The 55,065-nt window shown below is 70.3% G+C and carries 55 protein-coding genes (1 of these 55 only partly in view); 32 read left to right on the top strand and 23 right to left on the bottom strand.

Annotated features, from left to right (window positions below; all coding sequences use genetic code 11):
• Positions 1-173 precede the first annotated feature (173 nt).
• From ybgC to argF, 12 genes are all read left to right on the top strand, one after another.
• Positions 174-563, top strand: a complete 390-nt coding sequence (gene ybgC, locus AB6A66_RS05615; RefSeq protein WP_371055108.1) for a tol-pal system-associated acyl-CoA thioesterase — start codon at positions 174-176, stop codon at positions 561-563.
• A 106-nt stretch (positions 564-669) separates the two neighbouring features.
• Complete coding sequence (gene tolQ / locus AB6A66_RS05610; protein ID WP_371037514.1) at positions 670-1,365, top strand: protein TolQ; 696 nt, start codon at positions 670-672, stop codon at positions 1,363-1,365.
• Between the two features lie 4 nt (positions 1,366-1,369).
• Positions 1,370-1,849, top strand: a complete 480-nt coding sequence (gene tolR, locus AB6A66_RS05605) for a protein TolR (protein WP_371037513.1) — start codon at positions 1,370-1,372, stop codon at positions 1,847-1,849.
• A 9-nt stretch (positions 1,850-1,858) separates the two neighbouring features.
• On the top strand, positions 1,859-3,004 hold the full coding sequence (locus AB6A66_RS05600) for a hypothetical protein (RefSeq protein WP_371055107.1): 1,146 nt from the start codon (positions 1,859-1,861) through the stop codon (positions 3,002-3,004).
• Entirely contained in the window at positions 3,001-4,320 is a 1,320-nt protein-coding gene (tolB, locus tag AB6A66_RS05595) for a Tol-Pal system beta propeller repeat protein TolB (protein ID WP_371055106.1), read from the top strand. Before AB6A66_RS05600 ends, tolB begins: the two co-directional genes overlap by 4 nt.
• 75 nt (positions 4,321-4,395) lie before the next feature.
• A complete protein-coding gene (gene pal / locus AB6A66_RS05590; protein ID WP_371055105.1) occupies positions 4,396-4,914 on the top strand; it encodes a peptidoglycan-associated lipoprotein Pal in 519 nt (172 codons plus the stop codon).
• A gap of 7 nt (positions 4,915-4,921) precedes the next feature.
• Positions 4,922-5,761 (top strand): tetratricopeptide repeat protein, encoded by an 840-nt coding sequence (locus AB6A66_RS05585; protein ID WP_371055104.1) that lies wholly within the window; start codon positions 4,922-4,924, stop codon positions 5,759-5,761.
• The gene (gene tilS, locus AB6A66_RS05580; RefSeq protein WP_371055103.1) at positions 5,758-7,107 is read left to right on the top strand and encodes a tRNA lysidine(34) synthetase TilS; all 1,350 of its coding nucleotides are present in this window, start codon (positions 5,758-5,760) and stop codon (positions 7,105-7,107) included. Before AB6A66_RS05585 ends, tilS begins: the two co-directional genes overlap by 4 nt.
• 121 nt (positions 7,108-7,228) lie before the next feature.
• Positions 7,229-9,151, top strand: coding sequence for an ATP-dependent zinc metalloprotease FtsH (gene ftsH, locus AB6A66_RS05575; RefSeq protein WP_371055102.1), 1,923 nt, complete (start codon positions 7,229-7,231; stop codon positions 9,149-9,151).
• A gap of 122 nt (positions 9,152-9,273) precedes the next feature.
• Positions 9,274-10,041, top strand: a complete 768-nt coding sequence (gene truA, locus AB6A66_RS05570) for a tRNA pseudouridine(38-40) synthase TruA (protein WP_371055101.1) — start codon at positions 9,274-9,276, stop codon at positions 10,039-10,041.
• 211 nt (positions 10,042-10,252) lie between these two features.
• Positions 10,253-11,440, top strand: a complete 1,188-nt coding sequence (locus AB6A66_RS05565; protein ID WP_371055100.1) for an aspartate aminotransferase family protein — start codon at positions 10,253-10,255, stop codon at positions 11,438-11,440.
• A gap of 89 nt (positions 11,441-11,529) precedes the next feature.
• A complete protein-coding gene (gene argF / locus AB6A66_RS05560; protein WP_371037504.1) occupies positions 11,530-12,435 on the top strand; it encodes an ornithine carbamoyltransferase in 906 nt (301 codons plus the stop codon).
• Between the two features lie 21 nt (positions 12,436-12,456).
• Here argF and AB6A66_RS05555 read toward each other — a convergent pair whose 3' ends face one another.
• Entirely contained in the window at positions 12,457-12,921 is a 465-nt protein-coding gene (locus tag AB6A66_RS05555; RefSeq protein WP_371055099.1) for an NUDIX hydrolase, read from the bottom strand.
• 94 nt (positions 12,922-13,015) lie between these two features.
• A complete protein-coding gene (gene hrpB, locus AB6A66_RS05550; RefSeq protein WP_371055098.1) occupies positions 13,016-15,487 on the bottom strand; it encodes an ATP-dependent helicase HrpB in 2,472 nt (823 codons plus the stop codon).
• Between the two features lie 109 nt (positions 15,488-15,596).
• Between hrpB and meaB the strand changes: the two genes are divergently transcribed.
• The 4 genes from meaB to AB6A66_RS05530 all read left to right on the top strand — a co-directional run bounded on the left by meaB (position 15,597) and on the right by AB6A66_RS05530 (position 18,014).
• A complete protein-coding gene (gene meaB / locus AB6A66_RS05545; RefSeq protein WP_371037501.1) occupies positions 15,597-16,568 on the top strand; it encodes a methylmalonyl Co-A mutase-associated GTPase MeaB in 972 nt (323 codons plus the stop codon).
• Between the two features lie 152 nt (positions 16,569-16,720).
• Positions 16,721-17,011 (top strand): 50S ribosomal protein L28, encoded by a 291-nt coding sequence (rpmB, locus tag AB6A66_RS05540; RefSeq protein ID WP_371037500.1) that lies wholly within the window; start codon positions 16,721-16,723, stop codon positions 17,009-17,011.
• A 106-nt stretch (positions 17,012-17,117) separates the two neighbouring features.
• Complete coding sequence (locus tag AB6A66_RS05535; RefSeq protein WP_371037499.1) at positions 17,118-17,471, top strand: hypothetical protein; 354 nt, start codon at positions 17,118-17,120, stop codon at positions 17,469-17,471.
• A gap of 45 nt (positions 17,472-17,516) precedes the next feature.
• Positions 17,517-18,014 carry a copper chaperone PCu(A)C gene (locus tag AB6A66_RS05530; RefSeq protein ID WP_371055097.1) on the top strand — a complete coding sequence of 166 codons (498 nt, stop codon included), beginning with the start codon at positions 17,517-17,519 and terminating at the stop codon, positions 18,012-18,014.
• A gap of 20 nt (positions 18,015-18,034) precedes the next feature.
• Here AB6A66_RS05530 and AB6A66_RS05525 read toward each other — a convergent pair whose 3' ends face one another.
• A complete protein-coding gene (locus AB6A66_RS05525; protein ID WP_371055096.1) occupies positions 18,035-18,733 on the bottom strand; it encodes an NAD-dependent deacylase in 699 nt (232 codons plus the stop codon).
• Positions 18,734-18,742: 9 nt separating this feature from the next.
• Positions 18,743-18,934, bottom strand: coding sequence for a CTP synthetase (locus AB6A66_RS05520; RefSeq protein ID WP_371055095.1), 192 nt, complete (start codon positions 18,932-18,934; stop codon positions 18,743-18,745).
• Between the two features lie 389 nt (positions 18,935-19,323).
• On the opposite strand from AB6A66_RS05520, the gene AB6A66_RS05515 reads away from it, so the two are divergent.
• Positions 19,324-20,016, top strand: a complete 693-nt coding sequence (locus tag AB6A66_RS05515; RefSeq protein ID WP_371055094.1) for a hypothetical protein — start codon at positions 19,324-19,326, stop codon at positions 20,014-20,016.
• 193 nt (positions 20,017-20,209) lie between these two features.
• Here the strand turns inward: AB6A66_RS05515 and lepA are convergent, their stop codons facing one another.
• Genes lepA through AB6A66_RS05500 form a run of 3 tightly spaced genes read right to left on the bottom strand, consistent with a single transcriptional unit; the run spans position 20,210 to position 24,026 of the window.
• A complete protein-coding gene (gene lepA, locus AB6A66_RS05510) occupies positions 20,210-22,012 on the bottom strand; it encodes a translation elongation factor 4 (RefSeq protein WP_371055093.1) in 1,803 nt (600 codons plus the stop codon).
• A 54-nt stretch (positions 22,013-22,066) separates the two neighbouring features.
• Complete coding sequence (locus AB6A66_RS05505; protein WP_371055092.1) at positions 22,067-23,242, bottom strand: TauD/TfdA family dioxygenase; 1,176 nt, start codon at positions 23,240-23,242, stop codon at positions 22,067-22,069.
• 19 nt (positions 23,243-23,261) lie between these two features.
• Positions 23,262-24,026, bottom strand: coding sequence for a class II aldolase and adducin N-terminal domain-containing protein (locus AB6A66_RS05500; RefSeq protein ID WP_371055091.1), 765 nt, complete (start codon positions 24,024-24,026; stop codon positions 23,262-23,264).
• Positions 24,027-24,141: 115 nt separating this feature from the next.
• Between AB6A66_RS05500 and AB6A66_RS05495 the strand changes: the two genes are divergently transcribed.
• Entirely contained in the window at positions 24,142-25,023 is an 882-nt protein-coding gene (locus tag AB6A66_RS05495) for a LysR family transcriptional regulator (protein ID WP_371055090.1), read from the top strand.
• 54 nt (positions 25,024-25,077) lie between these two features.
• On the opposite strand, the gene AB6A66_RS05490 is transcribed toward AB6A66_RS05495, so the two are convergent.
• Positions 25,078-27,168 (bottom strand): 3-hydroxyacyl-CoA dehydrogenase NAD-binding domain-containing protein, encoded by a 2,091-nt coding sequence (locus AB6A66_RS05490; RefSeq protein WP_371055089.1) that lies wholly within the window; start codon positions 27,166-27,168, stop codon positions 25,078-25,080.
• Between the two features lie 127 nt (positions 27,169-27,295).
• Here AB6A66_RS05490 and AB6A66_RS05485 point away from each other — a divergent pair, with 127 nt between their 5' ends.
• The 10 genes from AB6A66_RS05485 to AB6A66_RS05440 all read left to right on the top strand — a co-directional run bounded on the left by AB6A66_RS05485 (position 27,296) and on the right by AB6A66_RS05440 (position 36,166).
• Positions 27,296-28,063, top strand: a complete 768-nt coding sequence (locus AB6A66_RS05485) for an SDR family NAD(P)-dependent oxidoreductase (RefSeq protein WP_371055088.1) — start codon at positions 27,296-27,298, stop codon at positions 28,061-28,063.
• A gap of 83 nt (positions 28,064-28,146) precedes the next feature.
• Positions 28,147-28,863 carry an ABC transporter ATP-binding protein gene (locus AB6A66_RS05480; RefSeq protein WP_371055087.1) on the top strand — a complete coding sequence of 239 codons (717 nt, stop codon included), beginning with the start codon at positions 28,147-28,149 and terminating at the stop codon, positions 28,861-28,863.
• Entirely contained in the window at positions 28,860-31,223 is a 2,364-nt protein-coding gene (locus tag AB6A66_RS05475; RefSeq protein WP_371055086.1) for an FtsX-like permease family protein, read from the top strand. The genes AB6A66_RS05480 and AB6A66_RS05475 overlap by 4 nt, the downstream gene beginning before the upstream one ends.
• Positions 31,224-31,227: 4 nt before the next feature.
• Positions 31,228-32,463, top strand: a complete 1,236-nt coding sequence (locus AB6A66_RS05470; RefSeq protein WP_371055085.1) for an efflux RND transporter periplasmic adaptor subunit — start codon at positions 31,228-31,230, stop codon at positions 32,461-32,463.
• A 24-nt stretch (positions 32,464-32,487) separates the two neighbouring features.
• Positions 32,488-32,907 carry a 4-carboxymuconolactone decarboxylase gene (gene pcaC, locus AB6A66_RS05465; protein ID WP_371055084.1) on the top strand — a complete coding sequence of 140 codons (420 nt, stop codon included), beginning with the start codon at positions 32,488-32,490 and terminating at the stop codon, positions 32,905-32,907.
• Positions 32,904-33,632 (top strand): protocatechuate 3,4-dioxygenase subunit beta, encoded by a 729-nt coding sequence (pcaH, locus tag AB6A66_RS05460; protein ID WP_371055083.1) that lies wholly within the window; start codon positions 32,904-32,906, stop codon positions 33,630-33,632. The genes pcaC and pcaH overlap by 4 nt, the downstream gene beginning before the upstream one ends.
• A gap of 1 nt (position 33,633) precedes the next feature.
• Complete coding sequence (gene pcaG, locus AB6A66_RS05455; RefSeq protein ID WP_371037483.1) at positions 33,634-34,260, top strand: protocatechuate 3,4-dioxygenase subunit alpha; 627 nt, start codon at positions 33,634-33,636, stop codon at positions 34,258-34,260.
• A gap of 7 nt (positions 34,261-34,267) precedes the next feature.
• Entirely contained in the window at positions 34,268-35,113 is an 846-nt protein-coding gene (locus AB6A66_RS05450; protein ID WP_371055082.1) for a 3-keto-5-aminohexanoate cleavage protein, read from the top strand.
• Positions 35,113-35,709 carry a peroxiredoxin gene (locus AB6A66_RS05445; protein ID WP_371055081.1) on the top strand — a complete coding sequence of 199 codons (597 nt, stop codon included), beginning with the start codon at positions 35,113-35,115 and terminating at the stop codon, positions 35,707-35,709. The genes AB6A66_RS05450 and AB6A66_RS05445 overlap by 1 nt, the downstream gene beginning before the upstream one ends.
• 76 nt (positions 35,710-35,785) lie before the next feature.
• Positions 35,786-36,166 (top strand): PAS domain-containing protein, encoded by a 381-nt coding sequence (locus AB6A66_RS05440; RefSeq protein WP_371037480.1) that lies wholly within the window; start codon positions 35,786-35,788, stop codon positions 36,164-36,166.
• 3 nt (positions 36,167-36,169) lie between these two features.
• Here AB6A66_RS05440 and AB6A66_RS05435 read toward each other — a convergent pair whose 3' ends face one another.
• From AB6A66_RS05435 to trpS, 12 genes are all read right to left on the bottom strand, one after another.
• Complete coding sequence (locus AB6A66_RS05435) at positions 36,170-36,928, bottom strand: TIGR02186 family protein (RefSeq protein ID WP_371037479.1); 759 nt, start codon at positions 36,926-36,928, stop codon at positions 36,170-36,172.
• Complete coding sequence (locus AB6A66_RS05430; protein ID WP_371037478.1) at positions 36,928-37,848, bottom strand: sulfite exporter TauE/SafE family protein; 921 nt, start codon at positions 37,846-37,848, stop codon at positions 36,928-36,930. The genes AB6A66_RS05435 and AB6A66_RS05430 overlap by 1 nt, the downstream gene beginning before the upstream one ends.
• Positions 37,849-38,008: 160 nt before the next feature.
• On the bottom strand, positions 38,009-38,974 hold the full coding sequence (locus AB6A66_RS05425; RefSeq protein WP_371055080.1) for an ABC transporter permease: 966 nt from the start codon (positions 38,972-38,974) through the stop codon (positions 38,009-38,011).
• A 1-nt stretch (position 38,975) separates the two neighbouring features.
• Entirely contained in the window at positions 38,976-40,067 is a 1,092-nt protein-coding gene (locus AB6A66_RS05420) for an ABC transporter permease (RefSeq protein WP_371055079.1), read from the bottom strand.
• Positions 40,060-41,667, bottom strand: coding sequence for an ABC transporter ATP-binding protein (locus AB6A66_RS05415; protein ID WP_371055078.1), 1,608 nt, complete (start codon positions 41,665-41,667; stop codon positions 40,060-40,062). The genes AB6A66_RS05420 and AB6A66_RS05415 overlap by 8 nt, the downstream gene beginning before the upstream one ends.
• 70 nt (positions 41,668-41,737) lie before the next feature.
• Positions 41,738-42,733 (bottom strand): BMP family protein, encoded by a 996-nt coding sequence (locus AB6A66_RS05410; RefSeq protein ID WP_371055077.1) that lies wholly within the window; start codon positions 42,731-42,733, stop codon positions 41,738-41,740.
• Between the two features lie 125 nt (positions 42,734-42,858).
• Positions 42,859-43,290, bottom strand: a complete 432-nt coding sequence (locus tag AB6A66_RS05405) for a GNAT family N-acetyltransferase (RefSeq protein WP_371055076.1) — start codon at positions 43,288-43,290, stop codon at positions 42,859-42,861.
• Positions 43,280-43,870, bottom strand: a complete 591-nt coding sequence (gene tsaB / locus AB6A66_RS05400; protein ID WP_371055075.1) for a tRNA (adenosine(37)-N6)-threonylcarbamoyltransferase complex dimerization subunit type 1 TsaB — start codon at positions 43,868-43,870, stop codon at positions 43,280-43,282. Before tsaB ends, AB6A66_RS05405 begins: the two co-directional genes overlap by 11 nt.
• A gap of 4 nt (positions 43,871-43,874) precedes the next feature.
• Positions 43,875-44,438, bottom strand: coding sequence for a NifU family protein (locus tag AB6A66_RS05395; protein ID WP_371037471.1), 564 nt, complete (start codon positions 44,436-44,438; stop codon positions 43,875-43,877).
• 91 nt (positions 44,439-44,529) lie between these two features.
• Complete coding sequence (locus AB6A66_RS05390; RefSeq protein ID WP_371055074.1) at positions 44,530-44,985, bottom strand: universal stress protein; 456 nt, start codon at positions 44,983-44,985, stop codon at positions 44,530-44,532.
• 80 nt (positions 44,986-45,065) lie between these two features.
• On the bottom strand, positions 45,066-45,929 hold the full coding sequence (locus tag AB6A66_RS05385; RefSeq protein ID WP_371055073.1) for a branched-chain amino acid aminotransferase: 864 nt from the start codon (positions 45,927-45,929) through the stop codon (positions 45,066-45,068).
• Between the two features lie 261 nt (positions 45,930-46,190).
• Positions 46,191-47,222: a tryptophan--tRNA ligase gene (trpS, locus tag AB6A66_RS05380; RefSeq protein ID WP_371055072.1), complete on the bottom strand. Its 1,032-nt coding sequence runs from the start codon at positions 47,220-47,222 to the stop codon at positions 46,191-46,193.
• A gap of 223 nt (positions 47,223-47,445) precedes the next feature.
• Between trpS and AB6A66_RS05375 the strand changes: the two genes are divergently transcribed.
• Entirely contained in the window at positions 47,446-48,063 is a 618-nt protein-coding gene (locus AB6A66_RS05375; protein ID WP_371055071.1) for a rhomboid family intramembrane serine protease, read from the top strand.
• Between the two features lie 9 nt (positions 48,064-48,072).
• On the opposite strand, the gene murJ is transcribed toward AB6A66_RS05375, so the two are convergent.
• Genes murJ through AB6A66_RS05360 form a run of 3 tightly spaced genes read right to left on the bottom strand, consistent with a single transcriptional unit; the run spans position 48,073 to position 53,559 of the window.
• A complete protein-coding gene (gene murJ, locus AB6A66_RS05370) occupies positions 48,073-49,617 on the bottom strand; it encodes a murein biosynthesis integral membrane protein MurJ (RefSeq protein WP_371055070.1) in 1,545 nt (514 codons plus the stop codon).
• A complete protein-coding gene (locus AB6A66_RS05365; protein ID WP_371055069.1) occupies positions 49,614-52,394 on the bottom strand; it encodes a [protein-PII] uridylyltransferase in 2,781 nt (926 codons plus the stop codon). Before AB6A66_RS05365 ends, murJ begins: the two co-directional genes overlap by 4 nt.
• Positions 52,381-53,559, bottom strand: coding sequence for a penicillin-binding protein activator (locus AB6A66_RS05360; RefSeq protein WP_371037464.1), 1,179 nt, complete (start codon positions 53,557-53,559; stop codon positions 52,381-52,383). The genes AB6A66_RS05365 and AB6A66_RS05360 overlap by 14 nt, the downstream gene beginning before the upstream one ends.
• An 87-nt stretch (positions 53,560-53,646) precedes the next feature.
• Here AB6A66_RS05360 and rsmI point away from each other — a divergent pair, with 87 nt between their 5' ends.
• The 3 genes from rsmI to gshB form a co-directional block, all read left to right on the top strand.
• On the top strand, positions 53,647-54,507 hold the full coding sequence (rsmI, locus tag AB6A66_RS05355; RefSeq protein ID WP_371037650.1) for a 16S rRNA (cytidine(1402)-2'-O)-methyltransferase: 861 nt from the start codon (positions 53,647-53,649) through the stop codon (positions 54,505-54,507).
• Positions 54,504-54,893: a YraN family protein gene (locus AB6A66_RS05350; RefSeq protein ID WP_371037463.1), complete on the top strand. Its 390-nt coding sequence runs from the start codon at positions 54,504-54,506 to the stop codon at positions 54,891-54,893. The genes rsmI and AB6A66_RS05350 overlap by 4 nt, the downstream gene beginning before the upstream one ends.
• A gap of 86 nt (positions 54,894-54,979) precedes the next feature.
• On the top strand, positions 54,980-55,065 hold the start of the coding sequence (gene gshB / locus AB6A66_RS05345) for a glutathione synthase (protein ID WP_371055068.1). The gene runs 859 nt beyond the window's last position; the window shows 86 of its 945 coding nt (coding positions 1-86); it begins with the start codon at positions 54,980-54,982; its stop codon lies beyond the right edge, outside the window.

Below are 55,065 nucleotides of genomic sequence, written 5' to 3'. Positions count from 1 at the left end.
CCGCGCGTTTCCGTGCGGTTTACGCAGCGGCGGGCGGTGCGGCAACCGGGATTTTCCCGCCAGCGTATGCCATGGCATACCCTGAAGCCCCCGGGCGCGGCCTGTCCAGCCCGTTGCCCCGCGGGCGCGCCGCCGCTAGGAGGGCGGCGGATGTCCCACGGAAGGTCCGCGCCATGTCCCACGCGTTCCAGTGCCGCGTCTACTATGAGGATACCGACCTCGCCGGCATCGTCTATTACGCCAATTACCTGAAGTTCATCGAGCGCGCCCGGACCGAGTGGGTGCGCGGGCTCGGGATCGACCAAGCGCGGCTGAAGGCCGAGGCGGGGATCGTCTTCGCGGTGCGCCGGGTCGAGGCGGATTACCTCTCGCCCGCGCGCTTCGACGATCTGCTGACCGTGGAGACCGCGACGGAACAGCTGACGCCCGCGAGGATCGTGCTGCGCCAGACGGTGCTGCGCGGCGCGGAGCGGCTCTTCGACGCGCGCGTCACGCTGGTGGCGCTCGGGGCGTCGGGGCGACCCGCGCGGCTTCCGGCGGAACTCCGCCATCTGCTCGCCTGACGCCGCCGCGCATGCGGTTGTGTTGGCCTTCCCCCTTCAAATCCGCTAGGGTCTGACGCAAGAGGGCCGCGATGAACGGCCCCGGGCAGAAACGAGCAGGCAGACAATGGAAATGGAAACCCTGGCCGCCGCGCAGGAGATGGATTTCTCCATGTGGGGCCTCTTTGCGCGCGCCACCTTCACGGTGAAGCTGGTGATGGTCGTCCTCGTGCTGGCCTCGTTCTGGGCCTGGGCGATCATCATCCAGAAACTGATGGCCTACCGCGCCGCGCGCGCCGAGGCGGCGCGCTTCGACCGCGCCTTCTGGTCGGGCGAGCCGCTGGACGAGCTCTACGGCGCGCTCGGGCCGGAGCCCGCGGGCCGGGCCGAGCGGGTCTTCGCCGCCGGCATGGCGGAATGGCAGCGCAGCCACCGCGAGGATGGCGGGCTCATCCCCGGCGTGCAGGCGCGGATCCAGCGCTCGATGGACGTGGCCATCGCGCGGGAGGCCGAGGATCTGCAGAAGGGCCTGCAGGTGCTCGCCACCGTGGGCGCGACCTCGCCCTTCATCGGGCTTTTCGGCACGGTCTGGGGGATCATGCATTCCTTCATCCAGATCGCCGAGGCGCAGAACACCAATCTCGCCGTGGTGGCGCCGGGCATCGCCGAGGCGCTGTTGGCCACCGGGCTCGGCCTTCTGGCGGCCATCCCCGCGGTCATCTTCTACAACACGCTGAGCGCGGCGAGCGACCGGATCGTGGCGGGCTACGAGGCCTTCACGGACGAGTTCGCCACCATCCTCAGCCGCCAGCTGGACGGCTGAGCCGATGGGCGCGGGGCTTCTTCCCGGGGCCGGAGGCGGCGGGGGCCGCAGCGCGCGCCGCCGGCGCCGTCGCGCGGTGCCCATGGCCGAGATCAACGTCACGCCCTTCGTGGACGTGATGCTGGTGCTGCTCATCATCTTCATGGTGGCCGCGCCGCTCATGACGGTGGGCGTTCCGGTCCAGCTGCCGGAAACCGCAGCGCGCTCGCTGCCCGCCGAGCAGGAGGAGCCGCTTACCGTGACCGTGACCGCCGACGGCGGGATCGCCATCCAGACCACCGAGGTCGCGCCGGGCGACCTCCTGCCGCGGCTGCGCGCCATCGCCGCCGAGCGCGACAGCCGCCGCGTCTTCCTGCGCGCCGACGGGGCCGTGCCCTACGAGCGCGTGGTGCAGGTGATGGGTGCGCTGAACGCGGGCGGCTTCTCGGATATCGGGCTTGTCACCGATGCCGGCGGACCCGCCTTCGACGGCGGAGAGGAGTGAGGACGGCCGGTGCATGCGGGCCACTATATCTCCGGAGCCGGGCACGTCCTGCTGATCGCCTGGGCCTTTCTCGGCGGTGCGTTCCGCACCGAGCCGTTGCCCTTCGAGGTGACGGAGGTCTCGGTCATCACCGGAGAGGAATACGCCGCGATCATGGCTGCGCAGGCTCCGCCGGAGGCCGCGCCGGGCGTCGACGGCCTTGCCGAGCCGGCCCCCGAGTCCGCACCGGTGCCCGAGGCGCCCGCGCCCGAGCCGCCGCCGGTGCGGCCCCAGGCGCCGCCCGAGACCGCGGAACCGCAGCCGGACAGGGCCCCCGAGGCTCCGCCCGAGGCGCCGGCGCCCGAGGCCGAGGTCGCCGACAGCGTGCCCGAACTCGCCCAGCCGGAGGACACCGCGATTCTGTTGCCCGATGCGACGCCCCGGCCCGAACCGCGCCCGGCCGACCGGGTCGCCCCGACCCCCGCGCCGCCGCCCCCGCCCGGGGCCGAGACCGCACCCGACACGGTTCCGCCCGCGCAGGCCGCGCCCGAGCCTGTGCCCGAGCCCGCGCCGGAGCCGGAGCCGGAGCCTACCGCGCCGGAGGAGGCCACGACCGAGATCGTCACCGAGGCGGAAGAGCGCGACGCCGCGCCCGACGCCACGCCGCGCCCGCGCGCGCGCCCCGAACGTCTGGCCGCCGCCCCGCCGCCCGAGCCGGCGGCACCGGCGGCGCCGGAGGCCCCTGCCGAGGAGACCGAAGACGCGCCGAGCCCCGCGCCGGACGATGTGAACCGAAGCGCGGTGGACGAGATGCTGGCCGAGGCGCTCGGGGGCGGCGGCTCGGGGACGGGCGGGCCGCCGCTGACGGGCGCGGAGCGCGACGCGCTCCGGGTGGCGGTGCAGGAATGCTGGGTGGTGGACGTGGGCAGCCAGGCCGCGAACGTGACGGTGACGCTGGCGATGTCGCTGAGCCGGGACGGCACCGTCATGCAGGACTCGCTGCGCCTCGTCTCGTCCGAGGGCGGGGAGGGTCGCGCGGTGGACACCGCCTACCAGGCGGCCCGGCGCGCGGTGCTGCGCTGCGAGCGGGGCGGCTACGACCTTCCGCCCGAGAAATACGACCAGTGGCGTGATATTGAAATGACGTTCAATCCTGAGAACATGAGGGTGCGATGATCGGACGACTGGCCATGGCTCTTGCGGCGCTCTGGGCGTTCGCCACGCCCGTTGCGGCGCAGGACGGTCCACTGCGGATCGAGATTACCGAAGGCGTGGTGGAGCCGTTGCCCTACGCCGTGCCCGATTTCGTCGCCGAGACGCCCGGCGCGGCGGAGTGGGGCGAGCGGCTCGCCCGCGTGGTCGCCGCGGATCTGACCGGAACCGGACTGTTCCGCGAGGTCCCGCGCGAGGCGCACATCTCCGCGATCACCAGCTTCGCGAGCCCGGTGCAGTTCGCCGACTGGAAGGCGGTGAACGCGCAGGCGCTCGTCACCGGGGCGGTGGCCCAGCAGGGCGACCGCCTGACCGTGAAGTTCCGGGTCTGGGACGTCTTCGCCGACCGGGAGCTCGGGCAGGGGCTGCAATTCTCCGGCACGACGGAGGGCTGGCGGCGCATGGCGCACAAGGTCTCCGACGCCGTCTATTCGCGCATCACGGGCGAGGACGGCTATTTCGACAGCCGCGTGGTCTTCGTGGCCGAGACCGGGCCCAAGGACGACCGGCGCAAGCGCCTCGGCATCATGGATTACGACGGCGCGAACGTGCAGTACCTGACCGACAGTTCCGCCATCGTGCTGAACCCGCGCTTCTCGCCCGACGGGCAGCGCGTCCTCTATACCAGCTACGAGACCGGATCACCGCGGGTCTACCTGCTCGATGTCGGGTCGGTAAGCCGGCGCGTGCTGCCGACTCCGGACGGCGCGAACACCTTTTCCCCGCGCTTCTCGCCGGATGCGCGGCAGGTGGTCTTTTCCCTCGCCCAGGGCGGCAACACCGACATCTACGTCACCGAGATCGCCAGCGGACAGAGCCGGCGGCTGACATCGGCGCCCTCGATCGAGACGGCGCCGAGCTTCTCGCCCGACGGGCGGCGGATCGTCTTCGAAAGCGACCGCTCGGGCACGCAGCAGATCTACATAATGCCCGCAAGTGGGGGCGAGGCCACCCGGATCAGCTTCGGGCCGGGCCGCTACGGCACGCCGGTCTGGTCGCCCCGCGGTGATCTCATCGCGTTCACGAAGCAGGCCGAGGGGCGCTTTCACATCGGCGTGATGCGCACCGACGGCTCGGAAGAGCGGTTGCTGACGGCAAGCTTCCTCGACGAGGGGCCGACATGGTCGCCCAATGGCCGGGTGATCATGTTCACCCGGGAAACGCAGGGGGCCCAGGGCTCCGCCGCGCTTTATTCCGTGGACGTGTCGGGCCGCAACCTGAAGCGGGTTCCGACGCCCGCCGGCGCCTCGGACCCGTCCTGGGGGCCCTTGCAGCAGTGACGCGACCCGCGTTCCCAAGCGCGGGGCGATATGGTAGTCAGGACCAAACAACAACCATCGAGCGGGAAAACTGAGATGACACTTTTCGGCAAGGCGGCACTACTCGCGGCGGGGCTGGCGCTGGGCGCCTGCACCGACGCCGGACGTTTCGACGACATGGCCGCATCCGGCACCGGTGCAGGCGCCAGCGCGGGCACCGGTGCGGCGGGGTCGGCGAGCGACCCCACGAGCCGGGCCTACTTCCAGGAAGCCGTGGGCGACCGGGTCTTCTTCGCGGTCGACCAGTCCACCCTGGGATCCGAGGCGCGCGCCGTGCTCGACGCGCAGGCCGACTGGCTGAGCCGGAACCCCGACTACAGCGCCGTGATCGAGGGCCACGCCGACGAGCAGGGCACCCGCGAATACAACATCGCGCTGGGCGACCGCCGCGCGAACGCCGTGCGGGACTACCTCGTCAGCCGCGGCGTGGCGGGCAGCCGCCTGAGCACCGTGAGCTTCGGCAAGGAGCGCCCGGTGGCGGTCTGCTCGGACGAGAGCTGCTACAGCCGGAACCGCCGCGCGGTGACGGTGCTGGCGATCGGGACGGGGGCCTGAGGCCGTCATGCGTTTCGCGGCGATTCTCGCGGCGGCCCTTCTGCTCGTGCCGGTGGCCGCGGCCGCGCAGGAGGCCGATCGCGCGCGCACGCTGGCCGACATCCGCCAGGATCTCACCGTCCTGAACGTCGAGATCCAGCGCCTGCGGCGCGAGCTTGCCACGACGGGCAGCCCGGACATGAGCGTCGCCGGCGGGTCGTCGCTGGAACGGCTCGATTCCATCGAAAGCGCGCTGCAGCGCCTCACCGCGCGCACCGAGGAGCTGGAATACCGCATCGCGCGCATCGTCGAGGACGGCACGAACCGCATCGGCGACCTGGAGTTCCGCCTCGTGGAACTCGAGGGCGGCGACGTGAGCGCGCTGGGCGAGACGCCCACCCTGGGCGGCCTGCCGGCGGACCCTCTGCCCGGCCCGGCGCCAGCGTCCCCCGCGGGACAGGGCGGGACGGACACCCCCCAGCTCGCCGTGAGCGAGCGGTCCGATTTCGAGCGCGCGGAGGCCGCGCTGGCGGAGGGGCGCCACGAAGAGGCGGCGGAGGCGTTCGGGCGCTTCCGGGAAACCTATCCCGGCAGCCCGCTGGAACCGCAGGTCTACCTGGGTCTCGGCCGCGCGCTCGAGGCGCAGGAGGACATGCGCGGCGCCGCGCAGGTCTATCTCGACGGGTTCAGCGCGCATCCCGACGCCGGTGCGGCGCCCGAAACGCTCTATCGTCTCGGCGCGGCGCTGGCCGCGCTCGACCGGATCGACGCGGCCTGCCAGATCCTCGCCGATGTCGGCGTCCGTTTTCCCGGCTCGCAGGCCGCGGACGATGCGGCGGAGCGTCAGGGCGGGCTCGGCTGCCCGTGAGCGAAGCCGGCCCGGATGCGCGTTTCGCCGCATCCATGGGCAGCCTGCTCGGGCCAGAGTTCCCGTCCGACATCGCGCTCGCCGTCTCGGGCGGGGGGGACAGCATGGCGATGCTGTATCTCGCCCATAACTGGACCCGCAGCTGGGGCGTGCGGCTCTGGGTGGTGACCGTCGATCACGGCCTGCGGCCCGAAAGCGCTGCCGAGGCCCGGATGGTGGCCGGAACCTGCCGCGATCTGGGCTGGCCCCATGCCACGCTGCGCTGGCACTGGGACGGCGCGGGCAATCTTCAGGATGCCGCGCGCCGCGCGCGCCTGGCGCTGATCGACCGCTGGCGCGGCAGCATCCGCCATGTGCTTTTCGCGCACACGCTCGACGACACCGCCGAGACCTTCGTGATGCGGCTCGCCCGGGGATCCGGTGTGGAAGGGCTGTCGGCGATGGCGCCGCGGCGCCGTGTCGTCCCGCACGGAGAGGCACCTGCGCCCCTCTCGGAAGAGGAGATCGCGGCGCGGACGCGCCCGCCCGGGGCGGCGCCGGGCGCGCCGCCCGGCTTCGAGGTCGTCCGCCCCCTGCTGGGCGAGCGGCGGAAGGATCTGCGCTTCTACCTCGGTGTCCTCAAGGGGCGCTGGGTCGAGGATCCCGGCAACGAGGACCCGGCCTTCGGGCGCGCGCGCATCCGGCGTCTGCTTGCCGATCTCGAGGCGGAGGGGCTGGGCGCGGAGCCCATCGCGGAGACCGCAGCGCGGCTGGCGCGCGCGCGGGCCGCGCTCGAGGCGCGGGCGGCCGACGTTGCGTCGCGAATCGCGCGCCGGGCCGATTGCTGCGGGGTGCCCACGGGCGACCTGCTTCTCGACCGGGACGGCTTGGCGAAGGTGGAGACGGACACGCAGCTGCGGCTGCTGGCCGCGGCGCTGCAATGGGTGGCGTCCGCGCCCTACAGGCCGCGCGCGCGCCCGCTCGAGGCGCTGCTCGACCGTCTGCTCTCGGGGGGAGGGGGCACGTTGCACGGCTGCGAACTGCGCGTCGAGGGCGCGGCGATCCGCGTCTTCCGCGAGCATGCGGCCCTTCGCGGGATGGAAACGCCGGCCTGCGCGGGGCGGCGCTGGGACGCGCGCTGGCAGGTCGTCCAACCCCGCGAGACCCACGTCATCCGCGCGCTCGGCCCCGAGGGCTGGGCGCAGGTGGAGACGAAGCCGCCCGGTGCGCCGCCCGCCCGGGCCGCCCATGCGCTGCCCGCCCTGTTCGACGGCACGCATCTCGCGGCCTGCCCGGCGCTCGGGATCGGCGCGCCGGAGGCGCTGTCGCTGCGCCCGCCGCGTGCGCCGGCGGGCATCGCGTTCTGAAATTGCGCGTGCCGCGCGCCTGCGCCGCGCCCCTTTGCATTGATCCCCGGCGGGGGATGTCTATTTAATGCGTCAGCCACCCGTGCTAACCATGCGCGCACCTGACATAGGAGTTTCCCCCTTGGGCAACGCACGCAACATCGCCTTCTGGGTCGTCCTGTTCCTTCTGATCCTGGCGCTCTTCAACCTGTTTTCCGGCGGCAACTCGACCCTGCAAAGCCGTGAGATCAGCTACACGCAGTTCGTCGAGGCGGTCGAGAACGACACCGTCAGCGCGGTCACGCTCGATGGCGAGCGCATCCGGTATCGCGGGACCGACGGTAACGATTACGTCACCGTGAAGCCGGAAGACGCCCAGGTAACGGAGCTTCTGCTCGACAACGGCATCGAAGTGCGCGCCGAGGTGCAGGAGCAGTCCGGCTTCCAGACCTTCCTTCTGTCGCTTCTGCCCTTCCTGCTGCTGATCGGCGTCTGGATCTACTTCATGAACCGGATGCAGGGCGGCGGGCGCGGCGGCGCCATGGGCTTCGGCAAGTCCAAGGCCAAGATGCTGACCGAAAAGCACGGCCGCGTCACGTTCGACGACGTGGCGGGCATCGACGAGGCCAAGGAAGAACTCGAAGAGATCGTCGAGTTCCTGCGCAATCCGCAGAAGTTCTCGCGCCTCGGCGGCAAGATTCCCAAGGGCGCGCTTCTGGTGGGCCCGCCGGGCACCGGCAAGACGCTCCTCGCGCGCGCGATCGCGGGCGAGGCGGGCGTGCCCTTCTTCACCATCTCGGGTTCCGACTTCGTCGAGATGTTCGTGGGCGTCGGGGCCTCCCGCGTGCGCGACATGTTCGAGCAGGCGAAGAAGAACGCGCCCTGCATCGTCTTCATCGACGAGATCGACGCGGTGGGCCGGTCGCGTGGCGCGGGCTACGGCGGCGGCAACGACGAGCGCGAGCAGACGCTGAACCAGCTTCTCGTCGAGATGGACGGCTTCGAGTCGAACGAGGGCGTGATCATCGTCGCCGCCACGAACCGCAAGGACGTGCTCGATCCCGCGCTTCTCCGCCCGGGCCGCTTCGACCGGCAGGTCACGGTGCCCAACCCCGACATCAAGGGCCGCGAGAAGATCCTGGGGGTGCATGCCCGCAAGACCCCGCTCGGCCCGGATGTGGACCTGCGCATCATCGCGCGCGGCACGCCCGGGTTCTCGGGGGCGGATCTCGCCAACCTCGTGAACGAGGCGGCGCTCATGGCCGCCCGCGTCGGCCGGCGCTTCGTGACGATGGAGGATTTCGACAACGCCAAGGACAAGGTGATGATGGGCGCGGAGCGGCGCTCCATGGTCCTGACGCCGGAGCAGAAGGAAAAGACGGCCTATCACGAGGCGGGACACGCCATCGTGGGACTGACGCTGCCGCAATGCGATCCGGTCTACAAGGCCACGATCATCCCGCGCGGCGGCGCGCTCGGCATGGTGGTCTCGCTTCCCGAGATCGACCGTCTCAACTGGCACAAGTCCGAGTGCGAGGAAAAGCTCGCCATGACCATGGCCGGCAAGGCGGCCGAGATCATCCATTACGGCGAGGGCATGGTCTCCAACGGCCCGGCGGGCGACATCCAGCAGGCCTCGGCGCTGGCGCGGGCGATGATCATGCGCTGGGGCATGTCCGACAAGGTCGGCAACATCGACTATGCCGAGGCGCATGAAGGCTACCAAGGCAACACGGCGGGCTTCTCCGTGTCCGCCCACACCAAGGAACTCATCGAGTCCGAGGTGAAGCGCTTCATCTCCGAGGCTTATGAGCGGGCCCACGCCATCCTGACCGAGCGCAAGGACGAGTGGGAGCGCCTGGCCGAGGGGCTGCTCGAATACGAGACGCTCACCGGCGAGGAGATCAAGCGCGTCATCAAGGGCGAGCCGCCCAATCTCGGCGAGGACGAGGACGACAGTTCCGGCAAGCCGAGCGCCCCGAGTGTGACGGCGATCCCCAAGACGAAGCCGCGCAAGCGTCCGCCCGAGGGGATCGGACCGGAGCCGGAACCGGAACCCACCTGACCGGGCGATAGCCAGGCTCATGTGACCATCAGGACCCCGCGCCGGTTGACCCGCGCGGGGTCTTTTCCTGAAACGGCCCGCGGGGATTGCCCGCGCCGGCATCCTTGCCTATGCGCCTCGCCATGCCCCGCTACGCCCTTCGCATCGAGTATCACGGCGGCCCCTTCGTGGGCTGGCAGCGCCAGGCCGACCAGTCTTCGGTGCAGGGCGCGCTGGAAGAGGCGCTTGCGAAGCTGGAACCGGGCCCCCACACCATCGCCGGCGCCGGACGCACCGATGCCGGCGTGCACGCGCTGGGCCAGGTCGCCCATTGCGACACCGCCAAAGACTGGGATCCGTTCCGCCTGTCGCAGGCGCTCAACCACCATCTGAAGCCCGCGCCTGTCGCCGTGCTCTCCGCGGCCCGCGTGGCGCAGGACTGGCACGCGCGCTTCTCGGCCGTGGAGCGGCGCTACCTCTTCCGGCTCCTGATGCGCCGCGCGCCGGCCACCATCGACGCGGGGCTTGTCTGGCAGGTGCCGCGCGAGCTCGATCTCGAGGCGGTGCGTGCGGGCGCCGCGCATCTGGTGGGGCGGCACGACTTCACCACTTTCCGCAGTTCCATCTGCCAGGCGAAGAGCCCGGTCAAGACGCTCGACGCGCTGTCGGTGGAGCGGGTGGAGGGCGCTTCGGGACCGGAACTCCGCTTCGACCTGCGCGCGCGGTCCTTCCTGCACAACCAGGTGCGCTCCATCGTGGGCACGCTGGAGCGCGTGGGCGCCGGCGCCTGGGCGCCCGAGGACGTGAAGGCGGCGCTCGACGCGCGCGACCGCGCCGCCTGCGGGCCGGTCTGTCCGCCCCACGGCCTCTACCTCGCCGGGGCCGGCTACCCCGAGGATCCCTTTGCGTGACCCTGCGCGGGGCGGGTTTTCGCTTCCGGCCGGGGCGCATCCGGGCTAAGGAAGATCCCATGAGCCACGCTGCCGCCTTTCTCACCCGACGACGCCCCCGCCGCGCCTGACGCGCCGGGCCGCCCCGACGCGTGGCGCGCCTCTCCCTGCAGATTGACTTGCCTTTGCCGCTGCGGCACTCAAGGGGCTTCGAGCCCGAAGGACCATGCCCATGATCCCGTCCGTTCTGCCCACCTACGCGCGTGCACCGCTGACCTTCGTGAAGGGCGAGGGCGCCTGGCTCACCGAGGCCGACGGCCGCCGTTTCCTCGACATGGGCGCGGGGATCGCGGTGAACGCGCTCGGCCACGCCCATCCCGCGCTCGTCGAGGCGCTCACGGCCCAGGCCGGCAAGCTCTGGCATGTCTCGAACCTCTACCGCATCCCCGAGCAGGAGGCGCTCGCCGACCGGCTGGTCGCGGAGACCTTCGCCGACACGGTTTTCTTCACCAATTCGGGCACCGAGTCCTGCGAACTCGCCGTCAAGATGGTGCGGAAGTACTGGCACGATCGCGGCGCGCCCGAGCGCAGCGAGATCATCGCCTTCGAGGGTGCCTTCCATGGGCGGTCCTCGGCGGCGATCGCCGCGGCCGGCTCCGAGAAGATGACGAAGGGGTTCGGTCCCCTTCTGGCGGGCTTCACCCAGCTGCCCTGGGGCGATCACGACGCGCTGCGCGCCGCGGTGACGGAGAAGACCGCCGCGATCCTGATCGAGCCCATCCAGGGCGAGGGCGGCATCCGCCCGCTGCCGGATGTCTGCCTCCGCGGTCTGCGGGAGCTCTGCGACGAGACCGGCGCTCTGCTCGTCCTCGACGAGGTGCAATGCGGCATGGGCCGGACGGGCAAGCTTTTCGCCCATGAATGGGCCGGTGTCGCGCCGGACATCATGATGGTGGCCAAGGGCATCGGCGGGGGCTTTCCGCTGGGCGCGGTGCTGGCGACCGAGACCGCTGCCTCGGGCATGACGGCGGGCACGCATGGCTCCACCTATGGCGGCAACCCGCTCGCCTGCGCGGTGGGGCTACGCGTGATGGAGATCCTGGCCGACCCCGCCTTCCTGTCCAACGTCCGCGCCACGGGCGGCACGCTGCGCCAGGGGCTGGAGGGGCTCGTCGCCGCCCACCCGGACGTCTTCGAGGAGGTGCGCGGCGCCGGCCTGATGCTCGGCCTGAAATGCCGGCTGCCGGCCGCGGAGGTGGTGCGCGCGGGCTATGACGAGGCGCTCGTCACCGTTCCGGCCGCCGACAACGTGGTGCGCCTTCTGCCGCCGCTCAACCTCGGCGCGGAGGAGGCGCAGGAGGCGCTCCGTCGCCTCGATCGCGCGGCGAGCGCCGCGCGCGCCGCTGCAAAGGCCGCCTGACGCCGACGTCTTCCTGTCGCAATATCCCGGGGACATCGGCGCAGCCGATGGGGCAGCGCCCCGACCCCGCAAGCCACGGACGCAGATCCATGACGCATTTCCTCGACATCCACACCACGGATCCCGACGCGTTGCGGCAGATGATCGACGATGCACGCCGCATGAAGGGCGCGCGTGCCGGCCGCCCCAGGGGCGCGCCCGACGACGAGCAGCCGCTGGCCGGGCGCATGGTCGCCCTCATCTTCGAGAAGCCGTCCACGCGCACCCGCGTCTCCTTCGACGTGGGCGTGCGGCAGATGGGCGGCGAGACGCTGGTGCTTTCGGGCGCCGACATGCAGCTCGGCCATGGCGAGACGATTGCCGACACCGCGCGGGTGATGAGCCGCTACGTCGATCTCATCATGATCCGCACCTTCGAAGAGGCGGTGCTGCGCGAGATGGCCGAACACGCGACGATCCCGGTGATCAACGGGCTGACGAACAGCAGCCATCCCTGCCAGATCATGGCCGACGTGATGACCTACGAAGAGCATCGCGGCCCGATCGCGGGACGCAAGGTGGTCTGGTCGGGAGACGGCAACAACGTCTTCGCCAGTTTCGCGCATGCCGCGCGCCAGTTCGGCTTCGATCTCGTGTTCACGGGGCCCGCCACGCTCGACCCCGATCCGTCGCTCGATGGCCTCTACACGACAGTGCGCGATCCCCAGGAGGCCGCGGCCGACGCCGACCTGATCGTGACCGACACCTGGGTCTCGATGCACGATCCGCAATCGGCCCGCGAGCGGCGGCACAACCAGCTTCGGCCCTACCAGGTCAACGCCGCGCTGATGGCGCGCGCCAAGCCCGACGCGCTTTTCATGCATTGCCTGCCCGCGCACCGCGACGACGAGGCGACCTCGGAGGTCATGGACGGCCCGCACTCGGTGATCTTCGACGAGGCGGAGAACCGGCTGCACGCGCAAAAGGCGATCATGCGCTGGTGCCTGGGCACGTAGCGGCCGCCCGGCCGGCGCGCCTCAGAACCGGGCGATCAGTTCCCTGAGGCCGGGTTCGCCCACCATGCGCGCGGCAAGCCCGGTCGGAACCCAGCGGCGGTCCCGCTGGCCCGCTTCGGGAAAGCGGTTCGCCAGGGAGGCCACCGATACGGCGAAGACCTGCGCCTCGATCCAGAAAGGGTGCGGCCAGACGCGCTTGCGCTTGAGGTAGTTATAGATTCCGACGGGGGCCACGGGCGCGGACAATTCGGGGATGACCCCGGCCTCTTCCCAGGCTTCCTGAAGCGCGCTTTCGGCGGCGTCGCAGCCCTCGACCGGCCAGCCCTTCGGCAGGATCCAGCGCTTCGTGTCACGGCTGGTCACGAGCAGCACCTCGCGCCCCGCGCCGCCGTTCCGGTGGCACAGCGCCGCGACCTGGCGATGCAGCATCCCGTCCGCCGCGGCGTCCGAGTATCCTGTCCAGTTCTGGCCCGGAACAAGGGTCATGCGATGTCGGTCCTGCTCTTTTATCGTCCGCGGGCATATCCACGCCACGGTTCATCGTTATGTATATACGTTGTGTAACGGTTTTGTAAATGGCCTACGTTTTTCGGCGTTTGGCGCGCAGGGTCGGATCGGCCACCCTGGGATCTTCGGGCCAGGGGTGTTTGGGGTAGCGCCCGCGCATCTCCTTTCGAACCTCGGCATAGGAGGTGGTCCAGAAACCTGGCAGGTCCATGGTCGTCTGAACCGGCCGGCCGGCGGGGGACAGGAGCGTCACGCGAAGCGGCCGGCCGGCGACCGTGGGATGGGCGGTCTGGCCGAACATTTCCTGCAGGCGCAGCGCGATTTCCGGCGCCTCGCCGGAATAGTCTATGGGCAACTTGCGCCCGAGCGGCGTGGTGAAGGCCCCCGGCACCTCGCGGTCGAGCGCCTGGCCCTGCGCCCAGTCGAGCCGGGCCCGCAGCGCGGGCAGCAGGTCGAAGCCGCGCCATGCCTCCGCGGTGCGGATGTCGCCGAGATGGGGCAGCAGCCAGGCCTCAAGCGTGGCCATCAGCGCGGCGTCGGAAAGGTCGGGCAGGTCGAGCCCCGCGTCTCGGCCGAGCGCGACCCGGGCCTGGAACCGCCGCGCGGCGTCCGAAAACGGCAGGCCGAGCTCGCGCACGCCGTCGAGCATCGCGCGCGCCACGTCCTCCTGCGGCGCATCGCGCCACAGCCGGTCGTCGAGGGCGATCGCGCCGAGCCGCTCCTGCTGACGCGCGACCACGCGACGGTCGCGTCGCGACCAGTCGCAGACACTCTGCCATCGGATGCGGTCGGCAAAGAGCTGGCGCAGTTCGGACTCCGCGATGGGAATGGCCTGCCGGATGCGCGCCTCGCGCGGATCGCCGTCGAGGTCGGTGACGACGATCAGACGCTGCGCGGCGAGCGGATCCTCCTCGGCCATGACCGCGCCCTTGCCGCCGGACAGAAGGTAGCGCGGCGCCGCGCCCCTGCGCCGAAGCCCGATCCGGTCGGGGTAGGCCAGCGCGGCCATGGCGGCGGTCGAAAGCGCCTCGTCCGCGGCATCACCGGCGGCTTTCGCAAGCCGCGCCGCCTCGGTGCGGATGCGGTCTACCGCGGCGCGGTTCGGCGTCCAGGGACGGCGCTCCGCGAAACGGCGTGGATCGGCGACGGCCTCCAGACGCAGCGCGAGGTCCACCGGGGCGGCGCGGGGCAGGGGGTCGCGCTCGGCCAGGAGCGCGGCGAGCGTCGCCGCCCCCGGCCCGGCCACCGCCAGCATGTGCCCGAGCCGAGGGTGCAGCGGCAGATGCGCGAGGCGGCGGCCATGCGCGGTGATCGCGCCCCGATCATCGAGCGCGCCCAGCATGCCCAGAAGCGCCAGCGCCTCGGCGTGGGCGCCCTCGGGGGGTGGGGTCAGGAAGGGCAGCGCCGCGGGGTCCGCGCCCCAGAGCTTCAGCTCGAGAGAGAGCCCGGAAAGGTCGGCGGCCTCGATCTCGGCCGGCGGATGCGCGGCGAGCGCGCCCTCCTCGCCCTTCGTCCAGAGCCGGTAGGCCACGCCCGGCGCGACCCGGCCCGCGCGTCCGGCGCGCTGGGCGGCCTCGGCGCGGGTCACCCGCTCGGTCACGAGCCGGGACATTCCCGACCCCGGATCGAAGCGCGCCCGGCGCGCCCGGCCCGCGTCCACCACGACGCGGATGTCCTCGATCGTGAGCGAGGTCTCGGCGATCGACGTGGCGAGCACGATCTTCCGGCCCCCGGTCTCGGGGCGGATGGCGGCGCGCTGGGCGGAGAACGGCATCGCGCCGAAAAGCGGCCGCAGCACGCAGTCCGCGGGCAGCCGGCCGCGCAGCAGCGCCTCGGTGCGGCGGATCTCTCCCTCGCCCGGCAGGAAAACCAGAACGCCGCCCTCGGTCTCGCCGACGGCGCCGGCGACGAGGTCGGCCGTCGCCTCCTCGAGCCGCCGGCCTTTCGGCACCGGCGCCTCGAGCCAGCGCGTCTCCACCGGGAAGCCGCGGCCCTCGGACCGGAGGGCGGGCGCCTCCATCAGCGCGGCGACCGGCGCGGCGTCGAGCGTGGCGGACATGGCGAGAAGCACGAGGTCCTCGCGCAGCGCGCCCGCGATCTCGAGGCAGAGCGCGAGGCCCAGGTCCGCGTTGAGCGAGCGTTCGTGGAACTCGTCGAAGATCACCGCGCCCAAGCCCTCGAGCCCGGGGTCGGACTGGATCATCCGTGTCAGCACACCTTCCGTGACTACCTCCACGCGGGTGGCGGCGGAAACCTTCGTGTCTCCGCGGATGCGGTACCCCACGGTCTGGCCGGGCCGTTCGTCCAGCGTCTCGGCCATCCGCTCCGCCGCGGCGCGCGCGGCCAGGCGGCGGGGCTCCAGCATGACGATGCGCCCCGCCCGGGGGATGCCGGCCTCCAGCATCGCCAGCGGCACGCGGGTGGTCTTGCCCGCGCCGGGCGGCGCTTCCAGCACGGCGCGGCCGCGCTTGCGGAGCGCCTCCAGAAGCTCTGGCAGCGCGGCGTCGATGGGCAGCGGATCGCGAGGGGCGGGGAGCGTCGGCATGGCCCGGTTATCGGTCAGGGAGCTCCGCGCGTCCACCGCGCGCCGACGGGCTGGACACGCCGCGCGCGCTGCGATCAAGTGCGCGTCCGGGACAGCAGCGGAGCCCAGCATGGACATCGAGACCCTCGCCCGTGACGTCGCCGCCGGAGACCGGCGGGCGCTCGCCCGCGCGATCACGCTGATCGAGAGCCGCCGCGCGGATCACCGGTCCGACGCCGTCGCCCTGCTGGAGGCGCTCCGGCGCGACGGCCGGCAGGCGCTGCGCATCGGGCTTTCGGGCACGCCCGGCGTCGGCAAGTCGAGTTTCATCGAGGCGTTCGGCCTCATGCTGACCGAACAGGGGCTGCGCGTCGCCGTGCTGGCCGTCGACCCCTCCAGCGCCCGCTCGGGGGGGTCCATCCTGGGCGACAAGACGCGGATGGAGCGGCTTTCGCGGGAGCCCCGCGCCTTCATCCGCCCGTCGCCGGCGCAGTCGCAGCTTGGCGGCGTCGCCCGTCGCACGCGCGAGGCGGTGGCGCTCTGCGAGGCGGCGGGCTTCGACGTGGTGCTGGTCGAGACGGTGGGCGTGGGCCAGTCCGAGACCGTGGTGGCCGAGATGACCGACCTTTTCGTGCTGCTGCTCGCCCCGGCGGGCGGCGACGAGTTGCAGGGGGTGAAGCGCGGCATCATGGAGATCGCGGACCTGATTCTCGTCAACAAGGCCGACGGCGAGCTGAAGGCCGCGGCCACCCGCACCTGCGCCGATTACGCGGGCGCGCTGCGGCTTCTGCGCAAGCGCCCGCAGGACCCCGAGGGCTTCCCAAAGGCGCTGACCGTGTCGGCCCATGAAGGCACCGGGCTCGTGGCCGCCTGGGAAGAGATGCAGGCGCTCGCGCGCTGGCGGCGGGAGGCCGGGCACTTCGATCGTCGCCGCGCCGAACAGGCGTCGGAATGGTTCGCTGCCGAGGTGCGCGAGGGCCTGCTGGCGCGCCTCGCATCCGAACCCGGCATGCGCGCCCGGATGGAGGAGATGACCCGCAAGGTCCGCGCGGGCGAGGCCACGCCCGAAGGCGCGGCGGCGCGCCTGCTCGACGAGTTCTGAGCCGCGGGCCGGCGTCGCGCCCGCCATGCCGGGCCGGTGGTGATTCCGCCTTGACACCCCGCCCCCGCTGATGTTCAACGCGGCAATCAGTTTTCGGGCGCCCCCGCGCTGGGCAGGGTGGCGCCCCATTTCGTTTAATGCACGAGGATGCCATGTCGCGCCGTTGCGAATTGACCGGAAAAGGGCCGATGGTCGGCAACAATGTCAGCCACGCCAACAACAAGACGAAGCGCCGGTTCCTGCCGAACCTGAACGACGTCTCGCTGCAGTCCGAGGCGCTGGGCCGCCCGGTGAAGATGCGCATCTCCGCCGCGGCGCTGCGCACCGTGGATCATCGTGGCGGGATCGACGCCTATCTGATGAAGGCGCGCGAGGCCGACCTGTCGGCCAACGCGCTGAAGATCAAGCGCGACGTCGAGAAGGCGCTGGCCGAAAAGGCCTGAACGCCACGGCGCATCCCTCGCAGGCGGCCCTGCCCGGAAACGGGCGGGGCCGCGTCGCGTTTGACGCAGTTGCCGGCGGCGGGCGAATGTGTGTAGATGCCGGCCGATGAGCGACCGCCTGCGTCCCCTGGCAGCCCTTCTTCTGGCCCTCTGCGTCGTTCTGACGGCACAGGCTATGGCGCTTGCGCGCGGGCAGTCGTCGGCCGCGGGGGAGATGGTGATCTGCACCGGCGCGGGGCTCGTCACCGTGGCCGTCGATGCCGAGGGAAACCCGGCAGGGCCCGCCCATATCTGTCCCGACTGCGCGCTCTCCCTGATCGCGGCGGCGCCGGCCGCGCCGCAGGCGCGCGCGCGGGCGCCCGATCTTCTGACGGTTCGGTTCGCCCGGACGGCCGTGCCCGCGCCCGTCGCGGCGCGGCACTCTCCGGTCTCGGCCCGCGATCCGCCCCGCGCGGCGTGATCGAGAGCACCAGGAAACACGCACCGAGACCGAAAAGAGACAGACATGACCTTCAGGACGACCCTTCTGGCCGCCGCCTGCGCGCTGGCCACGGCCCTTCCCGCCGCCGCCCAGGACAGCATCGCGGTGACTGACCCCTACGCCAGGAGTTCGGGCATGATGGCCAATTCCGGCGCCGCCTTCATGGTGATCGAGAACCGCTCGGACACCGATGACCGGCTGATCGGCGCGTCCTCCGACGTGGCCGAAAGGACCGAGCTTCACACCCACGAGGAAGACGAGATGGGCGTGATGCGCATGATCCACGTGGAGGAAGGCTTCGCGATCCCCGCCGGCGGCACGCTGATGATGGCGCGTGGCGGGCACCACGTCATGTTCCTCGGCCTCTCGGGGCCGATGGAACAGGGCGACAGCGTCACCCTCACCCTCGAGTTCGAGGAGGCGGGCGAGGTGACCGTCGAGGTGCCGGTGGACCTCGAGCGCAAGCCGCGCCACGGCATGGGGCACGGCGCGGGCCACGGCATGGGCCAGACCACCAACTGACGACGGCGGCCGGCCGGGGCTCAGCCCCCGGCCGCCAGCACCTCCTCCACCCAGGCCGGCACGATCCGCGAGGCGGGCCCGTGCCGCGCCTCGTCGAAGAAGGCCGAACCCGCCGAGGGCTCCAGGTTCAGCTCCAGCGTCCGCGCGCCATTGAGCGCCGCCTCCTGCACGAAGCCCGCGGCCGGGTAGACCTCTCCGGAGGTGCCGATGGAGACGAAGAGATCGCAGGCGGCGAGCGCGCGGCCGATCTCTTCCATGTGGTGGGGGATCTCGCCGAACCAGACGACGTCGGGCCGCGTGGCCGGCGTGCCGCAGGCGGGGCAGGGATCCTCGGGCGCCATCGTCTCGGGCGCCTCCCAGCCTTGGGCGCAGGCGGCGCAGAGCGCCCGGTCGAGCGCGCCGTGCATGTGGCGCAGGTTGCGCGCGCCCGCCGCCTCGTGAAGCCCGTCCACGTTCTGCGTGACCAGCAGGAACGCCTCCCCGAGCGCGGCCTCCAGCCGGGCCAGCGCCAGGTGCGCGGGGTTCGGCCGCGCGGCGCGGGCCTGGGCGCGGCGGGCGTTGTAGAAGGCGTGGACGCGGGCCGGGTCGCGGGCGAAGCCCTCGGGCGTGGCCACGTCCTCGATCCGGTGCTGCGCCCAGAGCCCGCCCGCGTCGCGGAAGGTGCCGAGCCCGGATTCGGCCGAGATCCCGGCCCCGGTGAGGACGACGACGCGCGGCACGGGCGGCGCTCAGCCCTCGTCGCGCTCGTAAAGCTGCTTGGCCACCAGCCAGGAGACCGGGAAGGAGAGCACGAAGCCCGCCAGCCCCGCGATGACGATGGGCCAGGTGGTGCCGAACCCGGCCACCAGCACGGCGATGATCGCGGCGCCCGCCACGGTGGCGCCGATGAAGATGTGAAGCATCAGGGTGAGGGCCAGCATGTGTGGATCCTTCGGCTATGGCGTTTCCGAAGCGTTGGTAGCTGACGGAGGGGCGGGCCGGCCTTGATCTGGGTCAGGTCGCGGGCTTGTGCAACCTGAGGGGTGATATTAGGGTTACTCATACCCTCTCGGAGAGAGTATCTGGACCAGTTGAAGAGGAAGCATACGACTCAAGGAGCCTGTCGAAGCGGAAATTGGAAAGTTGTCCGAATGCCACGGACTAACGCGAGGCAAATTGCGTTAAGATTTTGTTAATCAAGATGGCTGATCGCCATAATGATGCTGGAAACTTACCCAAAAAACATCTTAAAGTGGATTGCAGTTTTCACCATGCTACCAGAAGAAGAGTCGCTGGATAGAAGACAGGTGTGAACTGAGGGGAATATGTGATGACGTTTTGGAGAAAAGGAAAAAAGAATGGTGCGCCCTTGCAGAAAGCAGAGGAGAAAGAAGAAAAAATAATCGATCTAATAAATCAATATAGATATTTTGAGCGAACAATTGAAGTTGCCACCGAAGAAATCGAGGCGAAGGCTCGCGATTTCGCGTGCCGCAAGAAGCCGGCACCTGACATATACGAATATGAAGATGGAAGTTTACTAATTGAAGCGAAAAAAGAAACCAATCCGCTCCGTCCGGAATGTCGAGGCTCCAAAAATCAGGGAATGTCTATCCGGAAATACAACGTTGATCTTTCGACTGCTCGGCGTCGTGCCGAACTAGCGCGCCGTTTCCGTCTCCCGCTAAATGTTTTTTCACGCCCACTTCACGCTGCAACAACGGCGCCAGCCGTGGATCCTGAAGTCGAGGAACTGGAAGATCTGGATGCGAAACTCAGTCTTTGGCGTTATCATCTTAGATCGCTTGAGCACCAAATTTTGGAGCTTGCGCCGGCCGATATAGATAGTGCCATGCAAAAGATGAAGTTCGTAACTGAATTAATTATCAAGGGCGATGAGTTGGACGTCGACTATTTTGCTTACCTGATTCAGGAGTGCGTGGATGTTTGCGATGAAAACCTTGCTGAAATTCTTAAGAACTACCGAAAGCATATGCCCAGCTTGTTTGTGGAGTCCATGTAGCATCCGCAGGCAGATGATCTGGTGATTTGTGCTGTTGGCGTGAGAATGCGTGCCCGCCGTAATGAGAACACAACGCCTCTGATACGGGGCTGCAATTATCGCAGCAAGGCTTGGAAACTAAGTGATGGGACGTCAATAAATATAAATTTGCGCAGAGCGTCTTGATCTAAGAATTTCAGTCGTTTGCAAAACGTCACCCATCCATTTTCAACGCCGAAATGAACGCTTCCTGCGGGATCTCGACCTTCCCGAACTGGCGCATCTTCTTCTTGCCGGCCTTCTGCTTCTCCAGAAGCTTCTTCTTCCGCGTCACGTCCCCGCCGTAGCATTTTGCCGTCACGTCCTTGCGGAGTGCGGCCAGCGTCTCGCGCGCGATGACCTTGCCGCCGATCGCCGCCTGGATCGGGATCTTGAACATGTGGCGGGGGATGAGGTCCTTTAGCTTCTCGCACATCGCCCGGCCCCGGCTTTCCGCCCGGTCGCGGTGGACCATGGTGGAGAGCGCGTCCACCGGCTCGTCGTTCACGAGGATCTGCATCTTCACCAGCCGGTCCTCGCGGTAGCCGATGATCTCGTAGTCGAAGCTGGCATAGCCCTTCGTCACGGATTTCAGCCGGTCGTAGAAGTCGAACACCACCTCGTTCAAGGGCAGGTCGTAGACCACCATCGCGCGCGAGCCGGCATAGGTGAGGTCGAGCTGGATGCCGCGGCGGTCCTGGCAGAGCTTGAGCACGTCGCCCAGGTACTCGTCGGGCACGAGGATCGTGGCCTTGATCCGCGGCTCCTCGATCCGCTCGACATGGGTGAGGTCGGGCATGTCGGCGGGGTTGTGAAGCTCCTTCATCTCCCCGTCCTTCATGTAGAGGTGATAGACCACCGAGGGCGCGGTGGTGATGAGCTCGATGGCGTATTCCCGCTCCAGCCGGTCGCGGATCACCTCGAGGTGGAGAAGCCCCAGGAACCCGCAACGGAAGCCGAAGCCGAGCGCGGCCGAGGTCTCCATCTCGTAGGTGAAGGAGGCGTCGTTGAGCGCGAGCTTCTCGATCGCGTCGCGCAGATCCTCGAACTGCGCCGAATCCACCGGGAAGAGGCCGCAGAACACCACCGGGATCGAGGGCTTGAAGCCCGGCAGCGGCGTTTCGCAGCCCTTCTTCTCGGTGGTGATCGTGTCGCCCACGCGGGTGTCGCGCACTTGCTTGATCGAGGCGGTGATGTAGCCGATCTCGCCCGGGCCGAGCTCTCCCACGTCCACCATGGCGGGGCGGTAGACGCCGACGCGGTCCACGTCGTAGGTGCCGCCCGTCTTCATCATGCGGATGCGCTGGCCCTTCTTCAGCACCCCGTCGATGACGCGGACGATGACGACGACGCCGAGATAGGGGTCGTATTTCGAGTCCACCAGCATCGCCTTGAGCGGCGCTTCGGCGCTGCCTTCCTTCGGCGGGGGCAGGCGGGTGACGATCGCCTCCAGCACGTCGGGGATGCCCATGCCGGTCTTGGCGGAGATCTGCACCGCGTCGGTGGCGTCGATGCCGATCACGTCCTCGATCTGCTCGGCCACGCGGTCCACGTCCGCGGCGGGCAGGTCGATCTTGTTGAGGACGGGGACGATCTCGTGATCCGCGTCGATCGCCTGGTAGACGTTGGCGAGCGTCTGCGCCTCCACGCCCTGGGTCGCGTCCACCACGAGAAGCGAGCCCTCGACCGCCTGCATGGAGCGGCTGACCTCGTAGGAGAAGTCGACGTGCCCGGGCGTGTCGATGAGGTTCAGGACATAGGTGTGCCCGTCCTCGGCGGGGTAGTCGATGCGGACGGTGTTGGCCTTGATGGTGATCCCGCGCTCGCGCTCGATGTCCATCGCATCGAGGAGCTGCTCCTTCATGTCGCGTTCGGCCACGGTGCCGGTAAGCTGGATCAGCCGGTCGGCCAGGGTGGATTTCCCGTGGTCGATATGGGCGACGATGGAGAAGTTGCGAATGCGGGAAAGCTCGGTCATGCGGGGGGATATGAGCGGGTTTGCCCTCCCGGTCAAGCGATCCGGCGCGGGCGGTCAGCCTGTCTGCGCCAAGGGCGCGCCGACGGGCTGCCCGGCGGTCTCGGCGCGGCGCCCGTCATGGCCGCGCCGGGCGAGCACGCGGTAGGTGGAGCGCAGCGCGCCCCGGTCCGTGTAGCAGCCGCGCAGGTGGCGCGCGCCGCTCTCGGCCGAGAACGCCTCGCGGCCGTGCACCACGCGGTGATTGTCGAAAACGATGCACTCTCCCGCGTTCAGCCGGAAGCGGGCGAGGAAGCGATCCTCGCGCAGCATCCGGAGGAAGCGGCAGAAGGCGGGGTAGAAGCTGTCGAGCAGCTCCTGCGGCAGGTCCATGTCGTCCTGAAGGTGCTGGGAGATGGTGAGCCCGGTGACCCGCCCCTTGTGGTCGAGCTCGATGATGCGCTGGTGGGCGCGGTAGTCCCAGGTCTCGTGGCGGTAGAAGAAGGGCACGTCGTGCCCGGCGAGCAGCGCGAAATCCTCCGGATGCTCGGCGCGGAAGGCCTCCGCCACCGCGGCCCCGTCAAGGAAGAGGCTCCGCCCGCCCTCGACCGAATTGGCGCGGCAGTGCAGGAACTGGACGCCGGGCGCGGCCTCCTCGCCGGGCAGGTCGGTGTGCATCTCGAGCGCGCCCGCGGTGAAGGCGAGGTTGGTGGGCGCGATCTCCAGCCGGACGTCGAAGTAGAGCCCCTCGGCCGAGGGGGTGACGGGGCCCAGCGTCTCGACGAGCCGGGTGAGGCTCTCGTCGCTGTCCTCCATCCCCGTGACGAGGGCGATGCCCTCCTCGATGAGGGCGTGGGCGAGGCGCGCGCGGGCGTCGGGGGAGCTCAGCACCTCCGCCTGCGGCACGCGCAGGAAGTCCGGGTAGTGATTGCCGTGCCAGAGCCGGCGGGGCAGTTCCGCCGGGTCGGGCGCGTGGCCGCGCTCGGCGACATGGGCGAGTGCTTCGAGCGGAAGGCGCGTCACCAGCGCCTCGCCCTCCCAATCGACCACGAGGGCGCCGTCTTCGATCCGGGCGGCGCGGGCGCGCGGGGCCGCATCCAGCGCGGAGATGTCGAAGACCCGCTCGCGCGTCACCGGGTCGATGCAGGTCGGGTCGGCGTCGCGCAGCCAGTGGTAGTTGAAGTAGGCTTCGCCGCCGGGCAGGGGAAGGTGAAGGCCCTGCGGGCCGAGGCGGGGCGCGTCTGTCGATGTCATCGTGGGACTCTCCCGGATATCAGCTGGCGTAATCGCTGCCCTCGGCGTCGAGGATCGCCTTCAGCTCGCCGAGATGGGCGTCGGCCTGGCCGGGGTAATCCTCGAGCTCCTTCGCGGTCTTCTCGGCCACCTCGTGGGAGAGGACGCGAAGCGGCTGGCCGGTCTGGAGCGCGCGGATATAGGTCTCGGCGGCGCGCTCGAAGTAGTAGAGGCGGTTGAAGGTGTCGGCGACGCTCTCGCCGATCACGAGGACGCCGTGATTGCCCATGACCATAACCTTGCACTTGGGGTCGGAGAGCAGCCCCGCGCAGCGCGTTCCCTCCTCCTCGAAGGCGAGCCCGCCGAACTGCTCGTCGATCACGACGCGCCGGTAGAAGGTGGCGGTGTTCTGGTCGATGGGCGGCAGGCGCGCATCCTTCAGGCAGGCGAGCACGGTGGCGTGGATCGCGTGGACATGCATCACGCAGCGGGCATGCGGCACCAGGCGGTGGATCGCGCCGTGCAGCCCCCAGGCGGTGGGATCCGGCGCGCCCGGGCGGGCCATCGTGTCGCGGTCGTTCGCGTCGAGCAGGAGAAGGTCCGAGGCGCGGATGCGCGCGAAATGCATCTGGTTCGGGTTCATCAGGAACCGCGTCCCCGTCTCGTTCACGGCGAGGCTGAAATGGTTGGCAACCGCCTCGTGCATTCCGAGCCGCGCGGTCCAGCGGAAGGCCGCGGCGAGGTCTACCCGTTCGGCCCGATGGGCGCGCTCGGCTTCGGGGCGGGCAGGGGCGTGATGCAGCATGCGTTCTCTCCGTCGGCGGACTTCATCCGGACGAGAAAGCGAGGGCCGGCACTTTACAAGAGATGAATTCGGGGTCATTGCATTAACAGGATTAATGCATGGGTTGTGCGCCGCCATGACAACCCCCGGCCTGCCTCCGCTCACTTGGCTGCGCGCCTTCGAGGCGGCGGCGCGGCATCTCTCCTTCACGCGCGCGGCGGGGGAGCTGCACCTGACCCAGTCGGCGGTGAGTCAGCATGTCCGGAGCCTGGAATCCTTCCTCGGGCGGGAGCTTTTCGTCCGCAAGACCCGGGCGCTCGAGCTTACGGAGGCGGGCGCGAACTACCTGCCGATCGTGCGCGAGGCGTTCGACCTGCTCGCCCACGGCACGCGGGCCTTCACCGGCGGCGACCGGGGCCGGCATCTCGTGGTGCAGTGCAACATGGGCTTCTCGGTGTTCTGGCTCGCCCCGCGCCTGCCGCGGCTCTACGCGGCGCATCCCTGGCTCGTGCTCAACATCGTGACGCCCATCTGGGACCCGGAACGCAACGCGCCGCAGGCCGCGCTCGAGATCCGCTTCGGGCGGGCGGGCGACATGTCGGCCCATGCAAGGCGGCTGACGCAGGATCGCTTCTACCCGGTCTGCGCCCCGGGCTACCAGGAGGGCGCGGTGACGCTCGACACGGCGGCGCTCTTCGACTGCGCCGGCGTCACGGGCAGCTGGGAGGCCTGGTTCGCCACGCAGGGCCGGCCGTTCTCCCGAAGCGAAGAGGTCAACCGCGCCTCTACCTACGTCATCGCGATCAACGCGGCGCTCTGCGGGGCCGGCGTCGCCATGGGCCACGACACGCTGGTCCGCGATCTGATCGCCGAAGGGCGCCTGGTGCGGCCCTTCGACCATGCGCCGCCGCTCAGCGAGGGCTATTTCCTGCTGCCGCCGCCAAGCCACGCCGACACGCCGGCCTCCCGCGCCTTCCTCGACTGGTTCGAGGAGGAAGCCGCCACCGGCCCGGATTGATCGGCCGGCCGCGCGGGCCGGCCTCACCCTCCGGCGTCCCGGGGAAGCCGGCGCTTAGGAGTTCAGATCGGCGAAGCGCCCATCCTCGTCCGCGAGCTTCCGCAGAAGTGGCGGCACCTGCCAGAAATGCGCGTCCTGGGCGGCGTAGCCCTCGATGCGCCGAACCAGCTCCGGCAGGCCCACGCTGTCGGCGTAGTGCATCGGTCCGCCCCGGAAGCGCGGGAAGCCGTAGCCGAAGAGCAGCACGGCATCCACGTCGATGGGGCGTAGCGCCGTGCCGTCCTCGACCACGCGCGCGGCCTCGGCGATCATCGCGGCCATGTAGCGGGCGACGATCTCCTCGTCGGTGAAGCTGCGCGGGGCGATCCCGGCGCGGGCGCGCTCCCCGGCCACGATCGCCTGCGCGTCGGGGTTTGGACGGGTGTCGCCGTCCTCGTGAAGGTAGTAGCCCCGGCCCGCCTTGCGGCCAAACCAGCCTTCCTGGCAAAGCCGGTCCCCGATGGCGACGTAGCGCTCTTCGGGCGGGCGCGTGGCGGCGTGGCGTTTGCGATAGGTCCAGCCGATGTCGAGCCCAGCGAGATCCTGCACGCGGAAGGGCCCCATGGCGAAGCCGAACGCCTCGAGCGCGGCGTCGATCCGGTCGAAATCCGCGCCGTCGAGCAGCATGTGATCGGCGGCCTTGCGGTAGTGCTGCATGATGCGATTGCCGATGAAGCCGTCGCAGACGCCGCTGCGCACCGCGACCTTGCGAAGCGTCTTGCCGAGCGCGAAGCCCGTGGCGGCGACCTCGGGGGCGGTCTTCGCCGCGACGACCACCTCCAGAAGCTTCATGACATGGGCGGGCGAGAAGAAGTGCAGGCCGAGCACATCCTCCGGCCGCGAGGTCGCCGCGGCGATCTCGTCGATGTCGAGGTAGGAGGTGTTCGTGGCCATCACCGCGCCGGGCTTCAGCACGCGGTCGAGCGTGCCGAAGATCTCGGTCTTGACGCCCATCTCCTCGAAGGCGGCCTCGACGACGAGATCTGCATCGGCGAGGGCGGAGAGGTCCGTCGCCGTCTCGAGCCGGGCCAGCGCCTCGTCCCGCCCCGCCTCGGTCAGCTTGCCGCGCGTCACCGCGCCGGCGAGGTTCTTCTCCACCGTCCCGCGCCCGCGCGCGAGCGCCTCGGGGTTCACCTCCGCCAGCGTGACGGGATAGCCCGCGAGCAGCAGCGCCGTGGCGATGCCCGAGCCCATGGTGCCAGCGCCGATCACGCCCACGCGGCCGATCTCGCGGGCGGCGTGGGCGGCTTCCGGCACCTTGGCCACCGCGCGTTCGGCGAAGAAGGCGTGCACCAGCCCGGCGCGCTGCGGGCTCGCCTGGCATTCCTCGTAAAGCGCGCGCTCGATCGCGAGCCCCTCCTCGATGGGCTTCGTGCAGGCGGCCACGGCGTCCACGCATTTGTGCGGCGAGAAGAGCAGGGGATGGCGCCGGGCCATGCGCGCGCGCATCTCGGCGATGGCGGCGTCGTCGGGCGCCACCTCGAGCGTGCCGGTGCGCCGCGTTTCGATCCGCCCCTCGAGCGCCTCGGCGCCGGCCGCGAGGGCGATGTCGCGCGGCTCGCCTTCGCGGATCTCGTCGATGAGCCCGGCCTCCAGCGCCTCTTCGGCGGGAACCTGGCGGCCTGAGGTGATCATCTCGAGCGCGAAGGCGATGCCGGCAAGCCGCGGCGCGCGCTGGGTGCCGCCGGCGCCCGGCAGGATGCCGAGCGTCACCTCCGGCAGCCCGACCTTGAGGCCCGGAACGCCGATCCGGTAGTGGCAGCCGAGCGCCACCTCGAGCCCGCCGCCGAGCGTGGTGCCGTGCAGCACCGCGACCACGGGCTTCGCGCAGGCTTCGAGCGCGTTGCACACCGCCGGCAGCCAGGGATCCTCGGGCGGGCGGCCGAACTCGCGGATGTCGGCGCCGGCGATGAAGGTGCGCCCGGCGGCATACAGCGCGATGGCGCGCACGTCCATGTCGGCCTCCAGCGCGGCGATGGCGGTCGTCAGCCCCTCACGTACGGCGTGGCCCGCGGCGTTCACGGGCGGGTTGTCGATGCACACGAGCGCGACCGGCCCCGCGCGTTCCACCGTGATCACGTCGTTGACCGCCTCGATTTCGCTCATGTCCCGCCTCCCCGCTCGATGCGGCGCGACGGTAGCCGGGGGGTCGGGAAGGGTCAACGCGCCGGGCCTCGCCGGTTGACACCGCCATGCCGGGACGGAAAACAGGCGCCAGAGCGAGGAGGGTGCCATGCAGATCGGACAGGACATGGTAGCGGTCGTCACCGGCGGGGCCTCGGGCCTCGGCGAGGCGGTGGCGCGGGGGCTCGCGGCCGCCGGCGCGCGGGTCGCGCTTTTCGACCGCGACGCGGAGAAGGGCGAACGGGTCGCCGCCGAGATCGCCGGCCGCTTCCACGCGGTGGACGTGAGCGACGCCGAGAGTGTCCGCGCGGGCTTCGCGGCCGTCGTGGACGGCGCGGGCGCGCCGCGCATCCTGGTCAATTGCGCGGGCATCGGCCCGGCGGCGAAGACGGTCTCGAAGGGCGCGGCGCACGATCCCGCGCTCTTCGCGCAAGTGATCGGCGTCAACCTGATCGGCAGCTTCAACTGCGCCTCGCAGGGCGCGGCGCTCATGGCGGCGCTCGCGCCCCTCGGCGCCGACGGCGAGCGCGGCGTGATCGTCAACACCGCCTCCGTGGCCGCCTACGAGGGGCAGGTGGGACAGGTGGCCTACGCCGCGTCGAAGGGCGGCATTGTCGGCATGACCCTGCCCATGGCGCGCGATCTCGCCGGCCACGGCATCCGGGTCTGCACCATCGCGCCGGGACTTTTCCTGACGCCGCTTCTCAAGGGGCTGCCGCAGGAGGTCCAGGACAGCCTCGGCCGGCAGGTGCCCTTTCCCCCGCGGCTGGGCGATCCGGTGGAGTTTGCCGCGCTCGCCCGGCACATCGTCGAGAACCCGATGCTGAACGGCGAGGTGATCCGCCTCGACGGGGCGATCCGGATGGCGCCGCGGTAGCGCCGGCCGCTGCGGGCGGCATTGTTCGGGCCCGCCCGTCGGTGATATCCTGCAGCCGCAGCGCAGAACTGGGGGCGGGATCCGTGAGCGCAGATCCGGAACTGGCCTACGACGCACGCGGGGTGACGCGTGTCTACGGCGAGGGCCGCGCGGCGGTGCACGCGTTGCGCGGTGTCGACCTCGAAATCCCGAAGGGCGAAATGGCCGTCCTTCTCGGCCCGTCGGGCAGCGGCAAGTCCACGCTTCTCAACATCCTCGGCGGCCTCGACCGGCCCAGCGAGGGCGAGGTGTTCTTCGAAGGCCGCGCGCTGCACGAGATGTCCGACCGCGACCTGACACGCTACCGGCGCGATCACGTGGGCTTCGTCTTCCAGTTCTACAACCTGATGCCGAGCCTCACGGCGGAGGAGAACGTGGAACTCGTGACCGAGATCGCCCGCGACCCGCTCGACCCGGGCGAGGCGCTAGGCCTTGTCGGGCTTTCGGAGCGGCGGGAGCATTTCATCAGCCAGCTCTCCGGCGGGGAGCAGCAGCGGGTGGCGATCGCGCGCGCCGTGGCGAAGCGGCCCGACGTGCTCTTCTGTGACGAGCCCACCGGCGCGCTCGACAGCACCACCGGGCGCGCCGTCCTGCGAGTCCTGCGCGACGTGAACGCGCGCCTCGGCACGACGGTGCTGATCGTCACCCACGCCGCAGCGACGGCCGCCATGGCGGACCTAGTGCTGCATTTCCACGATGGCCGCATCGCCGAGCGGACCCGCAACGCCGAAAAGGCGGACCCCGAGGAGATCGAGTGGTGAGCCCCCTCGACCGAAAGCTCCTGCGCGATCTCTGGGCCGCGAAGGGCCAGGTGGCCGCCATCGCCGCGGTGATCGCGGTGGGGGTCATGGTGCTGGTGATGTTCACTGGGCTCGTGCTGTCGCTCGACGAGACGCGGCGCGCCTATTACGAACGTCACGGGCTGGCCGACGTGTTCGCGCCGCTCGAGCGCGCGCCGCGCGCCGTCCTCGACGATCTCGCGGAGCTGCCGGGCGTCGCGCGCGCCGAGGGACGGATCCGCGGCGCGGGGCGCATCGACCTGCCGGGCCGGGCCTTGCCGGTGCAGGCGGTGGCGCTTTCGCTGCCGCAGGACACGCCGGCCGCGCTGAACGGCCTGCGCCTGGCCGAAGGCAGCCGCCCCGCGCCGGGGCGCAACGACGAGGTGCTGGTGCTGGAAAGCTTCGCGCGGGCGAACGGCCTCGGCCCCGGCGACCGGCTCTCCGCCACCATGAACGGCACGCGCCGCAGCTTCGTCATCGTCGGGCTCGCGCAGTCGCCCGAGTTCCTCTACACGACCCCGCCCGGAGAGCTGGCGCCGGACGACGCGCGCTTCGGGGTCATCTGGATGCCGCACAAGGCGGTCGCGGCGCTCTACGACATGGAAGGCGCGTTCAACGAGGCCATCCTGAGCCTGCAGCGCGGCGCGCGGGCGCCACCGGTGCTGGACGCGGTGGACCGGCTTCTCGAGCCCTATGGCGGGCAGGGCGCCTATCCGCTGGCCGAGCAGACGTCGAACCGCTTTGTCAGCGAGGAGATTCGCGGGCTCGAGATGATGTCGCGGGCCGTGCCGCCGGCCTTCCTCGCAATCGCCGCCTTCCTTCTCTACATCGTCGTCTGGCGCATGGTGCAGGCCGAGCGCGAGGAGATCGGCCTGCTGAAGGCGTTCGGCTATACCGACGCCGAAGTGGCGGGACACTACGCCAAGTTCGTGCTGGCCATCGCGCTCGCGGGAGCGCTTCTCGGCGCGCTGGCCGGGCTGGCGCTCGGGCGGGCGACGGTGTCACTCTACATCCAGTATTTCAAGTTCCCGTTCCTCGTCTTCCGCCTCGACCCGGCGGCGGTGGTTCTCGGCGGAACCGTGAGCGTGGCGGCTGCGGCCACGGGTGGGCTCGTCGTGCTGCGCCAGGTCTTCCGGCTTCAGCCCGCCGAGGCCATGCGCCCGCCCGCGCCGCCCGACTACAGCCGCGCGGGACGGATCGGGGCCGGCCTCGCCGCGCGCCTCGACCAGCCCACGCGCATGGTGCTGCGCCGGCTCACCCGCCAGCCGCTCCGGATGGGCGGCGCGGTGGCCGGCATCGCCGTGGGCATGGGGCTCTGCGCCGCCATGATCACCATCCACGCGGGCTTCGAGCGCACGGTGCGCCTCGGCTTCGAGGTGGTGAACCGCAGCGACGTGACGGTCACCTTCACCCACCCGCTTTCCGAAGCGGCCCTTTACCGGATCGCCCGGATGGAGGGGGTGCGGGCGGTCGAGCCCCAGCGGCATGTCCCCGTGGCGTTCCGGCACGGGCTCGAGACGCATCGCGGCGCCATCTCGGGCCTCGTGGAGCGGCCCGAGCTGTTCCGCGCGCTCGACGAGGAGGAACGCGCCGTCCCGCTGCGCGCCGACGGCCTCGTTCTCGGCGACGCGCTCGCCGATATCCTCGGCGCGGCGCCCGGCGACGTGATCGAGGCCGAACTGCGCGAGGGGGCGCGGCCGGTGCTGCGCCTGCCGGTGGCGGCGGTGGCCGCGTCGGCCATCGGGACGCCGGCCTATCTCGAACTCTCGGCGCTCAACCGCGCGCTGGGCGAGGGGTTCCGGGCAAGCGATGCGCTGCTCACCGTGGACGCGGCGCAGTCGGACGCACTCGTGCAGGCGCTCGCGGAGATGCCTTTCGTGGCCGGGGCGAGCAGCAAGGCGGAGGCGCGCGCCGCGCTTCAGGAGCTGATGGACTCGGGCATGGGCACCATGCGCTTCATCAACATGGCGCTCGCCTTCATCGTGGCCTTCGGCGTGGTCTACAACGCGGCCCGCATCGCCTATGCCGAGCGCGCGCGCGACCTCGCCTCGCTGAGTGTCATGGGGTTCTCGCGCGGCGAGGTGACCTTCGTGCTCCTGGGCGAGCTCGTCGTCGTGACGCTCCTTGCCCTGCCGATCGGATCGGCGGTGGGCTACGGGCTCACGCTGGTGATCGCGGCGGCCTTCTCGAACGAGCTTTATCAGGTGCAGGCCCTGTTCAGCGCCGCCAGTCATGGCTATGCCGCGCTTGTGGTTCTCGCCGCGCTGCTGGTGTCCGGCCTGCTGGTACGGCGCGACATCGCCCGGGCCGACATCCTGGCGGTGCTCAAGACGCGGGAGTGAGCGCATGGCGAAACGAAGGATCGGCCGGGGCGTCCTGGCACTCGCGGCGGCGCTGGTCGTCGGCGGGCTTCTGGCCGCCGCGTTCTGGCCGCGGCCCACGCTTGTCAATCTGGATCGCGTGACACGCGGCCCCCTGGAGGTGCGGATCACCGAGGAGGGCCGCACACGGGTGCGCGACAGCTACGTGGTCTCCGCCCCGGTTGGGGGCAGGCTCTCCCGCGTTTCGGTCGAGCCGGGCGACCCGGTCGAGCGCGGCGCGACCGTCGTCGCGCGGATGAGCCCGGTCAACCCCGCGGCCTATGATCTGCGCAGCCGCGAGCAGGCCGTCGCGGCGCTCGACGCCGCGCGCGCCGCGCTTCGCGTCGCCGAGGGCGAGCGCCGTGCCGCAGAGGCCGCGCTGGAACTCGCCGAAGCCGAGCGGACGCGCGCGGAGCGCCTTGCCGAGCAGGGCAACGCGAGCGAGCAGGCCGTCCAGCGCGCCGTGGCCGAGGCGCGCGCGGCCGCCGCGCGGCTGGAGACCGCGCTCGCCGCCATCGCCATGCGCGAGGCCGAACTCGGCACCGCGCGGGCGCAGCTCATCGGGTTCGACGGTGTCGCGGGCGATCTCCGGGAAAGTGCCACCGACCGCGAGGACGACATCCCCCTTTACGCGCCCATCGACGGGGTGGTTCTGCAGGTCTTCGAGGAGAGCGAGACCACCCTCGGCGCCGGTGCGCCCATCCTGGAGATCGGCGATATCCGCCGCGACCTCGAGATCGAGGCGGAGCTTCTGTCGGCCGACGCCGTGCAGGTCGGGGTGGGCGATCCCGTTGTGATCGACGACTGGGGCGGTGCGCCGCTTGCCGGCCAGGTGCGGCGGATCGCCCCCTTCGGCGTGACGAAGGTGTCCGCCCTCGGCGTGGACGAGCAGCGCGTGCGTGTCCGCATCGCCTTCGACGATCCGGAGGCGCGGGAGGCATCGCTGGCCCACGGCTACCGCGTCGAGGTCAACATCGTCGTCTGGCGCGGCGAGGACGTGGTGCGCGTGCCCGCCGCGGCGCTGTTCCGCGACGGCGACGGCTGGGCGGTGTTCGTGGCGCGCGACGGCCGCGCCACGCTTCGGCCGGTGGGCATCGGCCGCAGGAACGCAGAGGCGGCCGAGGTGACGCAGGGGCTGGCGCAAGGCGACCGGGTCGTGCTTTACCCGGCCGCGGGGCTGGAGGACGGCGCACGGATCGCCGAACGGCCCGAGGGCGGCTGACCGCGCCCGTCCGGTGGACTTCCGATGCCGTTCCGGCCTAGCTGTTGCCATGGGGAGGAAAGGGTGAGCGAACGCTACGATAAGGGCATGGCGACCCGGCGCGAGGTGCTGGGCGACGCCCATGTGGACCGCGCCGAGGCGGCCAGGACGTCCTTCGACGCGCCGTTTCAGGATCTCATCACCGAGGCGGCCTGGGGCCATGTGTGGTCCCGCGAAGGGCTCGCACGCCGCGACCGGTCGCTTCTGACGCTGGCGCTGCTGGCCGCGCTCGGCAACGACGCGGAGCTTGCGATGCATGTGCGTGCCACGGCGCGCACCGGCGCACGCCCCGAAGAGGTGATGGAGGCGATGCTGCACGTGGCGATCTACGCGGGCGTTCCGCGCGCCAACCACGCGATCCGCATCGTGAAGGAGACCTACGCCGAGATGGGGGTGGAGACATGAGGCGCCACGACGGAGAATTCTTCCAGCGCGACCGGCAGCGGCACCCGCCCGCCCACGCGCCGCGATACAAGTCCTCCGTGGCGCGCAGCCCGCGTCTGGCCGCTCTCGCCATCGAGAACACGCGGAGCGAGATCACCGGCCCGATCTTCCGGCCCGACGACGTCCAGGAGATCGACCGCGACCTGATCCTGAACTACGCCAAGGACGGCGAGCCGGTGGGCGAGCGCATCATCGTGCACGGCCGCGTCCTCGACGAGGAGGCGCGGCCCGTCCCGAACACGCTGGTCGAGATCTGGCAGGCGAACGCCGGCGGGCGCTACCGCCACGGGAACGACAGCTACCTCGCGCCCATCGACCCCAATTTCGGGGGCTGCGGGCGCACGCTCACCGACGCGGAGGGCTACTATTTCTTCCGGACCGTGAAGCCCGGGGCCTACCCGTGGCGCAACTGGGAGAACAACTGGCGCCCCGCGCACATCCATTTCTCGGTGTTCGGCACGGGCTGGGCGCAGCGGCTCATCACGCAGATGTATTTCGAGGGCGACCCGCTCATCCCGAAATGCCCGATCGTGCAGACGATCCCGGATCCCGCGGCCATCGAGCAGCTCGTCGCCGCGCTCGACATGAACGCCTCGGTGCCCTTCGACTGCCTCGCCTACCGCTTCGACATCGTGCTCCGCGGGCGGCGCTCCACGCTTTTCGAGAACCGGCTGGAGGGCAATTGAGATGGTGCAGAAGCTTCATTACCTGCGGGAAAGCCCTTCACAGACCGCGGGGCCCTACGTCCATATCGGCCTCGCCCCCGGCGCGGCGGGCTTCGACATCTACGAACGCGAGCTCGGCCACGACATCGCCGGCCCAGAGGCGGCGGGAGAGCGCATCCGCGTCGAGGGCCTCATCCTCGACGGGACGGGCGCGCCCGTGCGCGACGCGCTGATCGAGGTCTGGCAGGCCAACGCCGCGGGCATCTACGCCCACCCGGAAGATCCCCGCCACGGCGAGGTGGAGCCGGGCTTTCGCGGCTGGGGGCGCGTCATCACCGATTTCGAGACCGGTCTCTTCTCCTTCGAGACGGTGAAGCCCGGCCCGGTGCCAGGGCGCTCGGGCCGGGTGCAGGCGCCGCATCTGTCGCTCTGGATCGTGGCGCGGGGCATCAATCTCGGGCTCAACACCCGCGCCTATTTCTCCGACGAGGGCGACGCGAACGCCGCCGACCCGGTGCTGGGGCTCGTGGAGCAGGCGCATCGCCGCGACACGATGGTCGCCAAGCGCGAAGAGCGCGACGGCCAGCCGCTCTACCGCTTCGACATCCGCCTTGCCGGCGCGCACGAGACCGTCTTCCTGGATATCTGAGAACATCATGACCAAACCCTGCATCATCTGCGTGGCGATCACGGGCTCCGTGCCCACCAAGGCCAACAACCCGGCCGTGCCGATCACCGTCGAGGAGCAGACCGAATCGACCCAGGCGGCCTTCGAGGCGGGCGCCGCGATCTGCCATGCGCATGTGCGCAACGACGACGAGACGCCGAGCTCCGACCCCGAGAAATTCGCGCGCCTGAAGGAGGGTCTGGAGAAGCACTGCCCCGGCATGATCCTCCAGTTCTCCACGGGCGGGCGCTCGGGCGCGGGCAAGGCCCGGGGCGGGATGCTGCCGCTGCGGCCCGACATGGCCTCGCTCTCGGTGGGCTCCAACAACTTCCCCACCCGCGTCTACGAGAACCCGCCCGATCTGGTGGACTGGCTCGCCGCCGAGATGCGGGAGTACGACATCAAGCCGGAAATCGAGGCCTTCGACCTCTCCCACATCTTCCAGGCCGCGAAGATGAACCGCGAGGGCAGGATCCCCGGGCGCCTCTACGTCCAGTTCGTCATGGGGGTGAAGAACGCCATGCCGGCCGACCGGGACGTCTTCGACTACTACATCCACACGGTGAAGCGCCTTGCACCCGACGCGGAATGGTGCGCGGCCGGGATCGGGCGGCACCAGCTCGAGGTGAACGAGTGGTGCATCGCCGCGGGCGGGCACACGCGCACGGGTCTCGAGGACAACGTGCGCCTCGATCGCGACAGGCTCGCTCCGTCGAACGCCGCGCTGGTCCAGCGCACCGTGGAGCTTTGCGAAAAGCACGAACGGCCCGTGGCGACATGGCGCGAGGCGCGCGAGATCCTCGGGCTGCGCATGCCTGCCACCGAGGCCGCCTGATGTCCCTGACCGAGGTCGACTGGTCCGCCATCCCCGCGCCCGAGGACGATGGCGCCGCGGCGCATCTCGAGGGAATGGCTTTGCCGGCGGTCGCGTTGCCCGCGACCTCGGGCGGAACGGTCGATGCTTCGCGGCTCGAGGGGCGGGTCGTTCTCTACGTCTACCCGCGGACCGGACGGCCGGGCCGGGCGCTGCCCGAAGGCTGGAACGAGATCCCCGGTGCGCGGGGATGCACGCCGCAGACCTGCGCCTTCCGCGATCATTTCCGGGAGTTGCGCGCGGCCGGGGCGGACCACGTTTTCGGCCTGTCCACCCAGGATACGGAATACCAGCGCGAAGCCGCGGCGCGGCTCGACCTGCCGTTCCCGCTGCTTTCGGACGTAGATCACCTGTTCGGCGCCGCGCTCCGGCTGCCCTCCTTCGAGGTCGAGGGCGCGCTCTTGTGGAAACGCCTCGCCCTCATCGCCGAGGCCGGGCGCATCGTGAAGGTCTTCTACCCGGTCTTCCCGCCCGACCGGAATGCCCGCGACGTGCTGGACTGGTTGACGTATCGGCAAGGCGGCGGCTTGGCGCTGGAAGGAATCTCCCGCCCCTGATACGACCGAGGTCGCGGTCTTTTTGCGAAGAACCGCGGCCCGATCCTGTCCGTGATGCCGCCAGGGAAAACGCCCGATGAACGATCCTGCGTTCGACGACGCCTATCTGCACTCGCTTCTGGAAGAGGACGAGCATGAAATGAGCGTCGTTTTCTCCGACCCGTTCCAGCCGCAGAACCCGATGATCTTCGTGAGCGAGGAATTCGAGCGCCAGACCGGCTATGCGCCCGAGGAGGTGATCGGCCGCAACTGCCGCCTGCTGCAGGGACCGAACACGGATCCGAACGCGATCGCGGCGATCAGCCACGCGCTCCGGGCCGAGACTCGGTTCTCGATCGATATCCTGAACTACCGCAAGGACGGGACGCCCTTCCTCAACCGGCTGCGGATCCGGCCGATCTACGACCAGGACGGGGCGCTGCTGTTCTTCGCCGGGGCACAGAACCCCGTGGAATGAGCCCTAGCCGGGCCTGAAGATGCGGAACGCCGCGGAGGCGCCCCAGCCCGCGGCGATGGCGATGGCCAGCGACATAAGCCCGTAGACCAGCGGCTGCTGGCGCGAGAGCGTGTAGAGAAAGCGCTCCAGCCCGACCTTGCGCACCTCGATCTGGGTTTCGAACGCGGCGACGACCTCGCCCCCGCGCGTGAGGAAGATCCGCGTGGCGTAGGCGCCTTCGGTCAGGTCGGCGGGCATCGCGATGGCGGTCGAGAAGAGCGTCTGGTCCGTCACCTCCACCGCGCCCTCCAGAAGCTGGTAGAGACCCTCGCGCGTCCGGATCCGGATCAGCGCGTCGGTGAAGGTCTGCGCGTCCTGCACGTCGGGCGGCGCGCCCACCGACCGGATGGCGCGCGGCACCGAGACCTTGCGGCGCAGATCTTCGGTCTCGGTGAGCACCTCCTCGAGCGGGGCGCTCGTCGCCACCGCGTAGAAGGATGGCGCGCTGTCGATCGTGACCGACGCGGTGTTGGCCCAGATCCCCAGAACGCGCTCCTTCCGGCGCACCGTGACGGGCGCGGTCGGCCCCGAGACGGTGATCGCGACCTCGAGCGGAGGGGAGGTGGGGGCGGGCGTCTCTCGCTTCACGGCGCCGAAGATCAGGATCTCCGAGCCTTCGAAGTTGGTGCTGATGGAAACGGTGTCGCGGCTCAGCCCCAGCACGACTTCCTCGGCCCGGACGGGCAGGGCGAGCAGCACGAGCGCGAGCACGAGGCGCAGCATCAGTGACCCTCCGGCACGGCGACGGAATAGAGCTCCGAGGGCTGGATCAGCAGGTCGAGCGCAAGCTTGCCGCAGACCGCGAGCACCATGAGCGCCAGCAGGACGCGAAGCTGCTCTGCCTTGAGCCGCGTGCCGAGCTGCGCGCCCACCTGCGCGCCGATCACGCCGCCCACGAGCAGCAGCACGGCAAGCACCATGTCCACCGTGAAGTTGGTGACCGCGTGCAGAAGCGTGGTGAAGGCGGTGACGAAGATGATCTGGAAGAGCGACGTGCCCACCACGACCTTGGTCGGCATGCCGAGCAGGTAGATCATCGCCGGCACCATGATGAAACCGCCGCCGACGCCCATGATGGCCGCGAGAATGCCCACGAGAACACCCACGATGAGCGGTGGAATGACCGAGATGTAAAGGCCCGAGGTCCGAAACCGCATCTTGAAGGGCAGGATGTGCACCCAGCCGCGTTGCCGTTTCCGTCGCGGTGGCGGGCTGCCGGTGCGCGCCTTGCGCATCGCGCCGAGGCTTTCGACGAACATCAGGCCACCCACGACGCCGAGAAACAGGACGTAGCAGAGCCGCACCAGCAGATCGACCTGCCCCTGCGCCTTCAGGATGTTGAAGATCCAGACCCCGAGCGCGGCCCCGAAAAGGCCGCCCACGAGCAGCACCACCCCCATCCGCAGGTCCACGGTGCGCCGCCGCAGATGCGCGAGCACGCCGGAAAAGGAGGAGGCGACGATCTGGTTGGCTTCGGTGGCGACCGCGACGGCCGGCGGGATGCCGATGAAGAACAGAAGCGGCGTCATCAGGAAGCCGCCGCCTACGCCGAACATGCCCGAGAGCACCCCCACCAGCCCGCCGAGCCCCAGAAGCAGGAAGGCGTTCACCGAAACCTCGGCGATGGGGAGGTAGATCATCATGACCTTTCCTAGCCCTCCCGCTGGCGGCTTGGCAAGTTGCTGGCGCGTGGCGACGCGGGGCAGCGGGGCGCGGGTCTTGCCGGCAGGGCGTTGCCGGGGACGCTGCCGCGGCGGCCGGTGCGAGGCTGCCCGCGGGCGCCCCGGATGCGGCCCCGATGCCTCATCTTTCCTTCACGTAGGGCTCTCCGCCCGCCCGCGGGGGGATCGCACGACCGACGAAGCCGGCCAGGATCACGACCGTGAGGATGTAGGGCAGCGCGTCCATCAGTTGCACCGGCACCACGAAGACGCCGAGGTCGATATTCTGGTAGCGCAGGGCGACGGCCTGCAGGAAGCCGAAGAGCAGGCAGGCGCCGAGCGCGTGCCAGGGCCGCCACTTGGCGAAGATGAGCGCGGCGAGCGCGATGTAGCCGCGGCCCGCCGTCATGTCCTTCACGAAGCCGGCCTGGAGCCCGGTGGCCAGATAGGCGCCGGCGATCCCGCACAGCACACCGCAGATCGCGACCGCGGCGTAGCGCAGCCCGATCACCGAGATGCCGGCCGTGTCCACCGCCTCAGGCGCCTCGCCCACCGCGCGCAGCCGCAGCCCGAACCGTGTGCGGAACAGCACCCACCAGGTGAGCGGCACCATCAGGAGCGCGACATAGACGAGAACGGAGTGGCCCGAGACGAGCTCGGCGTAGATCGGCCCCAGCACCGGCACGCCTGCCAGCGTCTCGGCCAGGGGCAGGCTGACCGCCTCGAACCGCGCGCCGCCCACCAGCGACGGGGTGCGCCCGCCCTGGCTGAACCAGTTCTGCGCGATCAGCACGGTCAGCCCGGCGGCGAGGAAGTTGATCGCCACCCCCGAGATGAGCTGGTTGCCGCGAAAGGTGATCGCGGCGAGCCCGTGCAGGGCCGACAGCGCGATCGAGGCCGCCATGCCCGCCAGCAGCCCCAGCCACACCGATCCGGTGGCGAAGGCCACCGCGGCCGAGAAGAAGGCCGCGGCCAGCATTTTGCCCTCCAGCCCGATGTCGAAGATCCCCGCGCGCTCGGAGAAGAGCCCGGCGAGACAGGCCAGCAGCAACGGCGTGGCAAGGCGCAGGGTGCTGTCGAGCACTTGCAGGACGGTCGCGAAATCCATCTCAGCCGCGCCTCCGGCGCCCGGCGAAGGCCCGCTCGAGCGGCATCCGCACCATGTTGTCGAGCGCGCCGGTGAAAAGGATCACGAGAGCCTGGATCACCACGATGAGTTCGCGGGGGATGTTGGTCCAGAGCGCGAGTTCCGCGCCGCCCTGGTAGAGAAAGCCGAACAGCAACGCGGCGAGGAACACGCCCAGCGGGTGGTTGCGGCCCATCAGCGCCACGGCGATCCCGATGAAGCCCGCCCCTTCGGTCGAGTTCAGGATCAGCCGCTCGGCCTCGCCCATGGTGGCGTTGATGCCCATCAGCCCCGCCAGCGCGCCCGAGATCAGCATCGTCACCACGACCACGCGCACCGGGCTGATCCCGGCATAGCGCGCGCCCGTCTCCGAAAAGCCCAGCGCCCGGATCTCGTAGCCGAGACGCGTGCGCCAGATCAGAAGCCAGACGGCGATGCAGGCGGCGATTGCGACGAAGAACGTCACGTTGGCCGGGGCGCCGCGGAAGAGCGCCGTCCCGGCGGTGGAGAACATGTCCTCGAAGGTCGGCAGGTGCACCGCTTCGGGGAAGCGCGCCGAGGCCGGGTCCATCGAGCCCGCGGGCTTCAGCACGTTCACCAGCAGGTAGTTGAGAAAGGCCGCGGCGATGAAGTTGAACATGATCGTGGTGATCACGATGTGGCTGCCCCGCGTGGCTTGCAGCCAGGCCGGGACGACCGCCCAGAGCGCGCCGAAGGCCGCCGCGCCCAGGCTCGCCGCGGCCAGCGCCAGGGTCCAGTGCGGCCACGGGATGGACAGGCAGACGAGCGCGACACCGAGCCCGCCCAGCATGGCCTGCCCTTCGCCGCCGATGTTGAAGAGCCGCGCGTGGAAGGCGACCGCCACCGCGAGGCCGGTGAAGACGAAGTTGGTGGCGTAGTAGAGGGTGTAGCCCCAGCCCGCGCTTCGCATCAGCGCGCCGTCGACCATCAGGCGAAACGCCTCCACGGGGCTTTCGCCGATGGCGAGGATGACGAGCGCCGAAAGCGCCCCGGCGAGCAGCAGCGACACCAGCGGCACGAGCACGGCGTCGGCCCAGGCCGGCATCCTATCCATGGCGTGCGGCCTCCTCCTCGGCCTCGACCTTCTCGATCTGCTCGTCCACGGCCTGCCAGTCGGGCTTGTCCGGCTCTCCCTCGATACCGGCCATCAGCAGGCCCAGCTCGCGCTCGTCGGTGGCCTGCGGATCGCGCTCGCCCATGATCCGGCCGTCGAACATCACGACGATCCGATCGGAGAGCGAGAAGATCTCGTCGAGCTCCACCGAGACGAGCAGGATCGCCTTGCCCGCGTCGCGCAGGCGCACGATCTCCTGGTGGATGAACTCGATCGCGCCGATGTCCACGCCCCGGGTGGGCTGCCCGACGAGGAGGAGGTCGGGGTTGCGGTCCATCTCGCGGGCCAGCACGATCTTCTGCTGGTTGCCGCCCGAGAAGTTGCGCGCCTTGAGCCGGCAGTCGGTCGGGCGGATGTCGAAACGTTCGATCTTGCCTTCCGCGTCGCGGCGGATCGCGTCGTTGTCCATGAACGGGCCGCGATTGTATTCGGGCGCCCAGTGATAGCCGAAGACGCTGTCCTCCCAGGCGGTGAACTCCATGATGAGCCCGGCGCGCTGGCGATCCTCGGGGACGTGGCTGATCCCGCGGGCGCGGCGCGAACCGGCATCGGCGCGGCGTCCGGCAAGCGCGATGTCGGTTCCGTTGACGCGCACGCGGCCGGCGGCCTCCCGCATGCCGCCCAGCGCCTCGAGCAACTCGGACTGGCCGTTGCCGGCCACGCCCGCGATCCCCACGATCTCGCCCGCGCGCACCGAGAGATCGACGCCCTTGAGCCGTTCGACACCCTTCTCGTCCAAGACGCGCAGCTTCTCGGCCTCCAGGACGACTGCGCCCGGCCGGGCGGGCGTCTTGTCCACCCGCAAGAGCACCTTGCGCCCGACCATCAGCTCGGCGAGCGCCTCGGGGCTGGTTCCGGATGTCTTGACCGTGGCGGTCATCTCGCCGCGCCGCATCACGCTCACCGTGTCGGTGATTTCCATGATCTCGCGCAGCTTGTGGGTGATCAGAACGATGGTCTTCCCCTCGCGCCTGAGCCCGGCGAGGATGCGGAAGAGGTGGTCCGCCTCGGCGGGCGTGAGCACGCCCGTGGGCTCGTCGAGGATCAGGATGTCGGCCTGGCGGTAGAGCGCCTTCAGGATCTCCACCCGCTGCTGGTGGCCGACCGAAAGCGTTTCCACGATGGCGTCGGGATCGACGTTGAGCTCGTAGTCCGCCGCGAGCTGCCTGAGCGCCGCGCGGGCCTTTGCGAGCGAGGGTTTCAGCAGCCCGCCCTCCTCGGCGCCGAGGATGACGTTCTCGAGCACGGTGAAGTTGGGCACCAGCTTGAAGTGCTGGAACACCATCCCGATCCCGGCCACGATCGCGGCCTGGCTGTCGGGGATCTCGGTCCGCTCGCCGTGTATGAAGATCTCTCCGGCATCGGCCTTGTAGAAGCCGTAGAGGATCGACATGAGCGTGGACTTGCCCGCCCCGTTCTCGCCGATGATCCCGTGGATCGTTCCGGGCGCGACGGCGATGTCGATGTCCCTGTTGGCCTGCACCGGGCCGAAGGCCTTGGAGATGCCGCGAAGTTCGATGGCGGGCGGCGCGTCTGTCATCAGGCCCTCTCGGCTGCGGAAAGGCCGCGCCCCCGGCGCGGCCTTCTGGACGGTGGGCGGCGCGCGGTCCTCAGAAGCTGAGGGCCGGGCAGCTGTCGGTTTCGGTATAGTCGTGCACCTCGAGATCGCCGCTGGCGATGGCGGCCTTCGCCTCCTCGACCCGGGCCTGCATCTCGTCCGTCACCAGCTCGGCGTTGAACTCGTCCATGGCGTAGCCGACGCCCTCGTTGTCCACGCCCATCACGACGATGCCGGTCTCGAGATCCTCGCCCTGCGCCATGGCGTCCTCGACGGCGTTGTCCACGCGCTTGACCATGGAGGTCAGCACCTGGCCCGGGTGCAGGTAGTTCTGGTTGCTGTCCACGCCGATGGACAGGATGCCCTCGTCGGCGGCCGTCTGCAGCACCCCCACGCCGGTACCGCCCGCCGCGGCATAGATCACGTCCGCGCCCTGGCTGATCTGCGCCTGCGCGAGTTCGGATCCCTTGACCGGATCGTTCCAGGCCGCCGGCGTCGTCCCCGTCATGTTGGCGACGATCTCGGCATCGGTGTTGACCGCCTTCACGCCCTGGGCGTAGCCGCAGGCGAACTTGCGGATGAGCGGGATGTCCATCCCGCCGATGAAGCCCACCGTGCCGCTTTCGGAGGCCATCGCGGCCAGCATGCCCACGAGGTAGCTTCCCTCGTGCTCCTTGAAGATCACCGACCGCACGTTCGGCTCGTCGACGACGGCGTCGATGATGGCGAATTTCGTGTCCGGGTAGTCCGGCGCCACCTCGGAGAGGACGTTGCCGAAGGCGAAGCCGGTCATCACGATGGGGTTGAGACCGGCCTCCGCGAAGCGGCGCAGCGCCTGCTCGCGCTGGGCTTCGGACTGCATCTCCACCTCGCGGTAGCTGCCGCCCGTCTCCTCGGCCCAGCGCTGCGCGCCGGTGTGGGCGGCCTCGTTGAAGCTCTTGTCGAACTTGCCGCCGAGGTCGAAGATCAGCGCGGGTTCGGCGAGCGCCGCGCCGGCGGTAAGCGCAAGCGCCGCGGCGGCGCCGAAGAGGGGCTTCATCAGGGTCATCTCGGTCTCCCAGTCAGGTGGCGCGCGGCTCTTCGGGGCGCGGGGGACGCCTGGCGCGGGCCGTCTCGATCTTTGTTGATCGCGTGCAGTTTAGGCCGCAGCGCGCGAGTACGGTCAACCGTTTTTCACACGCGCCCGGCCGCGGTTCCGAGGCATCTGGTCAGCACAAGCGCGGCCGCCGGCGCGGCCGTGCCGCGCGGGTAGTAGGCGGGCCGCCGCCCAGCCTCGGCATAGCCCGCCGCGATGTAGAGCGCGCGCGCGGCCGGATTGTCCTCGGCGACCTCCAGAAAGGCCGTCGCGGCGCCGCGTGCCCGTGCCTCGGCCTCGAAGCGTTCGAGCCGGTCGCGGGCGAGGCCCCGGCGCCTGTGGCCGGGATCGGTGACGATGGTGAGAAGCTCGGCCTCGCCGGCGAGCGCGCGGCCGAGGGCGAAGGCGGTGCCGTCGCCCACAACGAAGACGTGGGGGCTGTCGAGCAGGGCAGCGAACTCCGCCGCGCGCCAGGGCCGCCCGGTGTCGAAGCCGCGGGCATGAAGCGCCGCGCAGGCCTCAGGCGTCATCGAGCAGCCGGGGCGGTGCGTCGCGCGCCGGCGCCGCGTCCGCGGGTCGCACGTAAAGGGGCGCGGGGGGCGGCGCGGCGCCATGCGCCTTCGCGGCGGCGATTCGGGCGATCGCGGCGGCGAGCTCGGCCGCGGGTGGCGGAAATGCGAACGGGCGGGCCGGATCCTCGGGCGTTTCGGACGGGATCAGCCGCGGCATCCCGCCCGGCGCGGCCGCGTAGAGCTGGTCGCGCGGTGCGGGCAGCACGGCGAGATGGGCGTCGCACCGATCGCGCCCGATCGCCTCGAAACCGGTCACGCCGATCGCGGGGATGTCGAGCGCCAGCGCAAGGCCCCGGGCGGCGGCGACGGCGATGCGGATGCCGGTGAAGTTGCCCGGTCCCACGCCCACCCCGATGACCGCAAGGTCGCGCCATGCCCGGCCGTGGCGCGCGAGCAATTCCTCCAGCAGCGGCATGAGCCGCTCCGCCTGGCCGCGGCCCATTTCCTCGGCGACAGCGTCGAGGACCCGGCCCCCCGAGACGAGCGCGGCCGCGCAATGCGCGGCCGAGCAGTCGAAACCGATCGCGAGGTCGCTCACACGGTCACACCCCGACGGGCCGCACCTCGGTAACTTCGGGGATGTAGTGACGCAGCAGGTTCTCGATGCCCATTTTCAGCGTGAGGGTCGAAGACGGGCAGCCCGCGCAGGCGCCCTGCATGTGCAGATAGACGACGCCCTTCTCGAAACCGTGGAAGGTGATGTCGCCGCCGTCCTGCGCCACGGCCGGGCGCACCCGCGTGTCGAGAAGCTGGACGATCTGGCCGACGATCTCGGAATCCTCACCCTCGTGCACGGCATGGCCCGAAGGGGCCTGCGCCGCCCCCGCCATGACCGGCTGTCCGGACTGGAAGTGATCCATGATCGCGCCGAGAACGGCGGGCTTGATGTGGTCCCATTCCACGTCCTCGCCCTTGGTGACGGTGACGAAATCGGACCCGAAGAAAACGCCGGAGACGCCCGGCACGCCGAAGATGCGCTTGGCGAGCGGGGACGCGTCCGCGCCCTCCGGCGAGGGGAAATCCGCCGTGCCCGTCTCCAGCACGGTCTGGCCGGGCAGGAATTTGAGCGTGGCCGGGTTCGGTGTCGACTCGGTCTGGATGAACATGGCGAAGCCCTCTCGATCTTTGAATGAGAGATGCGCTTCGGCCGCCGGGGTGTCAAGGTTTGGAACGGTTCTAAGTTCGCCGAGGCGCGGTTCACGTGATCGCCTGCAGCCGGTCCTTCGACATGTCGCCCGGCACGATGGTGATCGGAACGGGAAGCGAGCCTGCATTCTTGGTCAGCTGCGTGACCAGTGGCCCCGGCCCCTTGGAGCCCGTCGCCGCACCCAGCACGACGACGCCGACGTCGGGGTCGTCCCTGACCTGCGCGAGGATCTCGGGCACCTGCTCGCCTTCGCGGATCACCAGTTCCGGATCCACGTTCTGCTTGTCGCGCATCCACTTGGCGAACACCTCGAAATGGGCGTGAATGCGCTCGCGCGCCTCCTCCCGCATGACCTCGCCCACGCCGATCCAGTGGTTGAACTCGTCGGGAGCGATGACGGCCAGGACCTCGACGCCGCCGCCGGTGTTCGCCGCGCGCATGGCCGCGAAGCGCATCGCGTTCAGGCACTCTTGGCTGTCGTCCAGAACGACAAGGAACTTGCGCATGGCCAGGCTCTCCTCGCTGTGACCGGCATCATGACGGCTGCGCCGGGGTCAGGCAATGCGTCTGTCCCGGCGCGCGCCCCTCATGCAGAGGACGCCGCCCAGTCCCAGTAGAGCTCGCGCACCCGGCGGGTGACCGGCCCCACCTGGTACCGCGTGTCGTCGAAGGCCGTCACGGGCGTCACCTTCATCAGGTTACCCGACAGGAACACCTCGTCCGCGTTGCGGAAATCGTCGAAGCTCAGCACCGCCTCGCGCACTTCGATCCCGTCGGCGCGCATGTTGGCCATGTGCCGCGCGCGGGTGATCCCCGCGAGGAAGGTGCCGTTCGCAATGGGGGTGAACGCCACGCCGTCCCGCACCATGAAGACGTTCGCGGTGGCGGCCTCGGCCACGTTGCCGAGCGCGTCGGCCACGAGCGCGTTGCCGAAGCCTTTCGCCCGCGCCTCCGCCAGCATCCGCGCATTGTTGGGATAGAGGCAGCCGGCCTTGGCGTTTACCACGGCGTCCTCCAGCACCGGGCGGCGGAAGCGGGTGGTGGTCAGCGTCGTGGCCGCGTCGGGCGCGGCCATGGGGATCTCCTCCAGCGAGATCGCGAAGCCCGTCGCGCCCTTCTTCGGCACGATGCCCAGATAATCGCCCTCGAGCGCCCAGTACATCGGGCGGATGTAAATGGCGGCCTCCTTCGGGTAGGCCCTCAACCCGTCGCGCACGATTTCCACCATGTCCTCGGCGGTGACCGTGGGCTCGATCATCAGCGCCTCGGCGGAGTGGTTCACCCGCGCGCAATGCGCGTCGAGATCGGGCGCGATCCCGTTCACGTAGCGCGCCCCGTCGAAAACCGTCGTGCCGAGCCAGGAGCCGTGGTCGGCGGCCTTCATCACGGGGATGTCGCCGTCATGCCAGCGCCCGTCGAAGTAAGTCCTGATATTCGTGCCGGTGGCCATGACCGAAAACGCCTCCCCTCGTTCGGATCGCGCGCGACCCTAGGGGCGGCGCCGGAGGAGGTCCAGACCGTAATCACCCCCGGCCGAGGGCAGCCCAGGGCGATCGGGCGCCGGGCGAAGAGGGCGGCACCGGACCGTGGAGCGCGAGGAGGTTGCGCGCTGAAGGCTTCCGGCCGCGGCGGAGGCGAGGCCAGGCCCGCGTCGGAGCGTTTGCGGCGCCGCGCCGGCCCCGGGAGCGCCCGCGCCGCCCGGCGCACGGGATCAGGCGCCGACCATTCCCACGATCTCGTAGGTGCGTTTCAGGATCGGCGCCGCGATGACGCGGGCGTGGGCCGCGCCCTGGGCAAGAATGGCGTCGATCTCCTCGGGCGCTTCCATGAGCCGCGCCATCTCGCCGGAGATGGGGGCGAGCGTCTCGACGGCGAGTTCGGCGAGCGCCGGCTTGAACTCGGAAAACTGCCTGCCGCCGTATTCGGCCAGCACCGTCTCGACCTCCATGTCGGCGAGCGCCGCGTAGATGTTCACGAGGTTGCGCGCCTCGGGCCGCTCCTCGAGCCCGGCATGGTCCGAGGGCAGGGGCTGCGGATCCGTCCGCGCCTTGCGGATCTTCTGCGAGATCGCGTCGGCGTCGTCGGTGAGGTTGATCCGGGACATGTCGGAGGGATCGGACTTCGACATCTTCTTCGTGCCGTCCCGCAGCGACATCACCCGCGTCGCCGCGCCCTCGATCACCGGCTCGGTGAGCGGGAAGAACTCCACCCCGTAATCGTGGTTGAACTTCGCCGCGATGTCGCGGGTGAGTTCGAGATGCTGCTTCTGGTCCTCGCCCACGGGCACATGGGTGGCGTGATAGACGAGGATGTCGGCCGCCATCAGCGCGGGGTAGGCGAAGAGGCCCAGGCTCGCCTCCTCCTGGTTCTTGCCGGCCTTGTCCTTCCACTGGGTCATGCGCTTCATCCAGCCCATGCGCGCCACGCAGTTGAAGATCCAGGCAAGCTGCGCGTGCTCGGGCACCTGGCTCTGGTTGAAAAGGACCGATTTCTTCGGGTCGAGACCGGCCGCGATGAAGCCCGCGCAAAGCTCGCGGGTGGCGCGGGTGAGCTTTCCGGGATCCTGCCAGACGGTGATCGCGTGCATGTCCACCATGCAGTAGATCGTCTCGATCCCCTGGTCCTGCATGTCCACGAAACGCTTCATCGCGCCCAGGTAGTTTCCGAGCGTGAGCCCGCCCGAGGGCTGGATGCCCGAGAACACGCGGGGCGTGAAACCGGCGAGGGGGTCCGCGTCGGGCATCGGAATTCTCCGTCTGGCGTTGGCGTCCGCGGTCGCTTACCCATGGGGGCGAGAGCCGTCAAGAAGCCCGCCGGAGAGCCCATGAGCAGCCCCGACCCCAACGCGCCCGTGAACCCGCTTCCGCCTTTCGTGGTGGCGCTCTTCCTTCTCGTGGTCGGCATCGAGGCCGCCTTCACGCTCGGGGCGCGCGGACTGCTGGGCGGACCCGGCGCGNTTCCTTCTCGTGGTCGGCATCGAGGCCGCCTTCACGCTCGGGGCGCGCGGACTGCTGGGCGGACCCGGCGCGGTGGGCTGGCGCCTCGCGGCGTTCGAGAGCTACGGACTCAACAGCGAGATGCTGGGCTGGATGATGGCCACCGGGAACTGGCCTGCCGATTTCCTCAAGCGGTTCGTGACCTACCAGTTCGTTCACGGCAGCTTCACCCACGCGCTCTTCGCCGCGGTGATGCTGCTCGCGCTGGGCAAGATGGTGGGCGAGGTCTTCGGCGCCGCGGCGACGCTCGGCGTGTTCTTCGTGTCGGGGCTTGTGGGCGCGCTGGCCTTCAGCCTGTTCGTGCCGGGATCGAACTGGCTCATCGGCGCGTTCCCGGGCGTCTACGGGCTGATCGGCGCCTTCACCTATCTCCTCTGGATGCGGCTCGGGCAGCTGGGCGAGCGGCAGGTGCGCGCGTTCACCCTGATCGGGGTGCTGCTGCTGCTGCAGCTCGTCTTCGGCGTCTTCTTCGGGATGCGCACCGACTGGCTGGCGGACGTGGCTGGGTTCGTCGCGGGGTTCGTCATGTCGTTCTTCGTGAGCCCGGGTGGATGGTCGCGGATCCGGGCGCGCCTGCGCCACGACTGACGCGGGCGGTCAGCCGCCCCGGCGCAGCGCGGTGCGCATCTCCGACAGGCGCAGCGCGCCGGTGACGTGGGCCGCGGCGAGGTAGACGAGCGCGCCGCCCGCCACCAGAGCGGCCAGCGCCGCGTAGCGCCAGCCCGGCAGGTAGAGCGCCGCGCCGAGCGCGCGATCCCCGGCGACGAGGGCCGCGCCCATCACGCCCGAGGCCAGCAGGATGCGCCAGAGCCGTGTGGCGAACCGCGCGTCGAAGCGCGCGACCTCGCCCATCGGGCGCGTGCCCGCGACGAGCAGCGCCACCATCACCCAGGCCGCTGCCGAGGTGGCGATCGCCGAGGCGATCCAGCCGATGAAGGGCGCGAGCCCGACCGCGACGACGGCGTTCACCACCATGGCCCAGACCGCGTAGCGGAAGGGCGTGCGCGTGTCCTCGCGCGCGAAATAGAGCGGCTGGAGCACCTTCTGGAGCACGAAGGCGGGCAGGCCCAGCCCGTAGATCGCCACGGCGAGGGCGATGGCCGCGCTGTCCTCGGGACGGGTCGCGCCGCGCTCGAACAGAACCGAGACGATGGGCAGCGGCACCGCCACCAGCGCCACGGCGCAGGGCACGGTGAGTGCGAGCGAGATCTCGCCCGCCCGCGACAGCGCGTGCCGCCCGCCCGTGTCGTCGCCGGCCTTGAGCCGCCGCGAGAGGTCCGGCAGGAGCACGATGCCGATGGCGATGCCCACCACGCCGAGCGGCAGCTGGTAAAGCCGGTCCGCTGCGTAGAGCCAGCCCACCGCGCGGTCGAAGTAGCTTGCCACCTGCTGGCCCACGAGCAGATTGACCTGCACCACGCCCCCGGCGAGCGCGGCGGGGATCGCGATCTTCACCAGGCGGCGGAGTTCCGGTGAAAGGCGCGGGCGCTGGAAGGTCATGGTGAAGCCCGCGCCGCGGGCGGCCCAGCCCACCAGCAGCAGTTGCGCGACGCCCGCCGCCGGGATGGCCCAGATGAGCGCGCGCGCGACATCGCCGCCCAGCCAGTGCGCCCCCGCCATCGCCGAGACGAGGATGACGTTGAGCAGCACCGGCGCCGCCGCGGCGGCGGCGAAGCGCCCCGTCGCGTTCAGCACGCCCGAGAGCAGCGCGGCCAGCGAGATGAAGAGGATGTAGGGAAAGGCGATACGCCCGAACTCGACCGACAGACCGAATTCCTCCCGCCCCGCGAAGCCGCTGGCCATGGCCAGGATGAGCCAGGGCATGGCGAGTTGCGCGATCAGGGTGAGGGCGATCAGCACGCTGGCGAGCCCCGCGAAGGCCTCTCGCGCGAAGGCCCGCGCGTCTTCCTCGCCCTCGAGCTTCTTCGAGAACATCGGCACGAAGGCCATGTTGAAGGCGCCCTCGGCAAAGAAGCGGCGGAACATGTTGGGCAGGCGGAAGGCGACGACATAGGCCTCGTAAAGCGGGCCGGTGCCGAGAAAACCCAGGATCAGGACGTCGCGCAGGAAACCGAGGACGCGGCTTGCCAACGTCCACACGCCGACCGTCAGGAACCCCGCCATCAGCCGGATGGGCTTCAAGAATTGGCCCTCTCGACGCCCGCCGTGATCGCCTGGCGCAGCTTCTTCTCCAGCGCCTTCTGCCGCGCCTCGGAATGGAACTTCAGCCCGAACATGTCCTTGACGTAGAAGCTGTCGACCACCTGCTCGCCATAGGTCGCGATCACCGCCGAGGCGATGTAGACGTGGTTGTCGGCCAGAACCCGCGTCAGGTCGTAGAGAAGCCCAGGCCGGTCGCGCGTGTCCACCTCGATGATCGTGTAGATGTCCGACCCGTCATTGTCGAAGGTGATCGAGGTCGGCACCCGGAACGCCTTTTCACGCTTCTTCATGCGGTCGCGCGGCTTCATTGCCTCGCGGGGCACGACCTCGCCCTTGAGGGTTTTCTCGATCGTCCGCTCGAGCCGGGGCAGCCTGTCGGCCTCGTAGGGGCTGCCCTCGGCGTCCTGCACCCAGAAGGCGGCGGTCGCGAACCCGTCCTTGGTGGTGTAGGTGCGCGCGTCCACCACGTTCGCGCCCACGAGCGCCAGCGCGCCCGCGAGGCGCGAGAAGATGCCGGGATGATCGGCGAGCGCGAAGCAGACCCGCGTCGCGTCCCGGTCCTCGTCGGGGTGCAGGTCGATGCGGATGTCGCTTTCGCCGATGTCGCGCAGAAGCCGCGCGAAGACCTCGTGGGCGGTGACGTGCAGGCCCTGCCAGTAGGCCGGGTAGTGGCGCTGCGTCTCGCGCCGGATCTCGGTCTTGTCCCAGTCCTTGAGGCGCTTGCGCAGCAGCTTCTTGGCCTCCGCGCCGCGGTTCTCGCGGTTGAGCGCCTCCATCCCGTCCTTGAGCGCGCGGCGCGTCTGCCGGTAGAGCGCGCGCAGAAGCGCGGCCTTCCAGTTGTTCCAGGTGCCCGGGCCGACGCCCCGGATGTCGCACACGGTGAGCACCGTCAGAAGGTCGAGCCGCTCCACCGTCTTCACCGCCTTGGCGAAGTCGCGCACCGTGCGCGGATCGGCGATGTCGCGCTTCTGCGCCATGTCGGACATGAGCAGGTGGTAGCGCACCAGCCATTCGACGGTCTCGCATTCGGATTTCTTCAGCCCGAGCCGCGGCGCGATCTTGCGGGCGAGCCGCGCGCCGAGAACGGAGTGATCCTCCTCCCGCCCCTTGCCGATGTCGTGGCAGAGAAGGGCAACGTAGAGAACCCGCCGGTTTATGCCCTTCTCGATGATCTCGGAGGAGACGGGAAGCTCCTCGCCGAGTTCGCCGCGCTCGATCCGGGCGAGGTGGCTGATGCACTGGATGGTGTGTTCGTCCACCGTGTAGTGGTGGTACATGTTGAACTGCATCATCGCCACCACGGGGGCGAATTCGGGGATGAAGGCGGCCAGCACGCCGAGCTCGTTCATCCGCCTGAGCGCGCGTTCGGGATTGCCGTGCTTGAGCAGAAGATCGACGAAGATGCGCCGGGCCTCCCGGTCGCGGCGCATCCCGTCGTCGATCAGGTGGAGGTTGGCGCGCACGAGGCGCATCGCGTCCGGGTGGATCAGAAGCCCCGTGCGCAGCCCTTCCTCGAAAAGCCGCAGGATGTTGAGCTTGTCGTCGAGGAAGGTGGCGTCGTCCGCGATCGCGAGGCGGCCGTGGACCACCTCGTAGCCCGGCTTGGTCCTGGGGGTGCGGCGGAAGATGCGCTCCAGAAGCGGCGTCCCGCGGGAATGGTCCGCCTCGAGCGCCGTCAGGAAGATCCGCGTCAGATCGCCCACGGCGGTGGCGTGCAGGAAGTAGTCCTGCATGAAATGCTCCACCGCGCGACGTCCGGCGCGGTCGGCGTAGCCCAGGCGCTCTGCCACCTCGACCTGAAGGTCGAAGGTGAGTTGCTCCACCGCGCGTCCGGCAAGCAGGTGCATGTGGCAGCGCACCGCCCAGAGGAAGGCCTCGGCACGGGCGAAGCGCTGGTATTCCTCGGGCCGGAACACGCCGATGGGCACGAGATCCGCGGCATTGTCGACGTGGTGGACGTATTTCGCGATCCAGTAGAGCGATTGCAGGTCACGCAGCCCGCCCTTGCCCTCCTTCACGTTGGGCTCGACCATGTAACGCTGGCCCTGCTTCTTGTGGCGCGCGTCGCGCTCGGAAAGCTTGGCCTCGATGAACGCGCGCTCGCTGCCCGCGAAAAGCTCGGCCTCGAGCCGGGTTTCCAGGGTGGCGGCAAGCGACCGCTCGCCGCAGAGAAAGCGGCTTTCCAGAAGCGCGGTCCGGATCGTGAAATCCTCTCCGCCGAGCTTGAGGCAGTCCTTCACCGTGCGGGTGGCGTGGCCCACTTTCAGCTTCAGGTCCCAGAGGATGTAGAGAACGGTCTCGATCACCTGCTCGCAGAACGGATTGGACCCGCCGGGCGTGAGAAAGAGCAGATCCACGTCCGAGAAGGGTGCCATCTCGCCCCGCCCGTAGCCACCGACGCCGAGAACGGCCATGCCCGGGGTCTCGGGCTTCCCTTCGGCCGGGGGCACCAGCCGCTCCGCCGCGAGCCGCCATGTGGTCCGCACGATCTCGTCGGTGAGATAGGCGTAGGCGCGCACGGCCGCCCGCGCCTCGAAGGGGCGCGCCACGAGGGCCTCCGCGATCGCGTCCCGCCCGCGCGCCCGCGCCTCGCGCAGGACGGCCACGGCCTGCGCACGGGGATCGTCCGCCTCCGCCGACGCGGAAAGCGCCGCCTGCACCGCTCTCGCGTCGAAGATCGCGTCGGGCGGACAGATCAGCGCGTCGGTTGCGGGCCGTTCGGCGGCGGGTGCGAGCGCGGCCTCAGGACCCGGCACCGGCGAAACTTCTCGGGGCGGGGTCGAGGATGACCACCTGCCGGTCGCGGATCGTCGCCACGGCAAGGGCGCGCTCGTTGGTGCCGTCGGGGCGCAGGCGGAAGGCACCGCCGGTCCCCGCGAAGCCCCGCGAGCGGGTGAAGCTCTGCGGGCTCAGCGCGTCGCGGCTGCCGCTTCGGGCAAGCGCGCCGATGGCGGCGATGCCGTCATAGGCGAGGCCCGCCAGCGGATGCGGCGCTTCGCCGTTCGCGGCCTGGTAACGGGCGCGGAACTGCGCCTGCAGCGCCTCGTCGGGACGGGCGAACCAGCCCCCCTCGAGCCCGGGAAGCTCGAGCGTCTGGGGCGGCACGTCCCATCGCGCGAGACCGATGTATTGCGTCACCTCCGGATCGATGCCGCGTTCGGGGATGAGCTGGGCGAGCAGCGGAAGCGCGCCCGCGGAATTCGAGGTGAGAAACACCGCGTCGGCGTCATTCGCGCGCACGGTCTGCGCGACCTGCGACGCCGCCGAGATCGCGCCCTGCTCGGTGAAGGGAAAGGACACCTCGCCCGCAACGGCGATCCCGTTCGACACCGCGGCCGACCTTATCGCGTTCCGCCCGAACTGCCCCTCGACGTTCGCGGGGTGGACGGTCACGAGGCTCCGCTTGCCCTGCCGCGACGCGTACCGGGCGAGCCGTTCGGCCGTGTTCTCGAAGGTGGGGCCCAGGACGAAAAGATTGCCGCCGGCGATGGAGGTGTTGTTGGAAAAGCTCAGCACCGTCACGCCATCGTCGGCCACCGCCACCGCCGCGGCATTGGCCGCGTCGCCGAAGAGCGGGCCGAGGATCACGGCCGCGCCCTCGTCGGCGGCCTGCTGGGCGACCTGCGCCGCGCGCGCGGAACTGCCGGCCGTGTCGTAGACGCGCAGGTCGATCGTCACGCCGCTCAGATCGGCCACGGCGAGCCGCGCCGCCGCCTCGAGGCTTCGCGCCACACCGGATGCGCCCTCCGAACTTCGTGGAACGAGAAGCGCCACCGGCACCGGGCGGTCGGGATCGACGGGACGCCCCGTCGCCAGCGGCGCGCCGGGCGCCGTCACGTCGCAGGCGGCGAGCCAGAACAGCGACAGGACGGCGATAAGCCGGGCGGCGGGCTTGCGGGCGGCGCTGAAAACCGAAAACATTGGATCGCTCCCTTTGCGGCGCCTGTCGCGGCGCGCGTGGCGTGGCGGGGCCGATCATAACCACCAGGAAAGGCGGGTCCAGTGTCGATTGGACGGGAAAGCGGGCTGGCGCCGGGACTGTATCTGGTCGCCACGCCCATAGGGAACGCGCGCGACATCACGCTGCGCGCGCTCGACGTGCTGCGCGACGCCGACGTGCTGGCGGCCGAGGACACCCGGAGCCTGCGCAGGCTGATGGAGATCCACGGCCTTGCGCCGGGGGGGCGGACGTTCCTCGCCTACCACGACCACAATGGCGCGAAGATGCGTCCGCGGCTGCTTGCCGAGCTCGCGGCGGGCCGCTCGGTGGCCTATGCCAGCGAGGCGGGAACGCCGCTCGTGGCCGATCCCGGCTACCAGCTGGTGCGCGAGGCGGTGGCCGCGGGCCATGCCGTGACCGCAGCCCCCGGACCCTCGGCGGCGCTCGCTGCGCTCACCGTGGCGGGCCTGCCGACGGACCGTTTCCTTTTCGCGGGCTTCCTGCCGCCCGCGGCGGCGCAGCGGCGCCGGTCGCTGGGCGAACTGGCGCCGGTTCCCGCGACCCTCGTCTTCTACGAATCGCCCCGCCGCCTCGCCGCGATGCTGGCCGACGCGGCGGCGACGCTGGGGCATGATCGCCCCGCGGCGGTCTGCCGGGAACTCACCAAGCGGTTCGAGGAGTGCCGTCGCGCGCCCTTGGGAGAGCTTGCCGAGACGATGGCCGCGACGCCGGTGAAGGGCGAGGTGGTGGTCGTCGTCGGGCGCGGGCGTTCGGAAACCGTTAGCGACTCGGTGCTAGACGAGAAGCTCGAGGCGGCACTCGGCACGATGTCGGTGCGCGACGCGGCCGACACCGTCGCGCGCGAAACCGGCGCGCAGCGCCGGCATGTCTACCAGATGGCGCTCAGGAAGGAGCGGGGCGAACGATGACAGGGCCGGTCCATGCTGCACAGCGCGCGACGCGGGGCGGACGGGCCCATCTTTCCGGACAGGCGGCGGAAGAGGCGGCGGCGCGGCGCTATGCGGGCGCGGGCTGCGCGATCCTCGACCGGCGCTGGCGCGGCGCGGCCGGCGAGATCGATCTGGTGGCACGGGACGGCGCGACGATCGTCTTCGTGGAGGTCAAGCGCGCGGCGAGCCATGCGCGCGCGGCCGAGCGGCTGACCGCGCGCCAGCGCGGACGGCTCTGTGCCGCGGCGGAAGAGTATCTCGGGCGGATGTCGCACGGCCTGCTCACCGAGATGCGGTTCGACGTGGCGCTGGTGAACGGCACGGGCGAGGTCGCGGTGCTCGAGAACGCCTTCGGCGCGGCCTGACCGCGACCGGGGCCCGGCACGGGCGTTGCGCCCCGGCGGGGGCTGCGCCATGAAGGGGCGCCGCCACAACGCCGGAGCCGCGCATCATGCGAGTCGCCTTCCAGATGGATCCGATCGGTGCGATCGACATCGACGCCGACAGCACCTTCCGCCTCGCCGAGGAGGCGCAGGC

This window comes from Rhodosalinus sp. K401 (assembly GCF_041365735.1).
Taxonomy (GTDB): domain Bacteria; phylum Pseudomonadota; class Alphaproteobacteria; order Rhodobacterales; family Rhodobacteraceae; genus Rhodosalinus.
This window is presented reverse-complemented; position numbering and strand designations above follow the sequence as displayed.

Excerpts from the sequence above, each read along its gene's own strand:
- ybgC (WP_371055108.1), top strand. The coding sequence starts at position 174 with ATGTCCCACGCGTTCCAGTGCCGCGTCTACTATGAGGATACCGACCTC.
- tolQ (WP_371037514.1), top strand. The coding sequence starts at position 670 with ATGGAAATGGAAACCCTGGCCGCCGCGCAGGAGATGGATTTCTCCATG.
- tolR (WP_371037513.1), top strand. The coding sequence starts at position 1,370 with ATGGGCGCGGGGCTTCTTCCCGGGGCCGGAGGCGGCGGGGGCCGCAGC.
- tolB (WP_371055106.1), top strand. The coding sequence starts at position 3,001 with ATGATCGGACGACTGGCCATGGCTCTTGCGGCGCTCTGGGCGTTCGCC.
- pal (WP_371055105.1), top strand. The coding sequence starts at position 4,396 with ATGACACTTTTCGGCAAGGCGGCACTACTCGCGGCGGGGCTGGCGCTG.
- AB6A66_RS05585 (WP_371055104.1), top strand. The coding sequence starts at position 4,922 with ATGCGTTTCGCGGCGATTCTCGCGGCGGCCCTTCTGCTCGTGCCGGTG.
- truA (WP_371055101.1), top strand. The coding sequence starts at position 9,274 with ATGCCCCGCTACGCCCTTCGCATCGAGTATCACGGCGGCCCCTTCGTG.
- AB6A66_RS05565 (WP_371055100.1), top strand. The coding sequence starts at position 10,253 with ATGATCCCGTCCGTTCTGCCCACCTACGCGCGTGCACCGCTGACCTTC.
- argF (WP_371037504.1), top strand. The coding sequence starts at position 11,530 with ATGACGCATTTCCTCGACATCCACACCACGGATCCCGACGCGTTGCGG.
- AB6A66_RS05555 (WP_371055099.1), bottom strand. The coding sequence starts at position 12,921 with ATGACCCTTGTTCCGGGCCAGAACTGGACAGGATACTCGGACGCCGCG.
- hrpB (WP_371055098.1), bottom strand. The coding sequence starts at position 15,487 with ATGCCGACGCTCCCCGCCCCTCGCGATCCGCTGCCCATCGACGCCGCG.
- meaB (WP_371037501.1), top strand. The coding sequence starts at position 15,597 with ATGGACATCGAGACCCTCGCCCGTGACGTCGCCGCCGGAGACCGGCGG.
- rpmB (WP_371037500.1), top strand. The coding sequence starts at position 16,721 with ATGTCGCGCCGTTGCGAATTGACCGGAAAAGGGCCGATGGTCGGCAAC.
- AB6A66_RS05535 (WP_371037499.1), top strand. The coding sequence starts at position 17,118 with ATGAGCGACCGCCTGCGTCCCCTGGCAGCCCTTCTTCTGGCCCTCTGC.
- AB6A66_RS05530 (WP_371055097.1), top strand. The coding sequence starts at position 17,517 with ATGACCTTCAGGACGACCCTTCTGGCCGCCGCCTGCGCGCTGGCCACG.
- AB6A66_RS05520 (WP_371055095.1), bottom strand. The coding sequence starts at position 18,934 with ATGCTGGCCCTCACCCTGATGCTTCACATCTTCATCGGCGCCACCGTG.
- AB6A66_RS05515 (WP_371055094.1), top strand. The coding sequence starts at position 19,324 with ATGACGTTTTGGAGAAAAGGAAAAAAGAATGGTGCGCCCTTGCAGAAA.
- lepA (WP_371055093.1), bottom strand. The coding sequence starts at position 22,012 with ATGACCGAGCTTTCCCGCATTCGCAACTTCTCCATCGTCGCCCATATC.
- AB6A66_RS05505 (WP_371055092.1), bottom strand. The coding sequence starts at position 23,242 with ATGACATCGACAGACGCGCCCCGCCTCGGCCCGCAGGGCCTTCACCTT.
- AB6A66_RS05500 (WP_371055091.1), bottom strand. The coding sequence starts at position 24,026 with ATGCTGCATCACGCCCCTGCCCGCCCCGAAGCCGAGCGCGCCCATCGG.
- AB6A66_RS05495 (WP_371055090.1), top strand. The coding sequence starts at position 24,142 with ATGACAACCCCCGGCCTGCCTCCGCTCACTTGGCTGCGCGCCTTCGAG.
- AB6A66_RS05490 (WP_371055089.1), bottom strand. The coding sequence starts at position 27,168 with ATGAGCGAAATCGAGGCGGTCAACGACGTGATCACGGTGGAACGCGCG.
- AB6A66_RS05485 (WP_371055088.1), top strand. The coding sequence starts at position 27,296 with ATGCAGATCGGACAGGACATGGTAGCGGTCGTCACCGGCGGGGCCTCG.
- AB6A66_RS05470 (WP_371055085.1), top strand. The coding sequence starts at position 31,228 with ATGGCGAAACGAAGGATCGGCCGGGGCGTCCTGGCACTCGCGGCGGCG.
- pcaC (WP_371055084.1), top strand. The coding sequence starts at position 32,488 with ATGCCGTTCCGGCCTAGCTGTTGCCATGGGGAGGAAAGGGTGAGCGAA.
- pcaH (WP_371055083.1), top strand. The coding sequence starts at position 32,904 with ATGAGGCGCCACGACGGAGAATTCTTCCAGCGCGACCGGCAGCGGCAC.
- pcaG (WP_371037483.1), top strand. The coding sequence starts at position 33,634 with ATGGTGCAGAAGCTTCATTACCTGCGGGAAAGCCCTTCACAGACCGCG.
- AB6A66_RS05450 (WP_371055082.1), top strand. The coding sequence starts at position 34,268 with ATGACCAAACCCTGCATCATCTGCGTGGCGATCACGGGCTCCGTGCCC.
- AB6A66_RS05445 (WP_371055081.1), top strand. The coding sequence starts at position 35,113 with ATGTCCCTGACCGAGGTCGACTGGTCCGCCATCCCCGCGCCCGAGGAC.
- AB6A66_RS05440 (WP_371037480.1), top strand. The coding sequence starts at position 35,786 with ATGAACGATCCTGCGTTCGACGACGCCTATCTGCACTCGCTTCTGGAA.
- AB6A66_RS05435 (WP_371037479.1), bottom strand. The coding sequence starts at position 36,928 with ATGCTGCGCCTCGTGCTCGCGCTCGTGCTGCTCGCCCTGCCCGTCCGG.
- AB6A66_RS05430 (WP_371037478.1), bottom strand. The coding sequence starts at position 37,848 with ATGATGATCTACCTCCCCATCGCCGAGGTTTCGGTGAACGCCTTCCTG.
- AB6A66_RS05425 (WP_371055080.1), bottom strand. The coding sequence starts at position 38,974 with ATGGATTTCGCGACCGTCCTGCAAGTGCTCGACAGCACCCTGCGCCTT.
- AB6A66_RS05420 (WP_371055079.1), bottom strand. The coding sequence starts at position 40,067 with ATGGATAGGATGCCGGCCTGGGCCGACGCCGTGCTCGTGCCGCTGGTG.
- AB6A66_RS05415 (WP_371055078.1), bottom strand. The coding sequence starts at position 41,667 with ATGACAGACGCGCCGCCCGCCATCGAACTTCGCGGCATCTCCAAGGCC.
- AB6A66_RS05410 (WP_371055077.1), bottom strand. The coding sequence starts at position 42,733 with ATGACCCTGATGAAGCCCCTCTTCGGCGCCGCCGCGGCGCTTGCGCTT.
- AB6A66_RS05405 (WP_371055076.1), bottom strand. The coding sequence starts at position 43,290 with ATGACGCCTGAGGCCTGCGCGGCGCTTCATGCCCGCGGCTTCGACACC.
- AB6A66_RS05395 (WP_371037471.1), bottom strand. The coding sequence starts at position 44,438 with ATGTTCATCCAGACCGAGTCGACACCGAACCCGGCCACGCTCAAATTC.
- AB6A66_RS05390 (WP_371055074.1), bottom strand. The coding sequence starts at position 44,985 with ATGCGCAAGTTCCTTGTCGTTCTGGACGACAGCCAAGAGTGCCTGAAC.
- AB6A66_RS05385 (WP_371055073.1), bottom strand. The coding sequence starts at position 45,929 with ATGGCCACCGGCACGAATATCAGGACTTACTTCGACGGGCGCTGGCAT.
- trpS (WP_371055072.1), bottom strand. The coding sequence starts at position 47,222 with ATGCCCGACGCGGACCCCCTCGCCGGTTTCACGCCCCGCGTGTTCTCG.
- AB6A66_RS05360 (WP_371037464.1), bottom strand. The coding sequence starts at position 53,559 with ATGTTTTCGGTTTTCAGCGCCGCCCGCAAGCCCGCCGCCCGGCTTATC.
- AB6A66_RS05350 (WP_371037463.1), top strand. The coding sequence starts at position 54,504 with ATGACAGGGCCGGTCCATGCTGCACAGCGCGCGACGCGGGGCGGACGG.